The 57,509-nt window shown below is 38.3% G+C and carries 65 protein-coding genes (2 of these 65 running past the window's edge); 61 read left to right on the forward strand and 4 right to left on the reverse strand.

Annotation, left to right across the window (positions count from 1 at the left end; translation table 11 throughout):
- Positions 1-719 carry the final stretch of a CTP synthase gene (gene pyrG, locus ACVWY7_RS16520; protein ID WP_000170458.1) on the forward strand. Its footprint begins 889 nt before the window's first position, so only the last 719 of its 1,608 coding nucleotides appear in the window; the start codon falls outside the window, past its left edge; the stop codon is at positions 717-719.
- 31 nt (positions 720-750) lie between these two features.
- Here the strand turns inward: pyrG and ACVWY7_RS16525 are convergent, their stop codons facing one another.
- The gene (locus tag ACVWY7_RS16525; protein WP_431174797.1) at positions 751-1,275 is read right to left on the reverse strand and encodes a DUF2529 domain-containing protein; all 525 of its coding nucleotides are present in this window, start codon (positions 1,273-1,275) and stop codon (positions 751-753) included.
- 201 nt (positions 1,276-1,476) lie between these two features.
- On the opposite strand from ACVWY7_RS16525, the gene spo0F reads away from it, so the two are divergent.
- The 16 genes from spo0F to ACVWY7_RS16605 all read left to right on the forward strand — a co-directional run bounded on the left by spo0F (position 1,477) and on the right by ACVWY7_RS16605 (position 15,140).
- Positions 1,477-1,845, forward strand: a complete 369-nt coding sequence (gene spo0F / locus ACVWY7_RS16530) for a sporulation initiation phosphotransferase Spo0F (protein ID WP_000398594.1) — start codon at positions 1,477-1,479, stop codon at positions 1,843-1,845.
- A 210-nt stretch (positions 1,846-2,055) separates the two neighbouring features.
- The gene (locus tag ACVWY7_RS16535; protein ID WP_001131845.1) at positions 2,056-2,913 is read left to right on the forward strand and encodes a class II fructose-bisphosphate aldolase; all 858 of its coding nucleotides are present in this window, start codon (positions 2,056-2,058) and stop codon (positions 2,911-2,913) included.
- Between the two features lie 331 nt (positions 2,914-3,244).
- A complete protein-coding gene (gene murA / locus ACVWY7_RS16540; RefSeq protein WP_073524470.1) occupies positions 3,245-4,534 on the forward strand; it encodes a UDP-N-acetylglucosamine 1-carboxyvinyltransferase in 1,290 nt (429 codons plus the stop codon).
- A gap of 117 nt (positions 4,535-4,651) precedes the next feature.
- Entirely contained in the window at positions 4,652-5,617 is a 966-nt protein-coding gene (glpX, locus tag ACVWY7_RS16545; RefSeq protein WP_000442336.1) for a class II fructose-bisphosphatase, read from the forward strand.
- A 271-nt stretch (positions 5,618-5,888) separates the two neighbouring features.
- Positions 5,889-7,160, forward strand: a complete 1,272-nt coding sequence (rho, locus tag ACVWY7_RS16550; RefSeq protein WP_001053899.1) for a transcription termination factor Rho — start codon at positions 5,889-5,891, stop codon at positions 7,158-7,160.
- A 702-nt stretch (positions 7,161-7,862) separates the two neighbouring features.
- Positions 7,863-8,108 (forward strand): type B 50S ribosomal protein L31, encoded by a 246-nt coding sequence (locus ACVWY7_RS16555; RefSeq protein ID WP_000643433.1) that lies wholly within the window; start codon positions 7,863-7,865, stop codon positions 8,106-8,108.
- Positions 8,109-8,216: 108 nt separating this feature from the next.
- Positions 8,217-8,804, forward strand: a complete 588-nt coding sequence (locus ACVWY7_RS16560; RefSeq protein WP_000280862.1) for a thymidine kinase — start codon at positions 8,217-8,219, stop codon at positions 8,802-8,804.
- A 143-nt stretch (positions 8,805-8,947) separates the two neighbouring features.
- On the forward strand, positions 8,948-10,015 hold the full coding sequence (prfA, locus tag ACVWY7_RS16565) for a peptide chain release factor 1 (RefSeq protein ID WP_000887063.1): 1,068 nt from the start codon (positions 8,948-8,950) through the stop codon (positions 10,013-10,015).
- On the forward strand, positions 10,015-10,866 hold the full coding sequence (gene prmC / locus ACVWY7_RS16570; protein ID WP_001267041.1) for a peptide chain release factor N(5)-glutamine methyltransferase: 852 nt from the start codon (positions 10,015-10,017) through the stop codon (positions 10,864-10,866). Before prfA ends, prmC begins: the two co-directional genes overlap by 1 nt.
- A 112-nt stretch (positions 10,867-10,978) precedes the next feature.
- Positions 10,979-11,824, forward strand: a complete 846-nt coding sequence (spoIIR, locus tag ACVWY7_RS16575) for a stage II sporulation protein R (protein ID WP_105989415.1) — start codon at positions 10,979-10,981, stop codon at positions 11,822-11,824.
- Positions 11,825-11,873: 49 nt separating this feature from the next.
- Positions 11,874-12,332 carry a GNAT family N-acetyltransferase gene (locus ACVWY7_RS16580; RefSeq protein WP_000758435.1) on the forward strand — a complete coding sequence of 153 codons (459 nt, stop codon included), beginning with the start codon at positions 11,874-11,876 and terminating at the stop codon, positions 12,330-12,332.
- Positions 12,333-12,440: 108 nt separating this feature from the next.
- Entirely contained in the window at positions 12,441-13,481 is a 1,041-nt protein-coding gene (locus ACVWY7_RS16585; RefSeq protein WP_000557326.1) for an L-threonylcarbamoyladenylate synthase, read from the forward strand.
- A 77-nt stretch (positions 13,482-13,558) separates the two neighbouring features.
- Positions 13,559-14,107, forward strand: coding sequence for a manganese efflux pump MntP (locus ACVWY7_RS16590; protein WP_000142467.1), 549 nt, complete (start codon positions 13,559-13,561; stop codon positions 14,105-14,107).
- Positions 14,108-14,126: 19 nt separating this feature from the next.
- Entirely contained in the window at positions 14,127-14,255 is a 129-nt protein-coding gene (locus ACVWY7_RS16595) for a hypothetical protein (protein ID WP_001094280.1), read from the forward strand.
- Between the two features lie 83 nt (positions 14,256-14,338).
- On the forward strand, positions 14,339-14,614 hold the full coding sequence (locus ACVWY7_RS16600) for a DUF3935 domain-containing protein (protein WP_000197489.1): 276 nt from the start codon (positions 14,339-14,341) through the stop codon (positions 14,612-14,614).
- 10 nt (positions 14,615-14,624) lie between these two features.
- Positions 14,625-15,140, forward strand: coding sequence for a hypothetical protein (locus ACVWY7_RS16605; protein ID WP_000065588.1), 516 nt, complete (start codon positions 14,625-14,627; stop codon positions 15,138-15,140).
- A gap of 634 nt (positions 15,141-15,774) precedes the next feature.
- On the opposite strand, the gene ACVWY7_RS16610 is transcribed toward ACVWY7_RS16605, so the two are convergent.
- A complete protein-coding gene (locus tag ACVWY7_RS16610; protein WP_073524464.1) occupies positions 15,775-16,386 on the reverse strand; it encodes a flavin reductase family protein in 612 nt (203 codons plus the stop codon).
- 155 nt (positions 16,387-16,541) lie between these two features.
- Positions 16,542-16,928: a DoxX family protein gene (locus ACVWY7_RS16615; RefSeq protein WP_000968618.1), complete on the reverse strand. Its 387-nt coding sequence runs from the start codon at positions 16,926-16,928 to the stop codon at positions 16,542-16,544.
- 387 nt (positions 16,929-17,315) lie between these two features.
- Between ACVWY7_RS16615 and ACVWY7_RS16620 the strand changes: the two genes are divergently transcribed.
- The 20 genes from ACVWY7_RS16620 (at position 17,316) to ACVWY7_RS16715 (ending at position 31,956) form a co-directional block, all read left to right on the forward strand.
- On the forward strand, positions 17,316-17,813 hold the full coding sequence (locus ACVWY7_RS16620; protein WP_000473667.1) for a PTS sugar transporter subunit IIA: 498 nt from the start codon (positions 17,316-17,318) through the stop codon (positions 17,811-17,813).
- A gap of 246 nt (positions 17,814-18,059) precedes the next feature.
- On the forward strand, positions 18,060-18,500 hold the full coding sequence (locus ACVWY7_RS16625) for a low molecular weight protein arginine phosphatase (protein ID WP_000832355.1): 441 nt from the start codon (positions 18,060-18,062) through the stop codon (positions 18,498-18,500).
- 96 nt (positions 18,501-18,596) lie between these two features.
- Positions 18,597-19,040 (forward strand): ribose 5-phosphate isomerase B, encoded by a 444-nt coding sequence (gene rpiB / locus ACVWY7_RS16630; RefSeq protein WP_000869544.1) that lies wholly within the window; start codon positions 18,597-18,599, stop codon positions 19,038-19,040.
- 66 nt (positions 19,041-19,106) lie between these two features.
- A complete protein-coding gene (locus ACVWY7_RS16635; protein WP_000136358.1) occupies positions 19,107-19,679 on the forward strand; it encodes a TIGR01440 family protein in 573 nt (190 codons plus the stop codon).
- 216 nt (positions 19,680-19,895) lie between these two features.
- Complete coding sequence (gene glyA, locus ACVWY7_RS16640; RefSeq protein ID WP_000349819.1) at positions 19,896-21,137, forward strand: serine hydroxymethyltransferase; 1,242 nt, start codon at positions 19,896-19,898, stop codon at positions 21,135-21,137.
- 271 nt (positions 21,138-21,408) lie between these two features.
- The gene (gene upp / locus ACVWY7_RS16645; RefSeq protein WP_000517538.1) at positions 21,409-22,038 is read left to right on the forward strand and encodes a uracil phosphoribosyltransferase; all 630 of its coding nucleotides are present in this window, start codon (positions 21,409-21,411) and stop codon (positions 22,036-22,038) included.
- Between the two features lie 371 nt (positions 22,039-22,409).
- Positions 22,410-22,523: a DUF4024 domain-containing protein gene (locus ACVWY7_RS16650; RefSeq protein ID WP_000232961.1), complete on the forward strand. Its 114-nt coding sequence runs from the start codon at positions 22,410-22,412 to the stop codon at positions 22,521-22,523.
- A 26-nt stretch (positions 22,524-22,549) separates the two neighbouring features.
- On the forward strand, positions 22,550-22,774 hold the full coding sequence (locus ACVWY7_RS16655; protein WP_001171223.1) for an AtpZ/AtpI family protein: 225 nt from the start codon (positions 22,550-22,552) through the stop codon (positions 22,772-22,774).
- Positions 22,774-23,166 carry an ATP synthase subunit I gene (locus ACVWY7_RS16660; RefSeq protein WP_000567600.1) on the forward strand — a complete coding sequence of 131 codons (393 nt, stop codon included), beginning with the start codon at positions 22,774-22,776 and terminating at the stop codon, positions 23,164-23,166. Before ACVWY7_RS16655 ends, ACVWY7_RS16660 begins: the two co-directional genes overlap by 1 nt.
- Positions 23,167-23,173: 7 nt before the next feature.
- Positions 23,174-23,893, forward strand: coding sequence for a F0F1 ATP synthase subunit A (gene atpB, locus ACVWY7_RS16665; RefSeq protein ID WP_000399877.1), 720 nt, complete (start codon positions 23,174-23,176; stop codon positions 23,891-23,893).
- A gap of 56 nt (positions 23,894-23,949) precedes the next feature.
- Positions 23,950-24,168: a F0F1 ATP synthase subunit C gene (gene atpE, locus ACVWY7_RS16670; protein WP_000052064.1), complete on the forward strand. Its 219-nt coding sequence runs from the start codon at positions 23,950-23,952 to the stop codon at positions 24,166-24,168.
- A 129-nt stretch (positions 24,169-24,297) separates the two neighbouring features.
- Positions 24,298-24,804, forward strand: a complete 507-nt coding sequence (atpF, locus tag ACVWY7_RS16675) for a F0F1 ATP synthase subunit B (RefSeq protein WP_001142616.1) — start codon at positions 24,298-24,300, stop codon at positions 24,802-24,804.
- The gene (gene atpH / locus ACVWY7_RS16680; RefSeq protein WP_000064678.1) at positions 24,801-25,343 is read left to right on the forward strand and encodes a F0F1 ATP synthase subunit delta; all 543 of its coding nucleotides are present in this window, start codon (positions 24,801-24,803) and stop codon (positions 25,341-25,343) included. The genes atpF and atpH overlap by 4 nt, the downstream gene beginning before the upstream one ends.
- An 11-nt stretch (positions 25,344-25,354) precedes the next feature.
- Complete coding sequence (gene atpA, locus ACVWY7_RS16685) at positions 25,355-26,863, forward strand: F0F1 ATP synthase subunit alpha (RefSeq protein WP_000027518.1); 1,509 nt, start codon at positions 25,355-25,357, stop codon at positions 26,861-26,863.
- Positions 26,864-26,938: 75 nt separating this feature from the next.
- A complete protein-coding gene (locus tag ACVWY7_RS16690) occupies positions 26,939-27,061 on the forward strand; it encodes a hypothetical protein (RefSeq protein ID WP_000521149.1) in 123 nt (40 codons plus the stop codon).
- 213 nt (positions 27,062-27,274) lie between these two features.
- Entirely contained in the window at positions 27,275-28,135 is an 861-nt protein-coding gene (gene atpG / locus ACVWY7_RS16695; RefSeq protein WP_000157696.1) for a F0F1 ATP synthase subunit gamma, read from the forward strand.
- Positions 28,136-28,499: 364 nt separating this feature from the next.
- On the forward strand, positions 28,500-29,909 hold the full coding sequence (gene atpD / locus ACVWY7_RS16700) for a F0F1 ATP synthase subunit beta (protein ID WP_001032600.1): 1,410 nt from the start codon (positions 28,500-28,502) through the stop codon (positions 29,907-29,909).
- Positions 29,910-29,929: 20 nt separating this feature from the next.
- On the forward strand, positions 29,930-30,331 hold the full coding sequence (gene atpC, locus ACVWY7_RS16705) for a F0F1 ATP synthase subunit epsilon (RefSeq protein WP_000847211.1): 402 nt from the start codon (positions 29,930-29,932) through the stop codon (positions 30,329-30,331).
- Between the two features lie 132 nt (positions 30,332-30,463).
- A complete protein-coding gene (locus ACVWY7_RS16710) occupies positions 30,464-31,255 on the forward strand; it encodes a DUF975 family protein (protein ID WP_078984604.1) in 792 nt (263 codons plus the stop codon).
- A 47-nt stretch (positions 31,256-31,302) separates the two neighbouring features.
- Positions 31,303-31,956, forward strand: coding sequence for a DUF975 family protein (locus ACVWY7_RS16715; RefSeq protein WP_000578701.1), 654 nt, complete (start codon positions 31,303-31,305; stop codon positions 31,954-31,956).
- 73 nt (positions 31,957-32,029) lie between these two features.
- On the opposite strand, the gene ACVWY7_RS16720 is transcribed toward ACVWY7_RS16715, so the two are convergent.
- Complete coding sequence (locus ACVWY7_RS16720) at positions 32,030-34,759, reverse strand: putative bifunctional diguanylate cyclase/phosphodiesterase (protein WP_000744991.1); 2,730 nt, start codon at positions 34,757-34,759, stop codon at positions 32,030-32,032.
- A 290-nt stretch (positions 34,760-35,049) separates the two neighbouring features.
- Between ACVWY7_RS16720 and nuoA the strand changes: the two genes are divergently transcribed.
- From nuoA to ACVWY7_RS16840, 24 genes are all read left to right on the forward strand, one after another.
- A complete protein-coding gene (gene nuoA, locus ACVWY7_RS16725; RefSeq protein WP_000179275.1) occupies positions 35,050-35,418 on the forward strand; it encodes an NADH-quinone oxidoreductase subunit NuoA in 369 nt (122 codons plus the stop codon).
- Positions 35,409-35,927: an NADH-quinone oxidoreductase subunit NuoB gene (gene nuoB, locus ACVWY7_RS16730; protein ID WP_000236331.1), complete on the forward strand. Its 519-nt coding sequence runs from the start codon at positions 35,409-35,411 to the stop codon at positions 35,925-35,927. The genes nuoA and nuoB overlap by 10 nt, the downstream gene beginning before the upstream one ends.
- Positions 35,924-37,081, forward strand: coding sequence for an NADH-quinone oxidoreductase subunit C (locus tag ACVWY7_RS16735; protein ID WP_105989621.1), 1,158 nt, complete (start codon positions 35,924-35,926; stop codon positions 37,079-37,081). Before nuoB ends, ACVWY7_RS16735 begins: the two co-directional genes overlap by 4 nt.
- A 4-nt stretch (positions 37,082-37,085) precedes the next feature.
- On the forward strand, positions 37,086-38,186 hold the full coding sequence (nuoD, locus tag ACVWY7_RS16740) for an NADH-quinone oxidoreductase subunit NuoD (protein ID WP_000621440.1): 1,101 nt from the start codon (positions 37,086-37,088) through the stop codon (positions 38,184-38,186).
- The gene (nuoH, locus tag ACVWY7_RS16745) at positions 38,186-39,187 is read left to right on the forward strand and encodes an NADH-quinone oxidoreductase subunit NuoH (protein ID WP_000573430.1); all 1,002 of its coding nucleotides are present in this window, start codon (positions 38,186-38,188) and stop codon (positions 39,185-39,187) included. Before nuoD ends, nuoH begins: the two co-directional genes overlap by 1 nt.
- A gap of 25 nt (positions 39,188-39,212) precedes the next feature.
- The gene (gene nuoI / locus ACVWY7_RS16750) at positions 39,213-39,632 is read left to right on the forward strand and encodes an NADH-quinone oxidoreductase subunit NuoI (RefSeq protein ID WP_000677191.1); all 420 of its coding nucleotides are present in this window, start codon (positions 39,213-39,215) and stop codon (positions 39,630-39,632) included.
- Entirely contained in the window at positions 39,629-40,153 is a 525-nt protein-coding gene (locus tag ACVWY7_RS16755; RefSeq protein ID WP_001012801.1) for an NADH-quinone oxidoreductase subunit J, read from the forward strand. The genes nuoI and ACVWY7_RS16755 overlap by 4 nt, the downstream gene beginning before the upstream one ends.
- Positions 40,146-40,460 carry an NADH-quinone oxidoreductase subunit NuoK gene (nuoK, locus tag ACVWY7_RS16760; protein WP_000100078.1) on the forward strand — a complete coding sequence of 105 codons (315 nt, stop codon included), beginning with the start codon at positions 40,146-40,148 and terminating at the stop codon, positions 40,458-40,460. The genes ACVWY7_RS16755 and nuoK overlap by 8 nt, the downstream gene beginning before the upstream one ends.
- Positions 40,461-40,489: 29 nt before the next feature.
- The gene (gene nuoL, locus ACVWY7_RS16765) at positions 40,490-42,352 is read left to right on the forward strand and encodes an NADH-quinone oxidoreductase subunit L (RefSeq protein WP_456523862.1); all 1,863 of its coding nucleotides are present in this window, start codon (positions 40,490-40,492) and stop codon (positions 42,350-42,352) included.
- Positions 42,349-43,851, forward strand: a complete 1,503-nt coding sequence (locus tag ACVWY7_RS16770) for an NADH-quinone oxidoreductase subunit M (protein ID WP_456523863.1) — start codon at positions 42,349-42,351, stop codon at positions 43,849-43,851. The genes nuoL and ACVWY7_RS16770 overlap by 4 nt, the downstream gene beginning before the upstream one ends.
- A 7-nt stretch (positions 43,852-43,858) precedes the next feature.
- Positions 43,859-45,373 (forward strand): NADH-quinone oxidoreductase subunit NuoN, encoded by a 1,515-nt coding sequence (gene nuoN, locus ACVWY7_RS16775; RefSeq protein WP_033682580.1) that lies wholly within the window; start codon positions 43,859-43,861, stop codon positions 45,371-45,373.
- A gap of 213 nt (positions 45,374-45,586) precedes the next feature.
- Entirely contained in the window at positions 45,587-45,823 is a 237-nt protein-coding gene (locus ACVWY7_RS16780) for a DUF1146 family protein (RefSeq protein ID WP_000940742.1), read from the forward strand.
- 51 nt (positions 45,824-45,874) lie between these two features.
- Entirely contained in the window at positions 45,875-46,579 is a 705-nt protein-coding gene (locus ACVWY7_RS16785) for a YwmB family TATA-box binding protein (protein ID WP_000767907.1), read from the forward strand.
- 39 nt (positions 46,580-46,618) lie between these two features.
- Positions 46,619-47,923 carry a UDP-N-acetylglucosamine 1-carboxyvinyltransferase gene (murA, locus tag ACVWY7_RS16790; RefSeq protein ID WP_000411264.1) on the forward strand — a complete coding sequence of 435 codons (1,305 nt, stop codon included), beginning with the start codon at positions 46,619-46,621 and terminating at the stop codon, positions 47,921-47,923.
- A 208-nt stretch (positions 47,924-48,131) separates the two neighbouring features.
- On the forward strand, positions 48,132-49,151 hold the full coding sequence (spoIID, locus tag ACVWY7_RS16795) for a stage II sporulation protein D (protein WP_000672629.1): 1,020 nt from the start codon (positions 48,132-48,134) through the stop codon (positions 49,149-49,151).
- Positions 49,152-49,278: 127 nt separating this feature from the next.
- Positions 49,279-50,286 (forward strand): LytTR family transcriptional regulator DNA-binding domain-containing protein, encoded by a 1,008-nt coding sequence (locus ACVWY7_RS16800; RefSeq protein WP_105989619.1) that lies wholly within the window; start codon positions 49,279-49,281, stop codon positions 50,284-50,286.
- Between the two features lie 180 nt (positions 50,287-50,466).
- Positions 50,467-51,309: an ABC transporter ATP-binding protein gene (locus tag ACVWY7_RS16805; RefSeq protein WP_000170851.1), complete on the forward strand. Its 843-nt coding sequence runs from the start codon at positions 50,467-50,469 to the stop codon at positions 51,307-51,309.
- Entirely contained in the window at positions 51,309-52,013 is a 705-nt protein-coding gene (locus ACVWY7_RS16810; RefSeq protein WP_000144471.1) for an ABC transporter permease, read from the forward strand. Before ACVWY7_RS16805 ends, ACVWY7_RS16810 begins: the two co-directional genes overlap by 1 nt.
- Positions 52,014-52,174: 161 nt before the next feature.
- Complete coding sequence (locus tag ACVWY7_RS16815; protein ID WP_001214945.1) at positions 52,175-53,080, forward strand: M23 family metallopeptidase; 906 nt, start codon at positions 52,175-52,177, stop codon at positions 53,078-53,080.
- A 141-nt stretch (positions 53,081-53,221) separates the two neighbouring features.
- Positions 53,222-53,356, forward strand: a complete 135-nt coding sequence (locus ACVWY7_RS16820) for a hypothetical protein (RefSeq protein WP_000008905.1) — start codon at positions 53,222-53,224, stop codon at positions 53,354-53,356.
- A gap of 304 nt (positions 53,357-53,660) precedes the next feature.
- Positions 53,661-53,933 (forward strand): sporulation transcriptional regulator SpoIIID, encoded by a 273-nt coding sequence (spoIIID, locus tag ACVWY7_RS16825; protein WP_000544012.1) that lies wholly within the window; start codon positions 53,661-53,663, stop codon positions 53,931-53,933.
- 161 nt (positions 53,934-54,094) lie between these two features.
- Positions 54,095-55,096 (forward strand): rod shape-determining protein MreB, encoded by a 1,002-nt coding sequence (gene mreB / locus ACVWY7_RS16830; protein WP_456523864.1) that lies wholly within the window; start codon positions 54,095-54,097, stop codon positions 55,094-55,096.
- 293 nt (positions 55,097-55,389) lie between these two features.
- Entirely contained in the window at positions 55,390-56,631 is a 1,242-nt protein-coding gene (locus ACVWY7_RS16835) for a glycosyltransferase family 4 protein (protein WP_431175000.1), read from the forward strand.
- Positions 56,582-57,509, forward strand: the 5' portion of a protein-coding gene (locus ACVWY7_RS16840) for a glycosyltransferase (RefSeq protein WP_431175002.1). It continues 371 nt past the right edge of the window; the window shows 928 of its 1,299 coding nt (coding positions 1-928); it begins with the start codon at positions 56,582-56,584; the stop codon falls past the right edge of the window. Before ACVWY7_RS16835 ends, ACVWY7_RS16840 begins: the two co-directional genes overlap by 50 nt.

Here is a 57,509-nt window from a genome sequence, read left to right on the forward strand (position 1 = left end):
GTAAATACGTAGAGCTTCAAGATGCATACATTTCTGTTGTAGAAGCACTTCGTCATGCAGGTTACTCTTTCGACACAGATGTAGAAGTGAAATGGGTAAATGCTGAGCACGTAACAGCAGAGAACGTACAAGAATTAGTAGGAGACACAGATGGTATCCTTGTACCAGGTGGCTTCGGCGATCGTGGTGTAGAAGGTAAAATCGTTGCAATTCAATATGCTCGTGAAAACAAAGTTCCATTCTTAGGAATTTGCTTAGGTATGCAACTTGCATCAATCGAATTCGCACGTAACGTATTAGGATTAGAAGGAGCTAACTCTTCTGAAATTAACCCTGACACACCTTATGCAATCATCGACTTATTACCAGAACAAAAAGATGTAGAAGACTTAGGTGGTACACTTCGTCTTGGTCTATACCCATGTAAGCTTTCTGAAGAAACAAATGCTTACAACGCTTACAATGAGCCGGTTGTATATGAGCGTCATCGTCATCGTTATGAGTTCAACAATCAATTCCGTCCGGATATGGAAAAAGAAGGATTTGTATTCTCTGGTACAAGCCCAGACGGCCGTCTAGTTGAAATCATTGAATTGAAAGATCATCCTTGGTTCGTGGCAGCACAGTTCCACCCAGAACTTGTTTCTCGTCCAAACCGTCCACAACCATTGTTCCATGACTTCGTAAAAGCTTCTATTACGAATAAAGAGAGCAAGTAATAAAAAAAGCGCCTGAAATAGGGCGCTTTTTTTAATGTTCATTTAACATTTCATCAATTGTAAATTTGATCCCGTGATATGCAAATAAAGCTATCATTAAGCTTGGGAATCCGTAGCGATTACCTTCATCGTCTGGAATAAGCCCTTTTAACAGCTTTGTATCAATATGTACATCTGTATATTGTTCTAGTGATTCAGTACCTTCTTGAATAGCAGAGATGCCGACAATAGAGTGTCCATCTGCTTGAAGTTTTTTTGCTATTGCTACAACTTCTTCATCTGTTGAAAAACGGCTAATAAGAAGTACACGATCTGCAGAAGTTACTTCTACTTCTTTCCCATTTTCAAATAATCGTTTTGCTTGTTTCATTGGTTCAGTGCCGAATAGTGCTTCAGCAACAACGCCGTCCATTTCATTTGTACCATGTAAATAAATGAAACCTTCGCCAACTAATGCTTGAGCAAGTAGACGGGCGCTATCTTCTATATTCATTTCCTCCTTTTGAGAAACTCTGGAGAAATAACCACTTAATTGGGTTGAAAAAATTTTTAACATAATGTTACTCCCTTCGTACGTGTTTACCGGCTTTCATTATAGTTTATTTTTTTAGAAAGGTGAAATCGAAGGGTGGCATAACAAAATAGGAAACGGTAAAATAAGAAAGAATAGGAAGGAATTTGGCAAGAAATAGCGAAAATAAATCGTTAAGATATAAGAAGCTTTAAATCTTGTATTTACACAGAAAGGTTGGGAGTTATGGAAGGGAAAATTTTAATCGTTGATGATCAATATGGCATTCGTGTGTTATTACATGAAGTGTTCCAAAAAGAAGGTTATCAGACATTCCAAGCAGCGAATGGATTTCAAGCTTTAGATATCGTGAAAAAAGATAATCCAGATTTAGTTGTGTTAGATATGAAAATTCCAGGTATGGATGGTATAGAGATTTTAAAGCATGTAAAAGAAATTGATGAGAGTATTAAAGTGATTTTAATGACTGCTTATGGAGAGCTTGATATGATCCAAGAAGCAAAAGATTTAGGTGCTTTAATGCATTTTGCTAAACCATTTGATATTGATGAAATTCGTCAAGCGGTGAGAAATGAGCTCGCTGTAGAGGCTTAAAAATGAATTTTTTATAAAAAATATGGAAAAAAGCGTTTACATGGACTATTGTGCAGGTGAATACGGTTGAGTTTTTGAGTACAAGTTGTTATCCTATTGAGTGTAGAAAAAAGTCCGGTACGTAGATATACATATTTTACCTTATTCTGGTCATACTACCAGCGATAAGAACTTATCGGATACAAAAAACGTTTTTTAGGAGGATTCACCATGCCTTTAGTTTCTATGAAAGAAATGCTAAACAAAGCACTAGAAGGAAAATACGCAGTTGGTCAATTCAACATGAACAACTTAGAGTGGACTCAAGCTATCTTAGCTGCTGCGGAAGAAGAAAAATCTCCTGTAATCTTAGGTGTATCTGAGGGTGCAGCTCGTCATATGACTGGTTTCAAAACAGTTGTAGCTATGGTTAAAGCTTTAATCGAAGAAATGAACATCTCTGTTCCTGTAGCGATTCACCTTGACCATGGTTCAAGCTTCGAAAAATGTAAAGAAGCAATCGATGCAGGTTTCACATCTGTAATGATCGACGCTTCTCACCACCCATTCGAAGAAAACGTAGAAACTACTAAAAAAGTAGTAGAATACGCACACGCTCGTAACGTATCTGTTGAAGCTGAGCTTGGAACAGTTGGCGGACAAGAAGACGACGTAATCGCTGAAGGCGTAATTTACGCTGACCCAGCTGAGTGTAAGCACCTTGTTGAAGCAACAGGTATCGATTGCCTAGCTCCAGCTTTAGGTTCTGTACACGGTCCTTACAAAGGTGAGCCTAACTTAGGATTCGCTGAAATGGAACAAGTTCGTGACTTCACTGGCGTACCTTTAGTATTACACGGTGGTACTGGTATCCCAACTGCTGATATCGAAAAAGCTATCTCTTTAGGTACTTCAAAAATCAACGTAAACACTGAGAACCAAATCGAGTTTACAAAAGCTGTTCGTGAAGTATTAAACAAAGACCAAGAAGTTTACGATCCTCGTAAATTTATCGGACCTGGCCGCGACGCTATCAAAGCAACTGTTATTGGTAAAATTCGCGAATTCGGTTCTAACGGTAAAGCGTAAGAATAAAATTCCGTTTTGGAAACCGTCTACTCTTTTAGACGGTTTCCTTTCGTTGTATAATGAAAGCGTGAACAAGTCTAAAGATTTTATCATTTTGTTTTTGAAATAGAAAATAATGTGCAGAGTCCTATTAATAAATGTGATAACGTATCTAAATTGATAAAGTAAATTCGATACATAGTTAATCTTTATCTTTTTGTATGACAGGAGAAATGAAGATAATGGTTTCCTATTTATTGAGTTTTGGGATGGAAGAGTAATTGAGATTCTTAAGGGGGAGCTTTCTATAAAAATATAGAAAGTAAATACATTCACAAGAAGGGAGCTCAATATGGAAAAATTGCTAATTGAAGGCGGAAGAGCTTTAAATGGAACAATTCGCGTGAGTGGTGCAAAGAACAGCGCCGTTGCATTAATTCCAGCGACAATTTTAGCAGATACTCCAGTAACTATTGGTGGTGTCCCTAATATTTCGGACGTGAAAATGTTAGGAGACTTACTAGAGGAAATTGGAGGAAGAGTAACGTATGGACAGGAGGAAGAGATGGTAGTCGATCCTTCTAACATGGTTGCAATGCCTTTACCAAACGGAAAAGTGAAAAGATTGCGTGCTTCTTATTATTTAATGGGTGCGATGCTTGGCCGTTTTAAAAAAGCTGTTATTGGGCTTCCAGGTGGATGTCACTTAGGACCGAGGCCGATTGATCAGCATATTAAAGGGTTTGAAGCGTTAGGTGCACATGTTACGAATGAACAAGGTGCTATCTATTTAAGAGCAGATGAATTGCGCGGGGCACGTATTTATTTAGATGTTGTTAGCGTAGGAGCTACGATTAATATTATGCTAGCAGCTGTACGAGCGAAAGGCAGAACTGTTATTGAAAACGCAGCGAAAGAACCAGAAATTATTGATGTAGCTACACTGTTAACTAGCATGGGAGCACGTATTAAAGGTGCTGGTACAGATGTAATCCGAATTGATGGTGTGGATTCACTGCACGGTTGTCATCATACGATTATTCCAGATCGTATTGAAGCGGGTACGTATATGATTTTAGGTGCTGCGTCAGGAGGAGAAGTAACAGTTGATAATGTTATTCCTCAGCACTTAGAGTCAGTTACGGCGAAGCTCAGAGAAGCTGGTGTCCAGGTAGAAACGAATGATGACCAGATTACAGTGAACGGTGATAGAAGATTAAAAGTAGTTGATATAAAAACGCTTGTATATCCAGGTTTCCCAACAGATTTACAACAGCCGTTTACAACACTTTTAACAAAGGCGCATGGAACGGGTGTTGTAACGGATACGATTTATGGTGCACGTTTTAAACATATTGATGAATTACGTCGTATGAATGCACAAATTAAAGTAGAAGGTCGATCAGCTATCGTAACTGGTCCTGTTTTATTGCAAGGTGCAAAAGTGAAAGCGAGTGATTTGCGAGCTGGAGCAGCACTTGTTATTGCAGGGTTAATGGCGGATGGAATTACAGAGGTAACCGGACTTGAGCATATTGATCGTGGCTATGAAAATATAGTAGACAAGCTTAAAGGACTTGGTGCAAACATTTGGCGAGAACAAATGACAAAGCAAGAAATTGAAGAAATGAAGAACGCATAAGTGATACTTCCGCAAGGGGGAAGCGAAGCATCACTACTTGCGGAAGTACACTTTATAGAAAAAACACGGTTCACAAAATACGGCAGAAATATAAAGACTTAAAGGAGAGGGATTATCGTGGAAAGAAGTTTATCTATGGAGTTAGTACGTGTAACAGAGGCTGCAGCTTTATCATCAGCGCGTTGGATGGGACGCGGGAAAAAGGATGAGGCAGACGGTGCAGCAACATCAGCTATGCGTGATGTATTTGATACAATTCCGATGAAAGGTACAGTTGTAATTGGTGAAGGTGAGATGGATGAAGCACCAATGCTATATATCGGAGAAAAATTAGGTACAGGATATGGTCCACGTGTAGACGTTGCAGTTGATCCTTTAGAAGGGACAAACATTGTAGCAGCTGGTGGGTGGAATGCTCTTGCTGTTATTGCAATTGCAGATCACGGTAATTTGTTACATGCTCCTGACATGTACATGGATAAAATCGCGGTTGGCCCAGAAGCGGTTGGGGCGGTCGATATTGATGCGCCTATTATCGATAACTTACGTGCAGTTGCGAAAGCGAAAAACAAAGATATTGAAGATGTTGTAGCGACAGTTTTAAACCGTCCACGTCATCAAGCAATTATTGAAGAAATTCGTAAAGCTGGTGCTCGTATTAAATTGATTAATGATGGAGACGTAGCAGGTGCAATTAATACTGCATTTGATCGTACAGGTGTAGATATTTTATTCGGATCTGGTGGTGCGCCTGAAGGTGTATTAGCAGCAGTTGCATTAAAATGTTTAGGTGGCGAGATTCACGGGAAATTATTACCACAAAACGAAGCTGAATTGGCGCGTTGCAAAAAGATGGGCATAGAAGACATCAACCGCATCCTTCGCATGGAGGACTTAGTAAAAGGTGACGATGCAATCTTCGCAGCAACAGGCGTAACAGACGGAGAACTGCTACGCGGCGTTCAATTTAAAGGTAGCGTAGGAACAACACAATCTCTTGTTATGCGTGCAAAATCAGGCACAGTACGCTTCGTAGACGGACGTCACAGCTTAAATAAAAAACCGAACTTGGTTATTAAATAAAAAGTGTAAGCGGCTCGTTCAAAATGGGAGAATCGAAACTATCGACCATTCTAGCTGCTGAAGCTGGATTAAATAAAAAGCGAAGACAAATTTTCTTGTCTTCGCTTCTTGTATTTGTGTTTCAACGTATTGATTAAAACTAGATAAAAGGGTTACAATAGTGAATATTACCCTACTTGAACTTATTGCCTTTCATTATTAATTATTTGCCTTCCGTATTTTTTCCCTTTACCCATGTGAAAAGAGAATAACGTTAAAGTGTGGTGTCTGAATGAATTTGTCAATTGCAGCATTAGAAAACATGAAATTAAAAGAGTTATACGAGCTTGCGAAAGAATTTAAGATTTCGTATTATAGCAAATTAACGAAAAAAGAGTTAATCTTTGCCATTTTAAAAGCTCGAGCAGAAAAAGAAGGTTTCTTCTTCATGGAAGGCGTATTAGAAATTATTCAATCAGAAGGATTTGGATTCCTACGTCCTATCAACTACTCTCCAAGCTCAGAAGATATTTATATCTCAGCTTCGCAAATTCGTCGTTTCGATTTACGTAATGGAGATAAAGTTTCTGGTAAAGTACGACCTCCGAAAGAAAATGAACGCTACTTTGGATTATTACAAGTTGAAGCTGTAAATGGAGATGATCCAGAGTCAGCAAAAGAGCGTGTGCATTTCCCTGCATTAACACCATTATACCCAGATCGCCAAATGAAATTGGAAACGGAACCGAAAAAGTTACCGACACGCATCATGGATTTAATTGCACCAGTTGGATTTGGACAACGTGGTTTAATTGTCGCGCCTCCAAAGGCTGGTAAAACAAGTCTATTAAAAGAAATCGCGCACAGTGTTACAACAAATCATCCGGAAGCTGAATTAATTGTACTTTTAATTGATGAGCGTCCAGAGGAAGTAACAGACATTGAACGTTCTGTTAAAGGAGATGTTGTAAGCTCTACTTTTGATGAAGTACCAGAAAATCATATTAAAGTAGCGGAACTTGTGTTAGAACGTGCAATGCGTCTTGTGGAGCACAAAAAAGATGTTATCATTTTAATGGATAGTATTACCCGTTTAGCGCGAGCTTACAACCTTGTTATTCCGCCAAGTGGTAGAACATTATCGGGTGGTATCGACCCAGCTGCCTTCCATAGACCGAAGCGCTTCTTTGGAGCTGCACGTAATATTGAAGAAGGCGGTAGCTTAACTATTTTAGCAACAGCGCTTGTTGATACAGGATCTCGTATGGACGATGTAATTTACGAAGAATTTAAAGGAACTGGAAATATGGAACTTCACTTAGATCGTTCATTAGCTGAGCGTCGTATCTTCCCGGCAATTGATATTCGCCGTTCTGGTACACGTAAAGAGGATCTATTAATTCCGAAAGAACATTTAGACAAGCTTTGGGGTATTCGTAAAACAATGCGTGATACACCAGACTTTGTTGAAAGTTTCTTACGTAAACTTCGTCAAACAAAGACAAATGAAGAATTTTTACAAAACATTGTTGCAGATTCGAAAAGATATGTAACAACTAAGTAAAGGGAAAAGATTGGGACTCGCTTATTTTGTGGTAAGCGAGTTTTTTATGTTTTTTAGGTGATGTTAAAGAGAGAGGAATGGAAGAATCTCCGGTCATTTCACTCTCTCGCTCGAAGCAAAAAGCGCTTCAAGGTCGAGAGTTCTAAATAGCCTGCGATTCTGAGCGAGCCGCTTTTGCTTTTAAATGATATCCAGTTCCGGTGGCTAGCTCTTCGCATCTAAGAACCTTCTGTCCGAAAGGTAAAAAGCACCTTTAGGGCAGAAGAACCTTAGCTGGTCAGAGCTGAGCGAGCCCCCTCCACTTTAAGGTGTTATCCAGCTCCAGCGGCTAGAATGGTCGGTGGCTTCGCGTCTTCCTACGAGGCAAAAAGCGCCTCTACGTCAGAAGCTCCATCCCCCTCCCATTCTGAACGAGCCGCTTGCGCTTTTAAATGATATCCAGTTCCGGTGGCTAGCTCTTCGCATCTAAGAACCTTCCGCCCGAAAGGTAAAAAGCACCTTTAGGGCGAAAGAACCTTAGCTGGTCAGAGCTGAGCGAGCCCCCTCCACTTTAAATTTCAAAAGACAAAAACAGGTAGTTGCAAAATGAAGTTAGCCTTGTTATAATTTCATCATATGTGTTTCATCAATATAGTTGTGTATGCAGCTGAAGATGAAAAACTCTGTTTCGAAAATGATTCAGGGCGGAAGGAGATGAAAAGAATGAAAGCAGGAATTCACCCAGATTACAAGAAAGTTGTATTCATGGACACAAACACAGGCTTCAAATTCTTAAGCGGATCTACTAAAGGATCTAACGAAACTGTTGAGTGGGAAGATGGTAACACTTATCCATTACTAAAAGTTGAGATCAGTTCTGATTCTCACCCATTCTACACTGGACGTCAGAAGTTTGCTACTGCAGACGGACGCGTTGACCGCTTCAATAAGAAATACGGTCTTAAGTAATAAAAACATAAAACAGGCAAGTGTATCTATTCGCTTGTCTGTTTTTTTTGCGAAAATATTATACCTTTACCCTACTTTTAACGAAAAAGTAGATGAAAGGAGAGCTTCATGTACTTAATAAATCAGAACGGTTGGATTGAAGTGATTTGCGGTAGTATGTTTTCTGGTAAATCAGAAGAGCTTATCCGCCGTGTGCGTCGTACGCAATTTGCGAAACAACATGCAATTGTATTTAAACCATGTATTGATAATCGCTATAGTGAAGAAGACGTTGTATCACATAACGGATTAAAGGTAAAAGCAGTTCCTGTTTCAGCTTCAAAAGATATATTTGAACATATCACTGAAGAAATGGATGTAATTGCAATTGATGAAGTGCAATTCTTTGATGGGGACATTGTGGAAGTGGTGCAAGTATTGGCAAATCGTGGCTATCGTGTCATTGTAGCTGGTTTAGACCAAGATTTCCGTGGTCTACCATTTGGACAAGTTCCTCAGCTGATGGCGATTGCTGAACATGTAACAAAACTACAAGCAGTATGTTCTGCATGTGGATCTCCAGCAAGTCGTACACAACGATTAATTGATGGAGAACCAGCGGCATTTGATGATCCGATTATTTTAGTTGGGGCTTCAGAATCGTATGAACCACGCTGTCGTCATTGTCATGCAGTTCCTACAAACAAAGATAAGTAAAACTCGCTGTGCAAGGCGGGTTTTTTTCAGAATAGAGAGTGTGAGTGGTATGAGCCACCACCACTTTTAAATATAATTTGCGTTTTTTTGAGTAAGTACCATATACTATTTGTATTAGATACTAGGATGTAGAGGTGAATGATGTGTTAGATCGTTTGCAAGCTGTAGAAAATCGTTATGAGAAGTTAAATGAATTGCTAAGCGACCCAGCAATTATTAGTGATTCAAATAAGCTTCGTGAATATTCAAAGGAACAGTCTGATATACAGGAAACGGTAGAGGTGTATCGTGAGTATAAGGATGTTCGTGAGCAATTAAAAGATGCGAAAGCAATGTTAGAAGATAAGTTAGACGCAGACATGCGTGAGATGGTAAAAGAAGAGGTTTCTGAGTTAGAATCACAAGAAAAAACATTATCAGAGCGTCTGAAAATTTTACTTGTACCAAAAGACCCTAACGATGATAAGAACGTTATCGTTGAGGTCCGTGGAGCTGCTGGTGGTGACGAGGCCGCTTTATTTGCTGGTGACTTATACCGTATGTATAGCCGTTACGCTGAGGTACAAGGTTGGAAAACGGAGATTATCGAGGCTAGCTATACAGAGTTAGGTGGATATAAAGAGATTATCTTTATGATTAACGGTAAAGGTGCTTTCGCGAAGCTGAAATTTGAGAATGGCGCTCACCGTGTACAACGTGTTCCTGAAACGGAATCTGGTGGACGTATCCATACATCTACAGCAACTGTAGCTGTATTACCAGAGGCAGAAGAAGTAGAAATTGATATTCATGAGAAAGATGTTCGTGTTGATACATTCGCTTCTAGTGGACCTGGTGGACAGAGCGTTAATACAACGATGTCAGCGGTACGTTTAACGCATTTACCGACTGGTGTAGTTGTATCGTGTCAGGATGAGAAATCACAAATTAAGAATAAAGAAAAAGCGATGAAAGTATTACGCGCACGTGTTTATGATAAGTTTAGACAAGAAGCACAAGCTGAGTATGATCAAAACCGTAAACAAGCTGTTGGTACGGGTGATCGTTCAGAGCGTATTCGTACGTATAACTTCCCGCAAAACCGTGTTACAGACCATCGAATCGGTTTAACGATTCAAAAGCTAGATCAAATCTTACAAGGTAAGTTAGATGATTTCATTAATGCCTTAGTGATGGAAGATCAGGCTCAAAGGATGGAGGCAGCTGAGTAATGCGTGTCTATGAAGCCCTGAAATGGGCTTCTTCTTTTTTACAGGAGAATGGACGAGATGAAAATGCGGGAGAAATTGTCCTTTGTCATGTATTAAAGACGAATAGAACAGGATTATTGATGAACATGCGTGAAGAAATAACTGCAGAACAAGAAACAAGTTTTACAGAGTTTATCCACAAGCATGTAGAAGGTATTCCGATTCAATATATGATTGGTCATGAAATGTTTTATGGAAGATCGTTCATTGTGAATGAAGAAGTATTAATACCAAGACCGGAAACAGAAGAGCTTATAGTGGGAGTGTTAGAAAGAATCGAGCGCCATTTTGATGATGAGAAACTACATGTAGCGGATATTGGTACAGGTAGCGGGGCGATTTCGATTACGCTTGCTTTAGAGAATAAAAATCTTCATGTATATACGGTAGATATTGCACAGGAGTCAATTGAAGTTGCAAAAGAAAATGCGAAAACTTTGGGCGCAGAAGTAACATTCTATCATGGTGATTTATTATCACCATTTTATGAAACGGGTCAAAAGTTAGATGTTGTTGTTTCAAATCCTCCATATATACCGGAAGAAGATTGGCGTGGTCTTTCTCCTGTGGTGAAAGAGCATGAGCCAAAGAGAGCGCTTGTTGGTGGTGAAGACGGATTAGATTTTTATCGCCGCTTTATGGAAGAGTTGCCGAATGTGTTGCAGAAGAAAGCAATTGTAGCATTTGAAATTGGAGTAGGACAAGGTGAGGACGTGAAAGGGCTGTTACAACAAGCTTTCCCACATGCTCATGTTGAGGTTGTTTTTGATATTAATGGAAAAGATCGTATGGTATTTGCAGAAATGGAGTAAGGTTTACACCTTACTCTATTTTTTTGTGGAAAAATTCATATAGATTTTGAATTTAATAGTTTAGAAAGATGAAAGTCTGTCCACACTGTTTGTAGAAGGGACGGTGGAGGAAATGAAAAAACAAGTTATTGCTTATCTTCTTCTATTATTAATTGGTGCACAGTTACTTGTGCAGTTTGGATATATGAAAGCTGATGCGAAAGGGCCTTCAGTTATTCCGAAAGAGGCCGTTCGATTACGGATTTTAGCAAATAGTGATTCAGATAAAGACCAGGCGTTAAAGCGCAAAGTGCGTGATGAAGTAAAAGCACAAATTGATGGATGGGTAGCTGATTTAACTTCATTTGAAGAAGCACGCAAAGTCATTCAAAATCATATTCCAGAAATCGAAAAAACAGTGGCAAATACGTTGAAAAAAGAAGGAAGCAAAGATTCATTCCAAGTGAAATTCAGTAAAAATGTAAAGTTTCCTACAAAGGTATATGGGAATTTTATTTATCCCGCAGGGGAATATGAAGCTGTTTTAATTACAATTGGGGAAGGTGAAGGGGCAAACTGGTGGTGTGTACTATTTCCACCGATGTGTTTCTTAGATTTTTCAAGTGGTACAGCTGTAAGGAAAGAAGAACATGTTGTGAAGGCTGAATCTCCAGAAGAGGAGCAAGTAAAACAAATAGATGATGAAGAGGTAGTAGATACAGAAGAGAAAAAGGAGGATGAGGTGAAAGAAAAGAAAGTTGTAAAGCAGGAAGTTGTAAAAAAAGTAACAGATTCTGAAAAGAAAGTAGAAGAACAACCTGCAAGTAAAGAGGAAACAAAAACTGTGGAAAAAGTGGAGAAACCTGTGGAGCAAAAACAAGAAAAACAAAATGAGTATGTAAAAGTAGAAGAGGAAGAAGAAGAGCCAGAAGTTAAGTTATTTATTGTAGAAGCTTTTACATCTTTATTCTCTAAATAGTACTATTAGTAAATCCCTTCTCATATATAAAAAAGAGGAGGGATTTACTATGAAGAAGGTATATTTTGCGACGAAAGCAGATGTGGAAAGATTGCATTCTTTTTTCGGACAAGCTAATAAAAAAGATGATAAAATAAATGAGTTGTACGCGCAATTTATGATTTTGGAAGAGGCGGAAGAAATAAGGGCAGTCATTGGATATGAACAAAGTGAAGAAAACGCACTTATTCGTTCTTGTTTATTCACACCTAATGTGGATAAACAGACTTTCTTATATTTTTTTGAAATGTTTTTGCAGTATATGAAAGAAAAAAATATTCGACAATTGTACTTACTAACAAATCATCCACAATCTATAACAATCTTTCAGTTTTTTGACTTTGTCACTATAGAGAAAGAAAACGTACCAGAGGGAATTCGACAGTTAGAACACTTTTGTAAAAATATAAAAGAGCCAAATGCAATAATACTAAATTGTCAGCTATTCACAAAGTTATCCACGGATTAATTAGGTTTATCCACATTTTGTGGATAAACCTTGTTTGTCTTTTGGATAAATCTCATAGTAAACTAAAAATAGACAAGTATTTCAGGGTAGAAAAGGACGTGGGAAAAAATGCATACAAATATGTGGATTGTGGATAATGTTGTGGAAAGAAAAAAATATTATCCACAGTTACAAGAAGCAGCAAAATTATTAAGGGAAAATGAGGCGATTGCCTTCCCGACAGAAACGGTATATGGACTAGGTGCAAACGCGATGAATGATGAAGCGATTGCGAAAATTTTTGAAGCGAAAGGAAGACCGAGTGATAATCCACTTATTGTCCACATCGGGACAAAATCGCAGTTAGATGGGATTGTGAAGGAAATTCCCCCAGTTGCAGAGAAGTTAATGGAGCATTTTTGGCCAGGTCCGTTAACAATTATTTTGCCTAGAAAAGAAGGAATTTCAGAGAAGGTGACGGCAGGACTTCATACAGTTGGAGTGAGGATGCCTGATCATCCAGTAGCGCTTGCTCTTATTGAAGAGGCAAATGTACCTGTTGCAGCACCGAGTGCGAATCGTTCTGGTCGTCCAAGTCCGACGTTAGCTTCTCATGTATATGAAGATTTAAATGAGAAGATCGCAGGTATTGTAGATGGTGGTGCAACAGGAGTAGGTGTTGAATCAACTGTAATTGATTGTACGAGCGCTGTTCCAACGATTTTACGCCCAGGTGGGATTACGAAAGAACAATTGGAAGCGGTGATCGGTACGGTTTCGTTAGATCCAGCTTTAAAGGATGAGAAAGAAAAACCGAAATCACCTGGAATGAAATATACACATTATGCACCGAAAGCGCCGCTCAGTATCGTTGAAGGATCACGTGAGTTTATTCAGCGCCTTGTGGATGAGAAGAAGGAAGAAGGATTCAAAGTAGGTGTATTAACGACAGAAGAGTATCACCATATATATAATGCGGATGTTGTATTATCATGTGGTGTTCGAAGTGATTTAGCTAGCGTTGCGACTAAATTATATGATGTACTTAGAACGTTTGATGCAAGTGAAGTGGATGTTATTTTTAGTGAATCGTTCCCGAATGAAGGGATAGGAAACGCGATTATGAATCGCTTAACAAAAGCGGCAGGACATCAAATTATTACTGAATGATAAGGTACGATTAGCAAACAGAATATTTCTCCTCGGATAAGCATATTGTGAAGTAGCACGTCCGAGGAGGGACATGAATGACGTTTGAGCAGCTAATACCTTTAATAATTATGGCATTCGCCTTAGGGATGGATGCATTTTCGGTGAGTCTTGGTATGGGAATGATGGCCTTAAAGATAAGACAAATCCTGTATATCGGTGTGACGATAGGGATATTTCATATTATCATGCCATTTATTGGGATGGTATTAGGTCGTTTTTTATCAGAGCAGTATGGAGACATTGCACATTTTGCAGGTGCTATTTTATTAATAGGACTAGGATTTTATATTGTGTATTCCTCTATTTTAGAGAATGAAGAGACTAGAACAGCCCCTATTGGAATTAGTTTATTCGTATTTGCATTTGGTGTTAGTATAGATAGTTTTTCAGTAGGGCTTAGTCTTGGTATTTACGGGGCACAGACAATTATTACGATATTACTCTTTGGATTTGTTAGTATGTTATTAGCGTGGATTGGTTTACTCATTGGTAGGCATGCGAAAGGTATGCTCGGTACATATGGTGAGATAGTAGGTGGTATCATTTTGGTTGGATTTGGATTATATCTCCTTTTTCCTATATAATTTTAAGGGGGAGGGCGTTATGAACACGTTATTGGAATGGTATATTCGATTTGTAACTTTTTTTCCGAGATGGTTACGACTGCTTATTATTTGGGGTGTTATTTTACAAATTTCAATTTTAGGTTGGATTAAATTAATTCGTGAATGATAAGATAGTTCCTTTCTGTGCATAGTTTTGTTTGTACTATACTGATTGCGCTAAAAATTACACATATAGAAAGGATGAGATGGATGACGAGATTGAAGCAAGTTTTTGGTGTTATTATTAGTTTTTTTGTTTTTTGGTTTAGTATGCTCGGTGTACAAATGTTTGCTGAGTTTTTAGATATTGAGTCATTGAAGTTTGTTGCGGGAAAAACGGAGGCGGCGCGTGCCTTTTATTCTCCATACCCGTTTTTAATTGTTTTTCTCATTACATTGCTTTCCCTATATTTCTTAGTCATTAAGCTTGGGAAACCAAAAAAAGAGAAAGTGCCTAATTTGGAGGAGCAGAAGGAAGAGATATAAGGGGGATACTATGTCTAACATTTCTTTAGCAGAAGCTGTAAAATTGAAAAGTGTTTTATCGAAAAGAATACATGAATTAGAAGAAGAGATGAATCAAATTGGATTTGTTGAAATTGAAAAAGGTGATACACTTCCAAAACAGACGCGTACATTGGTACAGGTTGAACAGGAACTAGATGATGTTCGCGCTGATTTTCGTCTTTTAGATAAATTAATGTATGAAGCAAATATCCGAAATGAAGTTAATTTCAACGGAGAGAATATAACGATTGTTGAAGCGATAGAACTTGCAACGCAACTACGCGCAAAAGCTCGAAAGTGTAAAGAGTTTGGAGTGAGTAAGAAAGAAGAACATGTATATTCTTACGGTGAAACATCATCGCTTTTAAAAGTAGCAATGTTTGATCCTGAAGTATATCGCGTAAAAGGTTTAGAGTTAGAGAGACAAGCTAATAGATTGTCCAACTTAATTAATGCGAAAAACTACGCGATCGAATTAGACTTTGATGGTGAAAAATACTTTTAAACCTTGAAGTGGTGAGACTCCGCTTCAAGGCATAGAAGAAGGCCACTTTTGTAAAAATGAGATTTTGTGATGGCCAAGGGACAACCAATCATCCAATAACCAATCACACTGTTACTTTTTACCGATGACCAATAATGGTAAAAGCGGTCGATGACCAATACTGAAAAATTATTTTTCTTCTTCTATGAAAAGGGTGTACCAAATTAATTTGGTACACCCTTTTATATTATTGTTACTTCTATTCTGAGCGAGCTGTTTTCGCTTTTAGGTGTTATCCAGCTCCAGCGGCCAGCTCTTCGCATCTAAGAACCTCCCGCACTAAAGGTAAAAAGCACCTTTTGTGCGAGAGAACCTTAGCTGGTCAGAGCTAAACGGGCCCCTTCCGCTTTTAGATGTTATCCAGCTTCAGCGGCTAGAATGGTCGGTGGCTTCGCGTCTTCCTGCGAGGCAAAAAGCGCCTCTACGTCAGAAGCTCCATCCTCCTCCCATTCTGAACGAGCCGCCTCCACCTTTAGATATTATCCAGCTCCAGCGGCTAGAATCTCCGGTCATTTCGCCCTCTCGCTCGAAGCAAAAAGCGCTTCAAGGTCGAGGGCTCCAATGTCCTGCGATTCTGAACGAGCCGCTTCCGCTTTTAGATTGGCCTCACTAATTCAAATTGTTCTCCTAGTTTTGCGTAGTTGTGTCCTGCTAGGCGGCTTACTGGTTTTAGTCCTTCTGCATGAATGCGGCCATTTTCGTATAGGTGTTCTGCGACGTGGAAACGAACGACGCGTCCAATTAGTAGATCGCAAGCTGGTGAGTCTTCTGTTCCGCCAAGGGGGATTGCGCGTTCTAGTACGCATTCCATTCGAATGTTTGCTTCTTTTACACCTGGAACGGAGATGACATCACTTTCAATTGGTGTTAATTTTGCTAGTTCAATTTCACTTTCGTTTGGCGGGAGATTTGCTGCTGTTTCGTTAATTGCCGCTACATATGATTCATCAGAGATATGTACGACAAATTCCCCTTTTTCAATTGCGTTTCGAGAAGTGTCTTTTCTTTCTCCAGCTTTTCGTTGTACAGAAACTGAGATAAGTGGTGGATTAGCAGTGACAATATTGAAATAACTATATGGTGCTCCATTTAATATGCCGTCTTTTGTTACAGAAGTAACGAATGCGACAGGGCGTGGAATAATACTTCCTGTAAGTAATTTGTAATTCTCTTTTTCTGTTTGTTCATTTGGATTAATGGATAACATGCTTGAAATCCCCTTTCTAAATATGACGACTTATTGTTTGTTTACAAGATGTTAGTGGAAAACTCCTGCTGAAAATAATATTTTTATTACATAAAAAGAACTTCAATAATAATGAAGTAAGTTCCATCTAAACAATCTTGGATTCAAGATAAAAATTATAGTAAAACGTATGCACCAGGCCCGATTAAAGCTACACCAATCGCAACAGCGATTAACATTAAGTTGTATTCATATCCGTTTTGGGTTACCCAGTAACCATTTTTTCCATGAACAGTGAAGATTGCCATTAACATTGTTCCAACGATAAATAATGAACCAATTGCAGTGAAAATACCTGATGCGAATAAGAAACCACCTAATAATTCAGTTGCACCAGCCATAAATGCCATGAATACACCAGGGCGTAAACCGATTGATTCCATCCAGCCGCCTGTTCCTTTTAAACCATAACCGCCGAACCAACCAAATAATTTTTGAGCACCATGACCCATGAATGTAATACCTATAATAAGACGAATAATAAGAAGACCGAAATCCATCATTTTTGAAAACCTCCTAAAAGTTATTAACTTACCTTACGTAAGTAATAATAAAATAGTTACTTACTTTAGTCAAGTGGATTTCGAAAAAAGTTTGAAATTAATTTTACAAATTAGCGACAAAAAATAAAATGTAGTAAAGATCTCTAGACAAGTTGAGTAAAAAAAGAGAAAATATAAGTAGAAGTTAACTTCTTATTGTTATTCAGACAATCAGAATTGACTGGAATTTTGTGAGACGCTACAATAAGAGTCTAGTAGCAATGACGTAATTTATTTCGAAAGCGTTTTTACAGTATAATATTCGAAGTATGAAGTCTTACGTTTATTCTGATCTTTAATAGAGATTGCCCTATAAACTTTTAGGTAAATTATAAGGAGGACTATCCTATGTTTAAAAAATTATTCGGTCTTGGTTCAAAAACAAATGAAGAAACAATTGTAGCTCCATTAACTGGAGCAGTGAAAAATATTGAAGAAGTACCAGATCCAGTATTCGCTGGTCGTATGATGGGTGACGGTGTTGCAATCGATCCTACTGAAGGCGTAGTTGTATCTCCAGTTGATGGTGAAATCGTACAATTATTCCACACGAAACATGCGGTTGGAATTAAAGCGAAAAACGGTACAGAAATTTTAATCCACGTTGGATTAGAAACTGTAAAAATGGAAGGTGAAGGTTTCGAAGCTCACGTTTCTGAAGGACAAGCTGTAAAAGCTGGAGATAAATTAATCTCATTCGATTTAGAATTAATTCGTGAAAAAGCGAAAAGCACAATTACTCCAATCGTTATTACAAACACAGATGCAGCTGAGTCTATTAAGACAACTGTAGGTGTAACTGCTACAAAAGGTTCAACAGAAGTAATGAAAGTTACAATGAAATAATTATTACATGAAGGGAGTCCGTTTCGTATGAAATGGATTCCTTATTTTGTTTTGTAGTCTGTTCTTTATGTATGGTAAAATACTTTGGGCACTTGGAAATAGGGTTTCACATATATGTGGATAAGGCGCATTTTTCTTAGAAAAAATATAAGAGAAATGCGCCTTTCGTATATTCACATTTCTTTTGTTCTATTGTAATGTACGCTATGATAAAAGGTAGGAAATAGAGAAAAGGGGTGGGTTTAGATGAAACGAGTATTATTTGTTTGCACTGGAAATACATGCCGTAGCCCGATGGCCGAGGCGTTACTTCGTCATCATGGGGAAGGTAAGTTTGAAGTGCAATCCGCTGGTGTTTTTGCCTATCCTGGAAGTGATGCATCGGTACATGCAAAGGAAGCTTTAGCTGAAAAGGGAATTGCAATCGATCATACCGCACAGCAGATAAACGAAACTTTGATTGATTGGGCAGATATTATAGTAACAATGACGGAAAACCATAGACAAATTGTACTTGGGCATTATCCGGGTGTTGAAAAGAAAGTAGATACGTTATATGGAGTAACTGAGGGGATAAGTAAGGATATTTCAGACCCATTTGGCGGATCGCTTTCTATTTATAAAGAAACGTTAGAAGAGATGGAAAAACTTGTACAAACTTTACTGAAAAAACATTCAGAAGGTTGATGTTTCGTGTATAATACGATATTGGAGATCACTTCGTTCCATTACAGGAGCGAGTGAGAAATGAAGATAATGGATTGAAACTTTGGAGGGGTAAAAATGAAAGTAGTAATAGCATCTGATCACGGCGGTATGAATATCCGTAAAGAACTTGTAAGTTTATTAGAAGAGTTAAATATTGAATATATTGATTTAGGTTGTGAATGTGAAGCTGGTTCTGTTGATTACCCTGATTTTGCGTTTCCAGCAGCGGAAATGGTAGCAAATGGCGAAGTAGATCGTGGTATTTTAGTTTGTGGGACAGGCATCGGTATGTCAATTGCTGCAAACAAAGTAAATGGTATTCGTTGTGCGTTAGTTCATGATACTTTTAGTGCGAGAGCAACAAGAGAGCATAATGATACAAACATGTTAGCAATGGGCGAGCGTGTAATTGGTGCTGGTCTAGCACGTGACATCGCAAAAATTTGGTTAACAACTGAATTTGAAGGTGGCCGTCACGAAAACCGCGTAGGAAAAATTAAAACATACGAAGCAAAGTAATAGATTCTAACTAGAAGCAGTAGGAAATATAATTTGGTGAACCAACCTGTGAAAGGAAGAGGCGTAATGACAGAAATCGTAAAGGTAAGAGAACAGCTACAAATTTCGCTTTCTGATTTCCAAGAACAAGCTTCATTACAAAGTGGTCAAATTTTTGTAGTGGGGTGTAGTACGAGCGAAGTGCTAGGAGAAAGAATTGGGACATCAGGAACGATGGAAGTAGCAGAGGCGATTTTTTCTGAGTTAAAACAATTTCAAGATCAAACAGGTATTGAGTTGGCGTTTCAATGTTGTGAGCATTTAAATCGTGCTTTAGTAGTTGAGAGAGAGTTAGCGATGAAATATCAATTTGAAATTGTAACAGTTACGCCTGTTAGATCAGCAGGTGGTGCATTAGCAACATATGCTTATCACAATTTGAAAGATCCGGTAGTAATTGAGTTTATTAAAGCAGATGCGGGAATGGATATTGGTGATACATTTATCGGTATGCATTTAAAGCATGTAGCTGTTCCGGTTCGTACTGGTGTGAAGGAAATTGGAAGTGCACATGTAACGATGGCAACAACACGTGGAAAACTAATTGGTGGAGCACGTGCTGTTTATGCGGCGAAGGAAGAGACTATCATTTGCCGTTAAAGTTACGAATAAGGTATGTTGTCTGACTTTATCATAGAAGAAAGAAAAGACCGATTTTCGGTCTTTTTTTTCTTTTATGATATAGAAAGTCATGTTAGAATGTAGTTGAAAACATGAAGGTTCGAAAGAATTACAACCTGAATTTTCGTTTTTTCTGAATAAATAAGAAAAAACTGTTGGGAATCGATGTAATTCGTTCAGAAAAGGGGGATTTTGGTGGATCATTTAAAACGTCAAGATGAAAAGGTATTTGCTGCAATTGAGGCAGAACTAGGAAGACAGCGTTCGAAGATTGAGTTAATTGCTTCGGAAAACTTCGTAAGTGAAGCGGTAATGGAGGCGCAAGGTTCTGTTTTAACGAATAAGTATGCTGAAGGATATCCTGGGAAACGTTACTATGGTGGTTGTGAACACGTAGACGTAGTAGAAGATATCGCACGTGATCGCGTAAAAGAAATTTTCGGCGCAGAGCACGTAAATGTTCAACCGCATTCTGGTGCACAAGCGAACATGGCAGTATACTTCACGATTTTAGAGCAAGGCGATACAGTACTTGGTATGAATTTATCTCATGGTGGTCACTTAACACACGGAAGCCCTGTTAACTTCAGTGGAGTACAATATAATTTCGTAGAATATGGCGTGGATGCTGAATCTCACCGTATTAATTACGATGATGTATTAGCAAAAGCGAAAGAACATAAACCAAAATTAATCGTTGCAGGTGCAAGTGCATACCCTCGTGTTATCGATTTCAAACGATTCCGTGAGATTGCAGATGAAGTGGGCGCATACTTAATGGTTGATATGGCACATATCGCTGGTTTAGTAGCTGCTGGTTTACATCCAAACCCAGTACCACATGCACATTTCGTTACAACGACAACACATAAAACGTTACGTGGCCCACGTGGTGGTATGATTTTATGTGAAGAACAATTTGCAAAACAAATTGATAAATCCATCTTCCCTGGTATTCAAGGTGGTCCACTTATGCACGTAATCGCTGCAAAAGCTGTTGCGTTTGGTGAGGCACTTCAAGATGATTTCAAAACATATGCACAAAATATCATTAACAATGCGAACCGCTTAGCTGAAGGCCTTCAAAGAGAAGGACTTACACTTGTTTCTGGTGGAACAGACAATCACTTAATCTTAATTGATGTTCGTAACTTAGAAATCACAGGTAAAGTAGCAGAGCACGTATTAGACGAAGTTGGTATTACTGTGAACAAAAATACAATTCCATTTGAAACAGCAAGCCCATTTGTAACAAGTGGTGTACGTATCGGTACAGCAGCTGTAACATCTCGCGGTTTCGGTTTAGAAGACATGGATGAAATTGCTTCACTTATTGCTTACACATTAAAAAATCATGAAAATGAAGCTGCATTAGAAGAAGCACGTAAGCGTGTAGAAGCGTTAACGAGCAAATTCCCAATGTACACAGATCTATAATAAATTGAAGTAGACTGCTGAAACGTAATTGTTTTGGCAGTCTTTTTTGTGGACATATATTGCTCTTTAAGTATGTATACAAATGATGAATAAATTTTGGCGATATAATGAAGGATACAGCTCCCATAATTGGTAAAGATACTAGATAGATTCATCGGAAATCATGATTTTGCCAAATTTGCCCTTGAATATTAGTAGCGTTTTCTTTACAATCGTAAATAGTGTAAAAAAGCGTGCAAACGCATGAATATCATCTAAAGGAGAGATTCACATGGGAAAACTGTATGTATTTGATCACCCGTTAATTCAACATAAGATTACATATATTCGCGACAAGAATACAGGTACGAAAGATTTTCGTGAATTAGTGGACGAAGTAGCAAGCTTAATGGCTTTTGAAATTACTCGCGATCTTCCACTTAAAGACATTGAAATTGAGACGCCTGTAAGCAAAGCGACAACAAAAGTGATCGCTGGTAAAAAACTTGGTTTAATTCCGATTTTACGTGCAGGTTTAGGAATGGTTGATGGAATTCTGAAATTAATTCCAGCAGCAAAAGTAGGACACGTTGGTTTATACCGCGATCCTAAAACATTGCAACCGGTAGAATACTATGTGAAACTTCCAACGGATGTAGAAGAGCGTGACTTTATCGTACTAGATCCGATGCTAGCAACAGGTGGTTCTGCAGCTGAAGCAATTAACTCTCTGAAAAAGCGCGGTGCAAAACACATTAAATTAATGTGTATCGTTGCAGCTCCAGAAGGAGTAAAAGTAGTACAAGAAGAACATCCTGATGTTGATATTTATGTAGCAGCATTAGATGAGAAATTAAATGACCACGGATATGTAGTACCAGGTCTTGGTGATGCTGGTGACCGTTTATTCGGAACGAAGTAAGACAACTGACGAGAGGGGATTCCCCTCTCGTTTTTTTGTACCTTGATGAGGTAGGGGAGGGGGATAAATATACATAGTATATACAACATAAGTTGCATACACATCACATATAATATAGAAGTCTTACGTCTAAAGAGCACTATATTATGGAAGGAAAGCGTTATATCGTAAAAATATAATGGTGACAAACTTGTGAACATTTCCTTCTATTATAAAAGGAAAACTGTTAGAAATTGCATATCTCTAACCAGTATTTAGAAGGGGAACGTTTTCATTTTTGGGAGGAAATGACTAATACTCAAATTTTTTGATTTTTTACGATTTCTCGTTGACACTGTTAATACCCTATTGTATGCTAACAACGGGGATAGATGGTAGGGCTTTCAGTGACAAAAATACATCTATTCCGTGACGAAAATGTAAACTTTTTATTTTGTATAGGATTTATGCAAAAAAATGAGTTATTATTAACACATCGTGAATGAGGGTTACATATTGGAGGGATGAATCCTTGCAAAAAAACGATCGCAGCCATATAAAAGCTTATGCTTTAATGTCAGGTATTCTTGCTCAGTTAGTCGGTTCTATTCTTGTTGGGATCTTTGGTGGGCAGTGGATTGATAATAAGGTTGGAACGTTTCCATTGTTTCTTATTATAGGGTTATTACTCGGATTAGGAACAGGGGTATACGCAATGATTCGACTCATTCGACATTACTATTCGGGAGAGCAATGATGATAGACGTACATGGACTTGTCCAAAGACAAAAGAAATATATGTACTACTTGCTTGCGCTTCTAGTGCTAGGATGGGGATTCACCTCTTACAAGGATGTATTTCTTGGACTGATTATCGGGACGATTTTCAGTTTTCTTAGTTTGCGCATCATTGCACGTAGAACAGACAAGCTGCTGGATCGCGTGACAAATGGAGAAAACGTAAAGTTTAAGGCGACAGCGGTAAGTACATATTCAAGATTCGCCACGATTGGGTTATTAATTTTATTTGCAGCCAAATATCAAGAGTTAATTGCGATGTGGGGCTTAGGTGTAGGATTGCTGACAGGATACCTTGTCATGATCATAGATTTTCTTTATTTAGAGTATAAGAGCAGGGAAGAGAGGTGAATTACTAGTGGAACACGGTAAATTAGTTGAATTTCTAGGTTTAACGTTCGATTTGTCGTCAGTTATGATGGTTACTGTAGCAGCAGTTATTGTTTTCTTAATCGCTGTTATCGGAACTCGCAGCTTAGCTCTTCGCCCAACAGGAATGCAAAACTTCATGGAATGGGTGTTTGACTTCGTGAAAGGGATTATCAATAGTACGATGGACTGGAAAACAGGTGGACGTTTCTTAACGCTTGGCGTTACGCTTATCATGTTTATCATCGTATCGAACTTCCTTGGTTTACCATTCATGTATTCAACAGTTGAGGCTGGCGAACATATTGCATGGTGGAGATCACCAACGTCTGATCCAGCAGTTACATTAACATTAGCCGTGATGGTAGTTACCCTCACCCATTATTATGGAATTAAGATGAAGGGTACGAAAGAATACGTAAAAGGTTATTTCCAACCTATGAAATTCTTATTCCCATTAAAGGTTATTGAGGAGTTTGCTAACACATTAACGTTAGGTCTTCGTTTATTCGGTAACATTTATGCAGGTGAGATCTTATTAGGATTACTTGCTAAGTTAGGTGGAGCAACATTCCTTGGAGCATTAGGTGCACTTGTACCGATGTTAGCATGGATGGGATTCAGTGTATTCGTTGGATCAATCCAAGCATTTATTTTCGTTATGTTAACGATGGTTTATATGGCTCATAAAGTAAGCCATGACCATTAATATAATTTAAGTAAGAAAAAATTTATTTTTTTATAATACAAAGGAGGACAAATTAAATGAGTTTAGGTGTAATCGCAGCTGCAATTGCAATTGGTTTATCAGCATTAGGTGCAGGTATTGGTAACGGTCTTATCGTATCACGTACAATCGAAGGTGTTGCTCGTCAACCAGAATTAAAAGGCGCACTTCAAACAATTATGTTCATCGGGGTTGCTTTAGTTGAGGCACTTCCAATCATCGGTGTAGTTATTGCATTCATCGTAATGAACAAATAAGGGAGACTCCCCTTACATAGATGGCGAAGAGTGTTTTTCCGAACTTTCTTCGCCATTGCTTTATGAACGAAACGTATGTCTTTTTTTTTCATATGATCAATTTAGATATTTTGAAGGGAGTGAATCCTTGTGCCAACTTTATTATTAGGGGCTGCCATTCCATTTGGAACGATTGCTTACACATTGTTCATTTTCTTACTTCTATTAGTAATGCTACGCAAATTTGCGTGGGGTCCTTTAATGGGAATTATGAAAGAACGTGAAGAGCACGTTGCTAATGAAATCGACGCTGCAGAAAGAAATAATGCTGAGGCGAAGAAATTAGTGGAAGAACAACGTGAGATGTTAAAACAATCGCGTGTTGAAGCACAAGAGTTAATCGAAAGAGCGAAAAAGCAAGCTGTAGATCAAAAGGATGTTATTGTTGCTGCTGCGAAAGAAGAAGCAGAATCAATTAAAGCATCTGCTGTACAAGAAATTCAACGCGAAAAAGAGCAAGCAATTGCTGCTTTACAAGAACAAGTTGCTTCTTTATCTGTTCAAATTGCTTCTAAAGTAATTGAAAAAGAACTAAAAGAAGAAGATCAAGTGAAGTTAATTCGCGATTATATTAAAGAAGTAGGAGAAGCGCGATGAGCAATGGGATTGTAGCAAAACGTTATGCTGTCGCTCTTTTTAAAATTGCAAAAGAAAAACACGTATTAGAAATGTTTGAAGAGGAATTACGCCTTGTACAAAACGTTTATGAGAAGAACGGAGAACTACATAGCTTTTTAACACAACCGAACATTTCAAAAGAGCAGAAGAAGACGTTTCTTGCAAACGTATTCGGATCTGTTTCTGAATCTATTTTAAATACGTTATATATTTTAATTGATAACAAACGCATTGATATCTTATCTGACATTGCAAATGAATACGTAGTTCTTGCGAATGAAGAACGTAACGTAGCGGACGCAACAGTATACTCTACTCGTCTTCTATCAGAAGAAGAGAAGCTTAACATTGCAGAAGCATTTGCAAAGAGAACAGGAAAAGATGCAATTCGCGTAAAAAATGTTGTAGATGAAGATTTACTAGGCGGTATTAAAGTACGTATTGGAAATCGCATTTACGACGGAAGTTTACAAGGAAAATTAGCACGTATTCAGCGTGAATTAATGAAGAATAGATAGGGGTGAAGCACATGAGCATCAGAGCTGAAGAAATTAGCGCACTGATAAAGCAACAAATCGAGAACTATCAGTCTGAAATCGAAGTTAGTGATGTTGGTACAGTTATCCAAGTTGGTGACGGTATCGCGCGTGCTCATGGTCTTGATAACGTTATGGCTGGTGAACTTGTAGAGTTCTCTAACGGCGTTATGGGGCTAGCACAAAATTTAGAGGAAAACAACGTAGGTATTATCATTTTAGGACCTTACACAGAAATCCGTGAAGGCGACGAAGTTCGTCGTACTGGTCGCATCATGCAAGTACCAGTAGGAAAAGAACTAATTGGTCGTGTTGTAAACCCATTAGGTCAACCAGTTGATGGTTTAGGCCCAATCAATACAACAAACACTCGTCCAATCGAAAGTCCAGCACCAGGTGTAATGGATCGTAAATCTGTTCATGAGCCACTTCAAACAGGTATTAAAGCGATCGATGCTCTTGTACCAATTGGCCGTGGTCAACGTGAGTTAATCATCGGTGACCGTCAAACAGGTAAAACAGCAGTTGCACTTGATACAATCATTAACCAAAAAGATGAAGATATGATTTGTATCTACGTAGCAATCGGACAAAAAGAATCAACTGTACGTAACGTAGTAGAAACACTACGTAAGCATGGTGCATTAGAGTACACAATCGTTGTAACTGCATCTGCTTCTCAACCAGCTCCATTATTATACCTAGCTCCTTACGCTGGTGTAACAATGGGTGAAGAGTTCATGTACAATGGTAAACACGTATTAGTAGTATATGATGACTTATCAAAACAAGCAGCAGCTTACCGTGAGCTGTCATTACTATTACGTCGTCCTCCAGGTCGTGAAGCTTATCCAGGGGATGTATTCTACTTACATTCTCGCTTATTAGAGCGTGCAGCAAAATTAAGTGATGCAAAAGGCGGCGGTTCTTTAACGGCACTACCTTTCATCGAAACACAAGCAGGGGACGTATCAGCTTACATCCCAACAAACGTAATCTCGATTACGGATGGACAAATCTTCTTACAATCTGACCTATTCTTCTCTGGCGTACGTCCAGCGATCGATGCGGGTACTTCTGTATCTCGTGTAGGTGGATCTGCTCAGATTAAAGCAATGAGTAAAGTATCAGGTACACTTCGTCTTGACCTTGCATCTTACCGTGAGTTAGAAGCGTTCGCTCAGTTCGGTTCTGACTTAGATAAAGCAACTCAAGCGAAACTAAACCGTGGTGCTCGTACTGTTGAGGTATTAAAACAAGGATTACACAAACCGTTACGTGTAGAGAAACAAGTTATCATTCTTTACGCTTTAACACGTGGATTCCTAGATGATATCCCAGTAGTAGATATCACTCGTTTCGAAGAAGAATTCCATGCTTGGTTAGATTCTAATGCGACTGACTTATTAGAAGAAATCCGCACAACTAAGAAACTTGCGGATGACGACAAATTTGCAGCAGCAATTAACGGATTTAAAAAAGTATTCGTAGCTTCTGAGTAATAATAAAAAGTGAAGCCGACTGTTCAGCCCCATCGGCTAAGGTTCTTTCCCACAGAAGGTGCTTTTTGCCTTCTCGTGGGGAAGGTTCTTAGACGAAAGGGGCTAGGAGGCGGAACTAGATTAATAAAAGCGGAAGCGGCTCGTCCTGAATGTGAGGGGGATGGAGCTTCTGACGAAGAGGCGGTTTTTGCCTCGTAGGAAGAAGTGAAGCCACCGAGCATTCAAGCCGCTGGAGCTAGATAATATATAAAGGCATCTCAATTTCTGAGATTGCTGACGGTTATGTAAAGGAAAAGAGTAGGTGCACCTATTCTTTTCCTTCAATCATGAGCAAGAATATCTTGCAACGTAGATTAGGAAGAGGATTCTTTCTAATCGTGCCAACTTCCGGAAAAAAGGTGGTGAAAACCTGTGGCATCTTTACGCGATATAAAAGCGAAGATTAACTCGACAAAGAAAACGAGTCAAATTACGAAAGCGATGGAGATGGTATCTGCATCTAAGTTAAACCGTGCAGAGCAAAATGCTAAATCTTTCGTTCCGTATATGGAAAAGATTCAAGAAGTAGTAGCGAGCATTGCGCAAGGAAGTAAAGGAATTAATCATCCAATGCTAAATGCGCGCCCTGTAAAGCGTACAGGATACATCGTTATTACATCTGATCGCGGACTAGCAGGTGGTTATAACAGTAACGTATTACGTACAGTAAGTAACGTAATTCGTGAACGTCATAATATGGATTCAAACCAATATTCAATTATTGTGCTTGGACGACTAGGACGTGATTATTTAAAACGTCGCGGCTTTAACATCATTGATGAAGTAGTTGGATTATCTGACCACCCATCATTTACTGATATTAAAGACCTTGCTTCTCGAGCAATTGCGATGTTCGCAGATGGTGCTTATGATGAGCTGTATATTTACTACAACCATTACGTAAGCAAAATTTCACAAGAAGTAACGGAAAATAAAATTTTACCGCTTACTGATGTGGCGTCTGATAAACCGACGACAGCTTATGAATTTGAACCTTCTGAAGAAGAAATTTTAAAAGTACTATTGCCACAATACGCAGAAAGCTTAGTGTACGGTGCATTACTAGACGGTAAAGCAAGTGAGCACGCAGCGCGTATGACAGCAATGAAGAGTGCTACAGACAACGCAATGGAAGTTATCGATTCACTTACACTTTCATTCAACCGTGCGCGTCAGGCAGCGATTACGCAAGAAATTACGGAAATCGTTGGTGGAGCAGCAGCGTTAGAATAGTAATAAAAAGTGGAAGCGGCTCGTCCAGAACAGGAGGGCATTGGAGCTCCCTGACAAAGAGGCGCTTTTTGCCTCGTAGGAAGGCGCGAAATGACCGACTGTTCTAGCCGCTGGAACTAGATTCAATAAAAAGCGTAGGTGGCTTGCCCAGAAGGGGAGGGCATTGGAACTCCTGACAAAGAGGCGTTCTTTGCCTCGTAGGAAGGGGTGAAATGACCGACCCTTCTAGCCACCGGAGCTAGATTCAATAAAAAGCGTAGGCGGCTCTGTCAAAAGAGTCGCGTAAGCTATAAACTAATAAAAAATGAAAAGCTAACTGCTCGTAGAAAGTTGGCTAATTAAAAGAAAGCTAGGAGGGAACCCGATGAATAAAGGGCGCGTTACGCAAATCATGGGTCCGGTTGTAGACGTTAAGTTTGATGGCGGAAAGCTACCAGAAATCTACAACGCCCTTACGGTAAAACAGAGCAACGAAAACGGAACAAGCATTAACTTAACATTTGAAGTTGCACTTCATTTAGGTGATGACACAGTTCGTACAGTTGCAATGTCTTCCACAGATGGACTTGTTCGTGGCACAGAAGTAGAAGATACTGGTAAAGCAATCTCTGTACCAGTTGGTGATGCAACACTTGGTCGTGTATTTAACGTATTAGGTGATGCAATTGACTTAGATGGTGAGGTTCCTGCGGATGTACGTCGTGATCCAATTCACCGTCAAGCACCTGCATTCGAAGAATTATCTACTAAAGTAGAAATTCTTGAAACTGGTATTAAAGTAGTAGACTTACTTGCTCCTTACATTAAGGGTGGTAAGATCGGTCTATTCGGTGGTGCCGGTGTAGGTAAAACGGTATTAATTCAGGAATTAATCAACAACATCGCACAAGAACACGGTGGTATCTCTGTATTCGCTGGTGTAGGCGAGCGTACTCGTGAGGGTAATGACTTATACCACGAAATGAGCGATTCTGGCGTAATTAAGAAAACTGCGATGGTATTCGGACAAATGAACGAGCCACCTGGAGCACGTCAACGTGTTGCGTTAACAGGTTTAACAATGGCTGAGCATTTCCGTGATGAGCAAGGACAAGACGTTCTTCTGTTCATCGATAACATCTTCCGTTTCACGCAAGCGGGTTCTGAAGTATCTGCCCTTCTTGGTCGTATGCCATCTGCGGTAGGTTACCAACCAACACTTGCAACAGAAATGGGTCAATTACAAGAGCGTATTACATCTACAAATAAAGGGTCTATCACGTCTATCCAAGCGGTATATGTACCAGCCGATGACTATACTGACCCAGCACCAGCTACAACGTTCGCTCACTTAGATGCAACAACAAACTTAGAGCGTCGTTTAACACAAATGGGTATTTACCCAGCCGTAGATCCATTAGCATCTACATCTCGTGCACTTTCTCCAGAAATCGTAGGAGAAGAGCATTATGAAGTGGCTCGTCAAGTACAGCAAACTTTACAACGTTACAAAGAGCTTCAAGATATCATCGCTATCTTAGGTATGGATGAGTTATCTGAAGAAGATAAGTTAGTTGTACATCGTGCTCGTCGTATTCAATTCTTCTTATCTCAAAACTTCCACGTAGCGGAGCAGTTTACAGGTCAAAAAGGTTCTTATGTACCTGTAAAAGAAACAGTTCGTGGTTTCAAAGAAATTCTAGAAGGAAAATATGATGACCTTCCAGAAGATGCATTCCGCTTAGTAGGTGGCATTGAAGAAGTTATTGAAAACGCGAAGAAAATGATGGCGTAAGGCCTTAGGAGGGACGAAGTATGAAGACATTTCCAGTCAGTATTGTAACTCCTGATGGACCGGTTTACGAAAAAGAAGTAGAAATGGTAAGTGTAAAAGCAGAGAGTGGGGAAATGGGGATTTTACCAGGTCACATTCCAACTGTTGCACCATTAAAAATTAGTGCAGTTCGTCTGAAAAATGGTGGACACACTGATTATGTAGCAGTAAGTGGTGGCTTTATCGAAGTTCGTCCAGATAAAGTAACTGTATTATCATCATCTGCTGAAGAAGCAAACCATATCGATATCCATCGTGCGAATGAAGCGAAGCGTCGTGCTGAGCAACGTCTGCAAGATAAACAAGCACATGTTGACTTTAAACGTGCAGAAATGGCATTACAACGCGCTGTGAACCGTTTAAACGTTTCCGATATGAAATAAAAAAATCCGTAAAGGCTTTGTCTTTACGGATTTTTTTTATGTAGTTAATGGATAATTTTACAAAAATGGTATAATTATATTGGTGCTCGTATAAGTAGAGAATGTACAACAATTTATAAAGGGGATGAATAAATGATCGGTGAAATGAAACGAGAAGCATTGCACTCTTTAAAAGGAAAATGGGGACTAGGTGTTGGATCAACGATTTTATATCATATTGTAAGTTACGTCGTTTCAATGGCTGTAATGCTTATACTATTAATTCCAGGAGTTATAATATTTATTTTAGCATCTATTTCAGCTGGTTCAATTGAAGAAGACGTGATGGCAATTGGAGCTGCTATTACGTTTGGGATTTTTTACTGTCTTATGATAATTTTAAGTTATGCCGCTTATGGCATTACCACATATGGTCATACGAATTTGTTTCTACAAATAAGCAAACGAGAAGATGCTAGAGTGGATTATTTATTTGAAGGATTTCGTGGCTTTAAAAGAATGATGAAAACGATGTGGGCTATGCTTGCAATTTTGTTATATACAGGTACATGGGTTCCGATGTTAGGAACGATTGTATTTGGGCTATTAGGTTTTCTAGATGAGAATGCAAATCCATCATTTATAATTGTTTTCTTTATTTTATTAGCTGTTTCGTTTATTGTAATGGCTATTTTGTATTTTTCATATTCGATGACATATTATGTAATGGTTGAAAAACCAGAATATAGTGTTTCACAAGCAATGAAAGAAAGTAAGCATCTGATGAAGGGACATAAGTTAGATTTATTCCTTTTATGGCTGAGTTTTATAGGTTGGGCCATTTTAGCGATTTTAACACTTGGAATAGGTTTTCTTTGGCTTAGCCCGTATGTAAGTACAACGACAGCGCATTTTTATCGCTATATTTCAAAAGATGAATTGTAGTAGGAACATGCTATACTAATAGAGTTATTGTGTATAGGAGGCTACGTATGATTGGTGATTTAAAAGGAGAAGCATTAGATTCATTAGAAGGGAAATGGGGATTAGCTGTCGGGGCGACATTACTCATTTCAATTCTTATCATGATTTTTAGTTTTAGTATTGAGTGGGGATTTTCTACAGTGATTGGTGGAAAAGAAACAAGTGGTTCAGTTAAAATGAATATCCTTACATTTTTTGTTACGGGACCGTTAACTTTAGGTGGATATTATCTTGCTTTAAATATCTTTCGTGAAAACGAGTCTAGTATCGGTAATATATTCATTTGGTTTTCAGAGGGAAACAGATTTCTAAAATCATTTTTATTATATTTATTAGTAAATCTTTATCTTTTCTTATGGATGTTACTGTTTATTATTCCAGGCATTATTAAATCATTTTCATATTCGATGACGTACTTTATTATAAATGACCATCCTGAGTATTCACTGAACGAAGCGATTACAGAAAGTCGTCGTATGATGGATGGGCATAAGATGGAGTATTTCATTTTATGTTTAAGCTTTATTGGTTGGTTTATATTAAGTTGTATTACACTCGGGATTGGATTCTTATGGTTAATTCCATATTTTTATACGACATCAGCAGCTTTTTATGAAGAAATTGCAGAGGAATATTACGAGAAAGAAATTCCAGCATTATAAAGTGGGTGGGAACACCGCGTTGATGACTAGTTTTACTGTCCACAAATAGTATGATAAAAATACCCAGTATGAGCTATTGGTTCATACTGGGTGTTTTTTGTAGAAATTTTATAAATTGCTGACTAGTAAGTGGTTTACTGAAATAGTAACCTTGCATATATTTACAGTTGTTCTTTTGTAGAAAATTAAGTTGTTTTTCTGTTTCAATTCCTTCAGCAACGACAGAAAGGTTTAACGTATTTGCAAGGGAAAGGATAGTGGAAACGATGGCTCTCTCTTCAGGTCGATGATCAGCTAGTTGTGTAAATTCTCTCGGTACTTTTAATGTATCGATAGGGAAAATAGATAAATAAGCGAGAGAAGAATAGCCGGTGCCGAAGTCATCAATGGACGTTTGAATACCATATTCCTTTAATTGTTTTAGCCTTGATAACGTTTCTTTTTCATCGATCATCGCAATTCGTTCTGTTAATTCAAGTGTTACATACTTTGGATCGACTTTAACATCTGTTAGTATTTGTGAAATGTTCTCGATTAAATGATCTTGCTGGAATTCTTTTGCTGATAAGTTAACACTTATGTTTAAATCTTTGTAACCGAAGGAATGCCAAATTGTTAACTGACGACAAGATTCCTGTAATACCCAATGTCCAAGTGGAATGACCTGTGGAGTTTCTTCTACAATTGGAATAAATTCACACGGTGGAATATCGCCTAATAGCGGATGTTTCCAACGTAGTAATGCTTCAGCGCCAATGATCTTTTTCGTTGTAATATCAATTTGTGGTTGATATACGAGATAGAATTCTTTATTCACTAAAGCAAGTGGCAAATCTTTTTCAATTCGAGCTTTTCGTTCCATTTTTTTGTACAGTTCTTTCGTGTATAGAGAGCTACCGTTTTTGCCCCTATTTTTTGCTTCATACATGGCCATATCAGCATGTTGTAGAATCGACAATGGATCTTCACCTGCTTCAGGATATATGGCAATCCCGATGCTCGGTGAGATTTGTAAATGTTGATTTTCAATTTCAAATGGTTCATTCATAGCTTCTACAATCGTATCAGCCATTTTTTTTACATCTGGTCTTTTATTATAGTTCTCAATAAGGATTGTAAACTCATCCCCAGCTAGACGGGCGAGTTTCATATTTGGTGTCGCCATTCTTTCGAGTCTTTTTGCTACTGCAATTAATAGGAGGTCTCCTACCCTATGACCGAGGGTATCATTAATAATTTTAAAACGGTCTAAATCTAGAAACATAACAGCAAAAGGTCTTTTTGATATTTTGGATCGAGCAATTGCTTGTTCTACATATTGGTGAAATGCACGTCGGTTTGCAAGCTCTGTTAAGGTATCACGATATGCTAGAAAATTAATTTGCTCTTGTTGTTGCTTGCTTTCCGTAATATCTTTAATCATTAAATAAACTCCCGAAATATGATCTTTTAAAAAGATAGGAACAGCCGTAACATGCAAGTAGTAAATATCTCTATTTTTATGATAAGCCCGTATTTCTAAAGAAATAGAATGCCCTTTTTTTACGCGATGAAAGGTGTTAATAATTTCTTCTAAATCTTCTTCGTATATGAGTGAGTAGTAAGGTTGATTTAATAATTCGTTTGTTTGATAGCCGAGTAAAGTCGTACCGGCATTATTCACTTTGAGAAAGTTACCATACAAATCTAATGTGAAGATTGGATCTGGATGATGCTCGTATAAAGACTTAAACATTTGTTGGTTATGATAGAGCTCATTTTTTTGTTCTACTAAATCTTCTGTACGCAGTTCAATTTGTTTTTCGAGTTCTGAGTTGAATTGCATTTGGGCTAGTAATAATATTTTATTTTGTTTACGAACTAAACTATGGCGTATGAGAACGAAGGAGAAGGTTATCATAAGCCCGATTACTACAATAGGTGCAAAAACGTATTCAACTAATATAAAAACAATAAGCATTACGACAGAAATATAAGGTAATGACAATCTGATTGATTCACCAAGTTTAGGTGTTAATAGTATTTGTTCTTGTTTTTCAGGTTCTTTTGTATGGATAATACAGGCGATTGCTACTAGTACTAAAGTTACTTGATAAAGAGGAGTAACTGTAAACATAGAATACTCTGGTGTAAAGTATTTGATAAAAGCATAAATGGCATCTGTAGTCGCATATAAAAGTAAAGCACTGCCGAGAAGCGCTCCAACTTTTTTCGATAATAAGGATAATGGTTTGAATAAAAGATTGATTCCTATGAGAAGGAAGAGTAAGTCTGCCATTGGATAAGTAAGTTGAACAAATATGTCGATATAGGATGTTGTAAAAACGTGAATGGTTCGTTCAATAAGTAAATAGTAACTTAAAGTGAATTGTGCTGTAACAATAATACAAATATCACATATCATAAAAAGCTTTTCTAATAAATCTCGGTTATAAATGATTTCATATAGAAAGGCGAATGCAAAGCTAATTAAAAAAAGTAAATAAAAAAAGTCGGACGGATCAACGAATGTATAGTAGTCCTTTAAAATTAAACGTTGATAGGCAACGACGATATCCCCAATGAAATAAGAGAGAGTTCCAACGCATAATATCGTCCAAAATAAACGAGGTAATCCTTCTTTCATGTTTGAAAAATAAAGTATATAACTACAAGCGATAATATCAATGAATAAAGTACTCATTCCAATTAATATTTGAAAGGGAAATGAGTATTCATATAGAAAAGGCATTGCCACGTAATGAATCACTATAGATAGCAATGTAATGCTTATAAGAATACTTACATGTGTTTGTTTTTTCATCTATCTCACCCACGGTATATACATATAAATTCCTCTTTTGTATTTTTTATAGTTTCTTAAAAAACATATATAACCTATATACTTATTTTGCGCAAGTATAGCAAGTTATAAAAACAGATTTTAATAATTCTCGTTTCTGTCCCCAACATATCGACATAGGAATTTGAAGTTTGCTATAATGATTAAAATAGTTGCATTATTTAGAAAAATTTAAAAATAATAATTGCTGCAACTAGGACATATTGTTTACTAAGTGAACTTGTTCTTAATTTAGGGGGGAGGGTTTCACAATGGCAAGTGTATATGAAAATAGTTATATGATCGTTTTGATTTTCTTGCTATTAGGTATATTGCTGCCGGTAGTGGCTCTTACATTAGGAAGGATGCTGCGCCCAAATAAACCAAGTGCAGCGAAAGCGACGACGTATGAGAGCGGGATTGAGCCTTTTCATGATGCAAATATTCGGTTTCATGCTCGTTATTATATTTTTGCTTTATTGTTTGTCATCTTTGATGTAGAAACTTTATTTTTATACCCATGGGCTGTTGCATATGACAACCTTGGTTTATTTGCACTGATTGAAATGCTCATCTTTGTTGTAATGTTGCTAGTTGGATTAGCGTATGCTTGGAAAAAGAAGGTGTTACAATGGTTATAAATTTTGAGGAATTACATCCAAATGAGCGAGCGGAATTAGAACGAAATATCTTTTTTTCTACATTGGAACAGTTGAAAGGATGGGCGCGAAGTAATTCTTTGTGGCCGATGACATTCGGACTGGCATGCTGTGCAATTGAAATGATGGGAGTAGGTTCATCACATTATGATTTAGATCGATTTGGGTCATTTTTTCGGACTTCACCAAGGCAATCGGACGTTATGATTGTGTCGGGAACGGTAACGAAGAAGATGGCTCCTATTGTTCGGCGTTTATATGATCAAATGCCTGAACCGAAATGGGTTATTGCAATGGGATCTTGTGCGACAGCAGGTGGTCCATATGTAAATTCGTACGCTGTTGTGAAAGGTGTAGATCAAATTGTGCCAGTTGACGTGTATATCCCTGGTTGCCCACCAAATCCTGCAGCTTTAATTTATGGAATTAATAAATTAAAAGAAAAAATTCGTTACGAAGCAAAGACTGGAAAGCAGGTGACGAATAAATGAGTGATCTCAATAAAGACTTAGAGGATTTAAAAAGAGAAGCGGCTAGGCGTGCGAAAGAAGAGGCGAGAAAGCGTCTCGTTGCGAAACATGGTGTGGAAATAAGTAAACTTGAGGAAGAAAATCGCGAAAAAGAGAAAGCGCTACCAAAAAATGACGATATGACTATAGAAGAAGCAAAACGACGTGCAGCGGCAGCCGCGAAAGCGAAAGCGGCGGCGTTAGCGAAGCAGAAAAGAGAAGGAACAGAAGAAGTGACGGAAGAGGAAAAGGCCAAAGCGAAGGCGAAGGCAGCGGCAGCCGCGAAAGCAAAAGCGGCGGCGTTAGCGAAGCAGAAAAGAGAAGGAACAGAAGAAGTGACGGAAGAGGAAAAGGCCAAAGCGAAAGCGAAGGCAGCGGCAGCCGCGAAAGCAAAAGCGGCGGCGTTAGCGAAGCAAAAAAGAGAAGGAACAGAAGAAGTGACGGAAGAAGAAAAGGCGAAAGCGAAGGCAGCGGCAGCCGCAAAAGCAAAAGTAGCGGCGTTAGCGAAGCAGAAAGCATCGCAAGGTAATGGGGATTCGGGAGATGAAAAGGCGAAGGCCCTTGCAGCAGCGAAGGCAAAAGCGGCGGCCGCTGCAAGGGCGAAGACAAAGGGTGCTGAAGGTAAGAAGGAAGAGGAGCCGAAGCAGGAAGAGCCATCCGTGAATGAACCGTATTTAAATCAGTATGTTGAAGTTATTAAGGGGAAGATGGGAGAGGATATATTAGTAGATTGCTACATTAATAAACTTTCAAAAGATGTGCCAACTCTTGTGGTTGAGACCTCCAAATATTATGAAGTAATGGAGTTACTGCGATTCCATGAGGGACTTGCATTTGATTATATGTCAGAGCTACACGCGACAGATTTTGTGACACATATGGAAGTGTATGTTCATTTATTTTCATATGGAAAGAAACAGTCAGTAGCGGTGAAGGTGAAGCTAGATAGGGAAGCACCGCAAGTGGAATCGGTGACAGCGCTTTGGAAAGGAGCGGACTGGCCAGAGCGGGAAGCGTATGATTTGCTTGGTATTGTATTTAAGGGGCATCCGAATTTATCACGTATTTTAATGCCTGATGATTGGGTAGGGCACCCGCTTAGGAAAGATTATGAACCGTATGATGTGGAGGTGTAGCTAAATGATCCGTACGGAAGAAATGCTTTTGAATGTAGGTCCTCAGCATCCAAGTACGCACGGTGTGTTCAGGCTTGTTATTAAGATTGACGGGGAAATTATTAAAGAAGCTACACCGGTTATTGGATATTTGCATCGCGGGACCGAAAAGATTGCAGAGAGCTTACAGTATACGCAAATTATCCCTTATACAGATCGGATGGATTATTTATCGGCTATGACGAATAATTACGTCATTTGCCATGCTGTAGAGACGATGATGGGGCTTGAAATCCCGGAGCGGGCCGAATACTTGCGAGTACTTGCAATGGAGCTTGGAAGGATTGCGAGCCACCTCGTTTGGTGGGGGACAAATCTTCTTGATATAGGAGCAGTTAGCCCGTTTTTGTACGCGTTCCGTGAGCGAGAAATGATTATTAATTTATTAAACGAATTATGCGGTGCACGGCTTACTTTTAACTATATGAGGGTTGGCGGTGTGAAATGGGATGCACCGGATGGTTGGATTGAAAAAGTGGAAGAATTTGTTCCATATATGAGAGAACAATTGGCAGGGTATCATGATCTTGTTAGCGGCAATGAGATTTTCTTAAATCGTGTAAAAGGCGTTGGTATATATAGCGCGGAGGAAGCGATTTCGTATTCTTTAAGCGGAGCGAATTTGCGGTGTACCGGGGTAAACTGGGATCTTCGCAAAGATGAACCATATTCCATTTACGACCGTTTTGACTTTCATATTCCTATTGGAAGCGTGGGGGATGCTTGGGATCGCTACGTTTGCCGCATGCAGGAAATTGAGGAGTCTTTAAAGATTGTTGAGCAAGCAGTCCAGCAGTTCCCAAAAGAAGGAGCTGTGCTGGCGAAAGTGCCGAAAATTATTAAGGCGCCTAAAGGAGAAGCATTCGTCCGTATAGAGTCGCCGCGCGGAGAGATTGGTTGCTATATTGCTAGTGACGGAAAGAAAGAGCCGTACCGCTTGAAGTTTCGCAGGCCGTCTTTTTACAATTTGCAAATTTTACCGAAGTTATTAAAAGGTGAAAACATCGCCAATTTAATTACGATTTTAGGTGGAGTGGATATTGTACTTGGGGAGGTTGATGGCTAATGATTGAAACGCTCTTACAATCACCTTCAAGCTGGACGAATTTCTTCATTTTTTTCGGATTAGCGGTGCTCCTATTATTTGCAGTCCTTGGATTCGTTACATACGGAATTTTGGCAGAACGGAAAGTGATGGGTTTTATGCAAGGACGAATTGGGCCAAACCAAGTCGGGGGCCGGTTCGGTCTGCTGCAAACGGTAGCTGATGTTTTAAAACTACTACTAAAAGAAGATAGTATTCCGAAAGCGGCAGATAAACCGTTGTTTATATTAGCGCCTGTTATTGCATTCGCGCCAGCATTTATGGTGCTTGCAGTCATCCCGTTTACTGATAAATTTCAGTTCGCAGATATTGGCGTAGGCTTACTATATTACATTGCTGTTTCTGGCATTACGACGATTGGCGTCGTAACTGGAGGATGGGCATCCAATAATAAATATTCCCTTTTAGGAGGGATGCGTGCGGCGGCGCAAATGATTTCTTATGAAATTCCGCTCGTAATGAGTGTAATTGGCATCGTTTTATTAGCTGGTAGCTTAAATTTAAATGAAATCGTAGCAGCGCAGGAGAATGTTTGGTACATTTTCGTGCAACCAATCGGTTTCGTCGTGTTCTTAATCGCAGCGGTAGCAGAGTTAAATAGGACGCCGTTTGATTTACCAGAAGCAGAGTCGGAACTTGTTTCTGGATATCACACGGAATACTCAGGGTTTCGCTGGGCGTTTTTCATGCTTTCGGAGTACGTATATTTTTTCGGGATGGCATCGTTAATTACAGTGCTCTTTTTAGGCGGATGGAATCCAGTTATGTTCCTTGGATTTATTCCAGGTGCCGTATGGTTTGCTTTAAAGTTTAGCAGCGTAGTTTTTCTATTAATTTGGTTCCGCGTTACGTTTCCGCGTATAAGAGGTGATCAGTTAATGGAGTTTGGCTGGAAAGTATTATTGCCAATTGCACTTGCAAATATTTTCTTAACGGCATTGATTAAGGAGTTATTCTTCTAATCTATGAGGGGGGTGCCAGTAAGAGATGAAAGGGCTATTTAAAGGGTTAAAATATACACTAAGCAATTTGAGTAAAAAGAAGGTGACGTATGATTATCCAAATCAACCGTTGCCATTGCCAGACCGTTTTCGAGGGATTCAAAAGTTTTATCCGGAAAAGTGTATCGTTTGTAACCAGTGCTCCAATATTTGTCCGACAGACTGTATTCAGTTAACGGGGAAAAAACATCCGGATCCTACGAAAAAAGGAAAAATTATCGACACGTACGATATTAATTTTGAAATTTGTATCCTTTGTGATTTATGTACAGAAGTTTGTCCGACAGAGGCAATCGTTATGACAAATAACTTTGAACTCGCGGAATATTCACGGGATGACTTATTTAAAAATTTGCAGTGGCTTGATGAAAACGACGAAAACGTCAGGAAGGAGAATAAAGCATGAATGGCGAGTTTATAGCATTCTTTATACTATCCTTGTCTGCAATTATCGGCGGCGTCCTTATGTTGAATTTAACGAAAGTCATGCATATGATGCTAGCTCTCGTTCTGACATTTCTCAGCATTGCGGGTTTGTACTTTCTTTTATCAGCTGAATTTATAGGGGTTGCACAAATTTTACTTTACTCAGGTGCGATCACAATTATTATGATTTTTGGCATTATGTTAACGAAACATAACGCAGAAAATGAATCACGCCTTACTCTTCGAAAATGGATTATCTTCTTTGCGGTTGTAGCATTTGGGGCAGTTATGTATTTCGCTGTTAATAATATTGATTTTGCAAATGAGAGCGCACAAGGAAGTTTACCTCTCCATGAAAAAAACACACTTCAAATCGGTACACTTCTCTATTCAAAATATATTATTCCATTTGAGTTAACCTCAGTTATTTTACTTGTAGCACTTGTTGGCGCAATTATTCTTGCGAAGAAGGATGAGAAAGAGGAGGATTCCAATGAGTAGCGTACCTGCTTCTGCATATTTAACGCTTGCGATTATTTTGTTTTGCATCGGTTTGTTTGGAGCTTTAACGAAGCGAAATACAGTGATTGTATTAGTTTGTATTGAATTAATGCTTAACGCAGCCAATTTAAACTTAGTAGCGTTTAGTAAATTAGGTTTGTTTCCAAATTTAACAGGGCAAATTTTCTCTTTGTTTACGATGGCCGTAGCGGCAGCGGAGGCGGCGGTAGGACTCGCCATTTTAATTGCTTTATATCGTAATCGTACGACAGTTCATGTAGATGAAATGGATACGCTCAAAGGATAACATTGTGACCGAAAAGGGGGAAGGAAACAATGATCGATTATGTATGGCTCATACCGCTTTTCCCGCTTGTTTCGTTTTTGTTATTAATTATATTCGGGAAGAAAATTAGAGAAGGAAGCAGTGTACTTAGTATTTTCTTCGTCTTTCTCTCCTTTATATGTGCGGTACTTGTATTAATAGAAAGACTTTCGACAGTACCAGTGAAGCATAAGTGGGTATGGCTTAGAACTGGAGATATTGATATATCGTTTGGCTTTGAAGTGACAGCATTAGGGGCTTTAATGTTGTTTATCGTTACACTTGTGAGTTTACTTGTACATGTGTATTCGAAAGGGTATATGAAAGGTGAGGAAAGATTACCAACCTTTTATGCCTATTTAGGGCTCTTTACATTTGCGATGCTCGGGCTCGTTATATCACCAAATTTATTACAGCTTTATATATTTTGGGAGTTAGTTGGTCTTGGCTCATTTTTACTCATCGGTTTTTATTTCTTTAAAGAAGAAGCGAGGGCTGCCGCGAAGAAGGCTTTTATTATGACACGTATTGGAGATGCCGGTTTATTTATTGGGATGATCTTAATTTTCTGGCATGCAGGTAGTTTTGAATATGACGCAATATTTAGGGCGATTCATACGGGTGATCTTACCCCTACGATGATTACAATAACGGCGATATTAATTTTTATCGGGGCGATGGGAAAATCAGGTCAGTTCCCCCTTCATACGTGGTTACCGGATGCGATGGAAGGGCCGACGCCTGTTTCGGCACTCATTCATGCGGCGACGATGGTCGCAGCTGGCGTATATTTAGTGGCAACGATGTTTCCGCTATTTTCAGCAAGTGCGGTGGCGATGCAAACGGTGGCAATCGTTGGAGCTTTCACCGCGATCTTTGCGGCTTCCATCGGTCTTGTGCAAACGGATATAAAGAGAGTGCTTGCTTATTCTACAGTTAGTCAGCTTGGGTATATGATGCTTGCATTAGGATCTGCCGGTTATGTAGCTGGTGTATTCCATTTAACGACACACGCCTTTTTTAAAGCGTTGCTATTTTTGGCGGCAGGAAGTGTCATTCATGCCGTGCATACGCAAAACATTAATAAAATGGGCGGCTTACAGAAGAAGATGAAAGTAACTGCTGCGCTATTTTTAATCGGTACCCTTGCAATAAGTGGTGTGCCGCTCCTTTCCGGTTTCTTTAGTAAAGATGAAGTTTTAGCGGCGACTTGGATGAATGGCAATTACATTTTATTCATATTAGCAGTAATTGCAGCATTTTTAACAGCGTTCTACATGTTCCGCCTATACTTTCTCGTCTTTACGGGGGAAGCGAAGACGAAGGAAGATGTGCATGAATCGCCTCGCATCATGACGTATCCGATGATTGTCCTTGGCGTCCTTGCAGTCGTGGCAGGTTATATAAATACACCGTGGTTTGGAACATTTCTCGGAGATTGGCTTACGAAAGATGTAGCATTTAAAGTGCAAGAAGCACACGGTCCAGTTTGGATTATGATTGTTGCGACGCTCGTTTCTTTGGCTGGGATTGCTCTTGCATATTTCATATATGGCAAGAAATCTATTGCTAGAGATTGGGCTGGTGGCGAGGAAGCACCTCTTTATAAAATTTTGAAAGAAAAATATTATGTGGATGAACTATACAATATGACGGTCATTCCTATTACGAAAGGAATCGCTCATGTGCTTCGCTTATTTGAAGTGTATGTAGTCGAAGGGATTGCCGTTTTAATAGGGAGTTTAGTTAAAGGGATAAGTGCAATCGGCTCTAGACTCCAAAACGGAAATGTACAAGTGTACGGGACTGTAACAGCTATTTCACTTGCGGTACTCTTCATTATTTTGCTCTATACGGGAGGGGATTTACGATGAATGATTTGTTATTAACGTTCTTCATTTTTTCCCCGCTTTTAGGAATTCTCTTACTTGCATTAACACCGAAAAAAGAATCGCGTACAGTGCGAGCACTCGGTTTATTTGGAACAGTGCTTCCATTTGGAATGGCTATCGTCCTCGCTTGTACATATGCTTCTGGAAGGGATTTGTCTCTATTTGATGAAAAAGTGAAATGGATTAAATTCGGGGATTTTGCAGCGGTAGATAAAAGATGGTTTTCCATTTATTACGAACTTGGTATAGATGGTTTATCGCTCGTTATGATGGTGCTGACGGCCCTTCTAGCGATGCTTGCAGCAATTGCCGCATTTACGATTAAAAGAAATTTGAAAGCATTTTATATGCTGTTACTCATGTTAGAAATAGGGATGCTCGGCGTCTTCGCTGCTCAAAATTTAATGTTGTTCTTTATCTTCTTTGAAATTACACTGCCGCCGATGTTTTTATTAATTGGGAAGTGGGGGAAATTGTCGAGTGAAAAGGCTGCTTATAGTTATTTAATATATAACGGTATTGGCTCCGCTATTTTACTCATCGTTTTCTCGGTTTTATTTGCGAAAACAGGTACAACAAATATTACAGAACTGAAAGAAATATTAGCGAGTGTAGGTGCTGTGGGAGGAATGGTTGTCCCAAGTAGCTTACAGTTCGGCTTGTTTCTTGCCATAATGATTGCTTTCGCAATTAAATTACCCGTTTTCCCGTTACATCGCTGGATGGTCAATGTACATATTGAAGCGCATCCGGCTGTAGTAATGCTTCATGCAGGTGTTTTACTGAAGATTGGAGCGTACGGTATAATTCGCTTCGGGCAGGGGCTATTCCCGGAATACTTTCGCGAGTTTGCAACGCTCATTGCGATTTTAGGAGTTATCAATTTATTGTACGGAGCCTTCTTAGCACTCATTCAAACAGACTTTCGGAAGGTGCTTGCTTACTCTAGTATTTCGCATATGGGTATTGTATTAATGGGCCTTGCAGCGTTAAACGCACCAGGTACACAAGGGGCACTATTCCAAGTTGTGTCGCATGGCTTAATTGCAGCCTTACTCTTTTTCTTACTTGGTGTTATAGAACAGCGCTTTGGAACGTCGGATATTACAGCGCTTGGCGGACTTGCAAAAAGTGTACCCATACTTAGCGGTTTCTTTTTAGCGGGAGGAATGGCATCGCTTGGATTGCCGGGAATGTCTGGATTTGTTAGCGAGTTTCTTGCCTTTCTCGGTTTATTCCAAGTAGAGCCAGTCATTGCTGCGGCCGGAGTACTTGGCATCATTTTAACAGCTGTATACGTATTAAGAGCGACACTTCAAGTAACATTTGGTAAGAAAGAGTGGGAAGCGAAAGCTGATATACACGGATGGGAGTATGTTCCTATCTTGCTACTTATCTTCTGCATTATTGCAATTGGCGTAATGCCAGAAATACTAGGGGATCCGCTTCAAAATACATTGAAAACATTGGGGGTGAAGTAGGATGGATATGAATACGTTACTTAGCTTATCGTGGCATCTCATGGTGCCAGAATTCATCATTCTCGGGGCTGCCATCCTTCTTTCCATATGTGATTTGTTTTTTAAGCTGAACCATAGATACGTAGCGCTTGGTGCAATTGCGGCGGTCGTATTAGCAATCGTGTCACTAATTACGCTATATAGCGAACCAGCGGGAGATATTTTAAATGGATCGTTTGTGTTAGATGGATTTTCAAAAGGATTTAAAACGTTGTTGTTAGGCGGAGCAGCACTCATCTTATGCACCGCAATGAGCGATGATAAGAAAAATCCAATTGAAGATAAGGGGGAATATTATTACTTATTTTTAATGGCGCTTCTTGGGGCGATGTTTATGGCTTCTAGCGTTGATTTCGTTACACTTTTCGTCGGTTTAGAATTGCTTTCACTTTCTTCCTACATTTTAGTAGGAATACGAAAAAAGAACCGTGCATCAAATGAGGCAGCAATGAAATATGTCATTAATGGAGGAATTGGAACGGCAATTACACTCTTTGGAATGAGTTATTTGTACGGTATTACAGGCTCAACTAATATCGTGAATATGCAAAAAGTATTTGCCGGAGAACTGGCTAGTGGCATTCAGTTATTGCTAGCTCTCGCATTTTTACTCTTACTCGTTGGGCTCTCATTCAAAATTGCGACAGTGCCGTTTCATATGTGGGCACCTGATGTGTATGAGGGAGCGGCTACACCTGTTACTGCTTTTCTTGGAACGATTTCTAAAATGGCAGGGTTCTTACTCATTATTCGTTTATTCCTCATGGTTTTTGCAAGTGTATCGGTGCAGGGAGACATGCAATCTTTATACGGACGTATGAGCATATATATCGCTGTGCTAGCTAGTATTACGATGATTATTGGAAATGTAGTAGCATTAAAGCAATATAACGTCAAACGCCTATTTGCTTATTCGGGAATCGCGCATGCGGGATATTTACTCGTTCCGCTTGTCGCATTATCACCATTTACGATGGATAGTATGTGGTTTTACATGCTTGCGTATATGCTTATGAATATAGGCGCGTTTGCAATTATTCACGGCTTAATCTTACAAAGCGATAAAGAAAATATCACCATTTTCACTGGATTATATAAGAGGTCGCCATTTACAGCGATCGTGATGACGATTTTTATTTTATCGCTAGCGGGGATACCAGGAACTGCTGGTTTCATTGGGAAAATTAACATCTTTTTAGGGGCTCTTCATGTAGAGCCAGCTCATTACGTACTAGCTTCTATTATGATGGGGACGACAGTCATTTCATTCGTATATTATTTCCGTATTTTACAACAAATGTTTTTCCGAACGGGAGAAGTAGAAGAGAAAATTCGCTTGCCACTCAATATAAAGATTGTGATGAGCTTTTGTGCAATTTCGATTGTAATACTAGGGATTGTGCCGATGATTGGATACAATTTCTTTTATGAATATTTTCCATTAATGAAAGATTTCTTCTTCTTAGGGAACGTGGTACAATAGTGAAAATAAAAGGTGTGGAGTCGTTACTCTGCGCTTTTTATTTTGTGTGAACTACAACTGAAAATACATATAGGTATACGTTTTTAAAGAGAAAAATTTCGATGTAAAATGTAAGATGCTTATTTGTATTTGAAAAAGTGTGGCTCCTACTTATTATGGTATCGTTTTTAGATGATTTCGTAAGTAGTAGCTGGGTAAAAAGGGGTCGGTTTTTTGGCACATCTTTTAGGGCAACAAGCACTGATTGCCATTGTTTCGCATTTATTGTTTATTACCATCACGTGGTGGGCCTTACAAGGTATTCACATTGAGCGTTTAATGAAGCCTGGAAAGGTGATGCAGACGAGAGTATTACTCATCTTAATTACAATTGCAATTGGGACATCTGTAAGTAACTTTTTCCTTGATTATTTAGGCTATTCAAAGAGTTTAACGTATTTAGTAAAGTAAGTGTATAGAACCTCATATCTCCGTTAACAATGGGGATAGGAGGGGATGAAATTGAAGCTTAAAGCCATTCTTATTGTTGCACTTAGCGTTGTTTTATTTTTGGTTGGGTATAGAGAGATGAAACCAATCAGTGATGAACAGAAGATGGAAAGCATGATCGCATCCTTAGAGAAAAATGATGCGAAAGTAGAGAAATGGTCATGGTTAGCGCGAGAAACAAAAACAATTTCTAATATACATACGTTTCAAAAGTTGTTAAACGATGTGAAGGAAAAGGCGAATATTCAAAAGTGGGAATTAGAGCAATCTCCAGATGGATATAAAGCTACATCCTATAAAAAATTTTCTTCTTATGAAGAACGAGTAGTAGTAACTTGGAGTAAGGAAAATACTAAAGAAAACACTTTCATTATTTTTGAAGTGAGCGGGGCGAAATGGGACCCGAAGTATATTCAAAAAACGAATAAAATTTTTAGTGAAAAACCTATAATTTACACTTGTGTTCAAGGTGTACTGAATGATAAGATTGAAGGTGTTTTGCAAAATAAAACCAATCAGGTTTTGAAAGATCTTTCAGCAAGAGCGATCGAACAGATAGAAGAAAGAGCATTTGTGTCAGTCTCCGCATACAATAAAAAGTGGGATGACGCTCTTTCAACAAATAGAGAGAAAATAAATGTGCAAATAGCAATACGTTCTACAGACAACAAAGATACAATTGTGGTTGGCACACCGATCATAACTTCTGAGTATTGAGTGAATAGATACTGAAAAAAGGACACGGAGGGGAATAATTTGGAAAAGATCATCGTCCGTGGCGGAAAGCGGTTAAACGGCACAGTGCGTGTTGAGGGCGCAAAAAATGCTGTATTACCTATAATCGCTGCAGCCCTATTAGCGAGTGATGGAAAGAATGTACTATCTGAAGTACCAGTTTTGTCTGATGTATACACAATTAATGAGGTATTACGTCATTTAAATGCTGAAGTCGTATTTGAAAATAACCAAGTAACAATCGATGCTTCTAAAGAGCTAAACATTGAAGCACCATTTGAATATGTACGTAAAATGCGTGCATCTGTTCAAGTAATGGGACCATTATTAGCACGTAACGGTCGTGCTCGTATTGCACTTCCTGGTGGATGTGCAATTGGTTCACGTCCAATTGACCAACATTTAAAAGGCTTCGAAGCAATGGGAGCAAAAGTACAGGTTGGTAACGGTTTTGTTGAGGCATACGTTGAGGGAGAACTAAAAGGTGCTAAAATTTATTTAGACTTCCCAAGCGTGGGCGCAACAGAAAATATTATGTCTGCAGCTACATTAGCAAAAGGGACAACAATCCTTGAAAACGCAGCGAAAGAACCAGAAATCGTTGACTTAGCTAACTTCTTAAATGCAATGGGAGCGAAAGTACGCGGAGCTGGAACTGGAACGATTCGTATCGAAGGCGTTGATAAATTATATGGTGCAAACCACTCTATTATTCCTGACCGTATTGAAGCGGGAACATTCATGGTTGCAGCGGCAATTACTGGTGGAGACATCTTAATTGAAAATGCTGTACCTGAACATTTACGCTCAATTACAGCGAAAATGGAAGAAATGGGTGTTAAAATTATTGAAGAAAATGAAGGTGTACGTGTTATCGGCCCAGATAAGTTAAAAGCGGTTGATATTAAAACTATGCCTCACCCAGGTTTCCCAACAGACATGCAATCACAAATGATGGCATTATTACTACAAGCTGATGGCACAAGTATGATTACAGAAACGGTATTTGAAAACCGCTTTATGCACGTTGAAGAATTCCGCCGTATGAATGCTGATATTAAAATCGAAGGTCGTTCTGTTATTATGAACGGTCCAAACAGCTTACAAGGTGCTGAAGTAGGCGCAACTGATTTACGTGCTGCAGCTGCATTAATCTTAGCTGGTTTAGTATCAGAAGGTTACACTCGTGTAACTGAGTTAAAGCATCTTGACCGTGGTTATGTAGATTTCCATAAGAAATTAGCTGCATTAGGTGCAACTATTGAACGTGTAAACGAAAAAGTAGAAGAAGTGAAAGAACAAGAAGTTTCTGATCTTCACGCTTAATTGAAATAGTCTCTACGTCTTTTGACGTAGAGGCTATTTTTTTGGGTTATTACTGTTATAGTCAAGAAATTCTATACTTATGCACGTACCAGTAAAAATATTTAGAAAAGTTTCACTTTATACTGTTCCCCCTGAAGTATGTTCTAAAAGAAAGAGTTGTTCCATAAGAATGAATGGAGTAAAGCTTTTTTATATTGGGGGAAATAAGATGAAATTTTCAAAGCCATTTTTTATCACGGTAGTGCTTCTCATAGCGCTCGTTATCATTGTACCTGCTGCTCTTGTTATTCCGTTTGCGAAAGCAAAAGTAGGGGAAAAAGCAGCTTCTAAAACTCCTCCAGCGATAGAAAGTATACCAGCTCCAGGAAAAGTGGATACAGCGGTTCAGGTTGCTGTATATCGCGAGAAACAAAAGAAGGTAGAATCATTACCTATGGAGGAGTATGTGACCGGTGTAGTAGCTTCTGAGATGAATGCCAGTTTTGAAATAGAGGCGCTAAAGGCGCAGGCATTAGCAGCGAGAACATTTGTAGTCCAGCGTATGCTAAGCGGAGGTAAGAAAAACAATGCGGACGTGACAGATACGGTGAAAGATCAAGTGTACAAAAGTAAAGAAGAATTGAAAAAACAATGGGGCAATAACTACGAAAATAATTTGAAGAAAATTGAGGAAGCTGTTTCGAAAACCGCAGGACAAGTTTTAACGTATGAGGGAAAACCAATCTCAGCATCCTTCTTCTCAACGAGTAATGGCCGGACAGAAAATGCGGCTGATTATTGGGGAAATGATTATCCGTATTTAAAGAGTGTAGATAGCCCGTGGGATCAAGCTTCTCCGAAATTTACGAGCGAGCAAACCTTTACCGTAGCTGACTTTCAAAAACGTCTCGGTGTGAAGGTACTGGCAGACGGGAAGGTTGGAAATATTAAAGATCTTACGGAAGGAAAGCGAGTAAAAGACGTAGCATTTCAAGGGAAAACATTAACAGGAAAAGAAGTTCGCGAAAAGTTAGATTTACGCTCCTCTGACTTCAAGTGGAAACAAGAGGGAGATAAAATCATTGTTACGACGAAAGGCTTCGGCCACGGCGTTGGCATGAGCCAATACGGCGCGAACGGCATGGCAGCAGAAGGTAAGAAATATACAGATATCGTCGCTCATTACTATAAAGGTGTTGAAATAAAGACGATGAATGATTATGAAGGTAAGTTGATGGTGAAGAAGTAGGGGAAAAGGGACCGTCCTAAGAGATACGTTGGGACGGTCCTTCTTTTTTATAACACTTCATAAAATATCTAAATTTTCCATTAATTGTTTGGTATAATAGGATAAAAAAGTATTTGGGGGAGACGGAATGGCACTACTGGAGTTGAAACAGTTAGGGAAGACGAATCAGTTACCGGCAGTTGAACTGAAGGTTGAGAAGGGACAATGTGTTGTTTTGCAGTGTAATAACCATACAGCAAAAATTTTGCACCGCATTATTATTGGTGAGGAAGAAGCTTCAACTGGCAATGTGCTATTTGAAGATGAAGTGATTGGAAAGAAAAATTATTCCCGCATCGGTTTTTGTTTTTTGAAAGATGAGGCATATGATCGTTTGAAGGTGAAGGAATACTTTAAGTTTTTAATAGGGCTTTATGAATCGAATATAAGTATGGAAGAAGTTGTACAATCTGTCGGTCTCTTAGATAAGTTAAACGTTAAAATAGAAAAACTATCATTTTCAGAGAAACGTCGTCTTCATATTGGGCGAGTTATGATTCATAATCCGGATTTAGTTATTTTGGAAGAACCAGAGCAAAATGTAGATACAGAGAGTACGATTATTATTCGAAAAGCGATTATGAAAATGAAAGAGCAAGGAAAGGCGATTTTTATTACATCATCTTTCCTATCGGACGCCCTTTCGTTAACAGAAGATGTATACATATTAAACAATGATGGTGTGAAAAAAGTAGAAATTGAACAAGAGGAAGCAGAAGAAGTCGATGAAGAAAAAGTCATTCAAATGATTCCGCAAATGAAGTTAGAAAGAATACCAGCGAAAGTGAACGATAAAATCATTTTATTAGACCCGATGGAAATTCATTTTATTGAAACGCAAAACGGAGTAACCCATATTCACGTTCGTGAAGGGGATTTCGTATGTGCATTAACATTAAGTGAACTAGAAGCGAGATTAACAGGTTTTGGTTTCTTTAGATGTCATCGCTCGTACCTTGTGAATTTACAAAGAGTACGAGAAGTGATTACGTGGACTCGTAATAGCTTTAGTTTAATTTTGGATGACGAAAGAAAAAGTTCAATTCCGCTTTCGAAAGGACGAATGGATGAGTTAAAAGGCGTGATTGGGCTATAAAAAGTGCTCCAATAAGCTCAAAATACGATTCATTCACCGGTAAAAATACTCCTTTTACCGGTATTTTACTGCGTAAACCCTTTGATTTTCATATGATGGAGTCAAGAAAAGCGAAATAAGCAAACGAGAATCGCTAAAGCGACTTTCATCTATAAAAGAAAAAACAAAGGGGATGACGAGATGACATTGGCAATTGAAATGAAAGATGTAATGAAAAGTTTCAATGAAAAAACAGCACTTCGAAATGTAAATATTGAAGTGAAGCAAGGAGAAATTTTTGGATTCCTCGGACCGAGTGGATCCGGAAAAACGACAACAGTAAAAATTTTAACTTCTCAATTACTTCATAGCGTTGGAACGGTAAGAGTACTAGGGAAAGATATTACAGGACCAAGTAGTATCGATTACAAACGAATTGGTATTTTAACAGACAACAGTGGCTTATATGAAAGACTTAGCATTTATGATAACTTACTATTATTTTGTGACTTATACGATTGTAAAAAAGAACGAATCGATGAAGTGCTAGCGCAAGTGAATCTATTAGATGATAAAAAAACATTAGTAAAGAAACTATCAAAAGGAATGAAGCAACGCGTCACATTAGCTAGAGCAATCCTTCATAAACCAGATATTCTCTTCTTAGACGAACCAACATCTGCACTCGATCCAGTTAACGTACAAAACATTCATAAAATCTTAAAAGACTTAAATAAAGAAGGAACGACGATTTTCTTAACGACGCACAACATGGACGAAGCAGAAACGCTTTGTAACCGTATTGCCTTTCTATGTAGCGGAGAAATTGTAGCGCTTGATACACCGGAGAACCTTCGCTTACGATACGCGAAAGATCAAATACAAGTCGTGTTAAAGGATAAGAAGAAAGAAACGGTACAAAAAGATGAATTAGGTGCAAAACGCATTTCAGAATGGATGAAAAAAGGAGAACTATTATCCATTCATTCTTATGAGCCAACGTTAGGTGATATCTTTATTGAAGTTACTGGGAGGGGATTATAATGACATTTTCAATGAGACGTGTATCAGCTATTTTTAGAAAAGAGGTACAAGATTTTAAGACGAATTCACAAGTGTTGTTAATGGCATCTTTACCAATTATATTTGCATTTATATTTAGCAGGTTTGGGCAAGGGAGTGCAGGAGTTGGTATTATTACTTTAATGGCCTTTCTATTCGTTGCAGGGTTTGTTCAATCAATGGTAATTGCAGAAGAAAAAGAAAAACATACATTGCGTGTTTTAATGCTATCGCCAGCTTCTTCTGTTGAAGTTCTTCTTGGGAAAAGTATATTAACAGCATGTTTAACGCTAGGTATCTCTATTGTAAACTTATTCATTTTAGATCAATTAAGTGGAAATTTCTTATTACTAGCATTTGTTTTCTTATGTGGAACAATTTTATTTACTTTAATTGGAACGATGATTGGATTACTAGCTGAATCTGTCCCACAAACATCATTAATTGGAATGCCAATATTAATGACGATGTATTTAGCTGTGCAATTTGAGCCAATGGTTGAAAATAAAGTTATTAAGACAATGATTAGTTATCTTCCAACATCTCATCTTGAAAAAGCAATTAAAAGCTTAGTAGAGGGTGCTGGGTTTAGTAGTATTAGCGGGCATATGATAAATGTTGGAGCTTGGCTTATTATTTCACTCATTGCATGTTTAATCGTATATAAAAAGAAACAATTAGACTAAAAACTGAGCCGAAACGCTCAGTTTTTTCTTTTTTCTATCATTTCCTCGGAAATTTTGCAATTCCTATACATATTTTTACAGATTTTGTCGAAAAGTAATTAGTTATACGTTGTATAGGATACGTGAATATTGTTCAAAATGATTGCTGAGGTGATGATGGAATGCGAGGAAGAAATAATAAAAAGTCGCAAAAGGTAGTACATTTATTTCAAAAAAGATGGGTATTTCCGGCACTATACATTGCTTGTGCAGCGGTAATCTTAATGGTTGCGCTATGGTTCCAAGGAGCTAATCCGAAGAAGACTCCGAACCAAGATCAAGCAACACCGTATACACAAACGGAAGATCCAGCAGTACCAGTAACGAAGTCTTCAGAAGTAGTGAAAATGCCAGCTCCTGCTAATGCGGAAGTAGTCGTACAGAAGAAGTTCTATGAAGATGCAGCAACTGAGGCGGAACAAGAAAAAGCACTTGTCTTTTATAACAACACATATTCCCCAAATAAAGGAATTGACATTGCTGCGAAGAATGGAAAAGAATTCAATGTTACAGCTGCTTTAAGTGGTACAGTAACGAAAGCTGAAAAAGATTCACTTCTTGGTTATGTTGTAACAGTTGATAGTGGAAATGGTGTAGCAGCTTCTTATCAAAGCTTAGGCAGTGTGAAAGTAGAAAAAGGTGCACGAGTTGTACAAGGTGAAGTATTAGGAAAATCCGGTCTAAGTGCAATGAATAAAGAAGCGGGTTCTCACGTTCACTTTGAAGTACGTAAAGACAACGTGGCTGTGAACCCTGAGCGCTACTTAAATAAATCAGTAGCAGAAATTAAAGCTGATGCAGGTGCTGCAAAGGCAACGAATGCTTCTGGTAAAAAAGCTGATGACAAATCTCAAAAAGAAGAGAAGTCAACGAGCACGACACCAGAAAGTAAAACAGAAGATAAGTCTCAAAAAGAAGAGAAATCAACAAGCGGTTCGACTAGTGACAAAAAAGAAGAACCGAAGAAAGAAGAAAAATCAACAAATGGTTCTACAGAATCATCTAATAGTTCTTCTTCACAAGAATAAGAAAGTAAAAAAAATCAGTTCTCACTAGAGAGCTGATTTTTATATTTTTATATAAAAATACTCAATTTCGAGAAAAAAGTTGCAATAACAAGGAAAAATGACGAGATTCTCGAATATATATTACAAAAGGGAGGGGATACTGTGTCATTTTTGTTTGTTCTGTCGACTGCTATTATTTTATTGTTTGTTTTATTCACTTTATATTATTACATTGCCAGTAAGAAAGAGGTTCCCCACCATCAATTGTTAGAAGAAGAGTTTGAACGAGAAGAATGACGCCTTATATAAGGTGTCATTTTTTTGTCAAAATAGTCACTGTTAACGTATTTCTCACAAAAAAACGTAATTTTTCTTAACTTAGTCCGCAAAAATAGTGAACATGTAGCATATATCAGTAGTGCGGGCAATACAATGGTATAAACCAAAGCAAAGAGAGTGTTTGAGGTGAGAAATCGTGAATCATTTCATTATAAATCCAAGAATGTTTAACGCTTACAAACAGCACTCACACTTACTTCTAAGTCGTATGCAGCGAGGCTCATTTCACACTTCTCACATCCAATTTAGGGAGGCGAGTGGTGTGCACGATTACATCAAAGAGAGAACTATCAAGATTGGTAAGTATATCGTGGAGACAAGAAAGACAGTGCGTGTCATTGCAAAGGAATTTGGGGTATCAAAGAGTACAGTCCATAAAGATTTAACAGAACGTCTACCAGAAATTAATCCAGAGCTCGCAAATGAAGTGAAAGAAATTCTTGATTATCATAAGTCTATTCGTCATTTAAGAGGCGGAGAAGCAACAAAACAAAAGTATAGAAAAGAAGATGTAGAAAAGCCGGTACGTCAATAAAGGTACAATCGTGAACATTCCGTTTCAATTCGGTAATATTTTTCAGAAGAATTCTTTTTGCGAATATTACGTTTCTGTTAAATTTATGATAAAATCAGAAATTAGGTGTAAAAGAATTCGGGTGTAACCTGATTTTGAATATCGAGGAGGAAAAAACGGGAATGTTTGCGCGAGATATCGGAATTGACCTAGGTACGGCTAACGTATTAATCCATGTTAAAGGTAAGGGTATTGTATTAAATGAGCCATCTGTTGTTGCTATTGATCGTAACACAGGTAAAGTATTAGCAGTAGGTGAAGAAGCAAGAAGTATGGTGGGACGTACGCCTGGTAATATTGTAGCCATTCGTCCACTAAAAGATGGTGTAATCGCAGATTTCGAAATTACAGAAGCAATGTTAAAGTATTTCATTAACAAATTGGACGTAAAGAGCTTCTTTTCAAAACCTCGCATTTTAATTTGTTGTCCAACAAATATCACATCAGTAGAACAAAAAGCAATTCGTGAGGCTGCTGAACGTTCAGGTGGTAAAACAGTATTTTTAGAAGAAGAACCAAAAGTAGCCGCAGTTGGTGCTGGTATGGAAATCTTCCAACCAAGCGGTAACATGGTTGTTGATATTGGTGGAGGTACAACGGATATCGCTGTACTATCTATGGGTGATATTGTTACCTCTTCCTCTATCAAAATGGCTGGCGATAAGTTTGATATGGAGATCTTAAGCTACATTAAACGTAAGTATAAGCTATTAATCGGAGAACGTACTTCAGAAGATATTAAAATTAAAGTTGGTACAGTATTCCCAGGTGCACGTAGCGAAGAACTTGAAATTCGTGGACGTGACATGGTAACAGGTTTACCACGCACAATTACAGTATGCTCTGAAGAAATTACAGAAGCATTAAAAGAAAATGCAGCAGTTATTGTACAAGCTGCAAAAGGCGTACTAGAGCGCACACCACCAGAATTATCAGCGGACATCATCGACCGCGGTGTGATTCTAACAGGCGGTGGAGCTTTACTACACGGCATTGACATGCTTCTAGCAGAAGAACTAAAAGTACCAGTATTAATTGCTGAAAACCCAATGCACTGCGTTGCGGTTGGTACAGGTATTATGTTAGAGAATATCGATAGATTACCACGTCGTGCACTAAAATAAAATTAAAAAGTACCTATGCAAAACATGAGAGTGTATTTCGTTTTGCATGGGTACTTTTTGCTGTTTTTATGTAATTTATATATATAAATTTTCGGTTGAAAACTAGTTTTATTATTAAATATGAATTTACGGATTTTTGGAAAGGTATTTAACTCATGAATGTTTCATAGTATTCTTAGATATGTGTAAATCTTACATTTAGATTTTTTTTGAGAATATTTGATTTGAAGATTTAAATAACAATGATTGTTTAAGTAATACTAACATCATAAGTGAGCGGAGATTAATTTAGTATGAAAAAAATTTTAATGGTAACACAAAATTTTTATCCAGAAATTGGTAGTGCCTCTAATAGGATGAAAAATATATACTTGGAATTAAATGAACGAGGTTATGATGTCAAGATATTAACTTCTGATCCTAGTTATCCAAATCGTAATTTATACAAAGATTCGAGTTATTGGTATGATGAAAATATAGAAAAAGATATAGTACGTATCCATCCAAAAACACGAAAATATACAAGAAATCTTTTTCGAAGGTTGATGTTGTACATAGAAGTTGCCTTTAGGTTAATTTTGGCAATATGTAAAGATAAAGAGAAATATGATTATATATTTGTTTCCACACCATCCATCTTTATACCTGTAGCAGGGATGTTTGCGAAACGAAAAATGAAGGCGAAATTAATTGTAGATGTAAGGGATTTATGGCCGGAGTCCTTAATAGGCATAGGTTTTTTTAATAAAAATTGGATACTAAAATTTGCTTATAAATTAGAGTATAAAATATATCATGCTGCCGATAACATTATTATTAATAGTAAAGGTTTTTATTCTTATATTTCCTCTACAGGTATTGCCCCTAATCGCATTTCATTTATGCCTAATTCTTTAACGGAAAAAGAATTATCTACTGTTCCAAAGAAGAACAGTAGTGATCAATTAACAGTGATTTATACAGGGAATATAGGATTAGCGCAAGATATAGAAAAATTAATTTTGATTGCAGAGCATTTGAAAGAGTATAAGAATATTTCATTTAAGATTATTGGATATGGTTATCAAAAGAAAGAGCTTGGAGAGAGTATTGAAGCAAAGCAACTTCCAAATATGCAATTGATTGAGCCCAAAAATCGTGAAGATACCCTCGCTGAAATTGTTGATGCAGATATAGCATATGTGAGTTTAGTAGAAAAAGATGTATTTAAAAAGGTTCTCCCAGGGAAAGTAATGGATTATATGAGTATGAGAAAACCGATTGTTGCAGATGTTGCTGGTTATGCAAAAGAGGTTATTGAAGACGCTCAGTGTGGTTTTGTCACTGAAGATAGAACGGTTGCTGAACTAAGTGATTACATTATCAAGTTAGCACAGGATAAGCAGTTACGAAATCGACTAGGGGAGAATGGATATCAATATGCATTTCGAACATTGCGCTGGAAAACAAATATTGAAACTTTATTGAAAATATTGGAGGAAAGAGATGTCACAGAAGAAAGTGTGCATGTTTGTATGGAATCACTTCACAAATGATGCACGTGTATTAAGAGAATGTACAGCCTTAGCAGAATCTGGATATGAGGTTGATTTAATTTGTATTCACGATTGGAAACAAGAGGATCTTCCTTTATGGGAAAAACGTCAAGAGGGCTTTACAGTAACTCGTGTGAAGAATAGAGTACCAGTATTACAGAAAATATTTGGGTTGGCTAAACGTGCCAAAAGAGTGGCGATGAAAAATATCGCTACAATGACTGTACTTGGTCTACTATTGGCATTAGGAATTTGGAAGTTCCCTATGATAACAGTTAGTTTACTATTACTAGCTTTATTATTTTCGCAGAGAAAGGTTGCTACTTTATTGGTGAGAGGAGCAATTTTGTTTAGGATGGTTCGAGCGGGATTAAAAAAGAAGTATGATATATATCACTCGAACGATTTAAATACATTACCGCAAGGGTTTATATGTGCGAAAATATTGAGAAGGAAAAAGTTAATTTATGATTCTCATGAAGTACAGACGAGTAGGACGGGATATAACAGTAATATTTATGGGGTCATGGAGAAATTTTTTATTAAATTTTGTGATGTAATGATTATGGAAAATCATACAAGAGCAAAGTATATAGAAGAATTATATGGGTTTTATCCAAAAGTCATTCATAATTATCCGTTTGTTTCGCGTCCGGAACTGAGTAAATCAATTGACTTACATGGAATATTGAATGTTTCACGAGATGAACCAATCCTTTTATATCAAGGTGGAATTCAAACTGGACGTGGTCTTGATAAATTGGTACAAGCAGCTCCTTTATTTAAACGGGGTGTTGTGGTGTTCATTGGAGATGGCCGAATTAAGCCCGAATTACAACAAATGGTAAAAGATATGAAATTAGAAGATCGAGTGAAAT

This window comes from Bacillus sp. TE9106W (assembly GCF_054062215.1).

Excerpts from the sequence above, each read along its gene's own strand:
- ACVWY7_RS16525 (WP_431174797.1), bottom strand. The coding sequence starts at position 1,275 with ATGTTAAAAATTTTTTCAACCCAATTAAGTGGTTATTTCTCCAGAGTT.
- spo0F (WP_000398594.1), top strand. The coding sequence starts at position 1,477 with ATGGAAGGGAAAATTTTAATCGTTGATGATCAATATGGCATTCGTGTG.
- ACVWY7_RS16535 (WP_001131845.1), top strand. The coding sequence starts at position 2,056 with ATGCCTTTAGTTTCTATGAAAGAAATGCTAAACAAAGCACTAGAAGGA.
- murA (WP_073524470.1), top strand. The coding sequence starts at position 3,245 with ATGGAAAAATTGCTAATTGAAGGCGGAAGAGCTTTAAATGGAACAATT.
- rho (WP_001053899.1), top strand. The coding sequence starts at position 5,889 with ATGAATTTGTCAATTGCAGCATTAGAAAACATGAAATTAAAAGAGTTA.
- ACVWY7_RS16555 (WP_000643433.1), top strand. The coding sequence starts at position 7,863 with ATGAAAGCAGGAATTCACCCAGATTACAAGAAAGTTGTATTCATGGAC.
- ACVWY7_RS16560 (WP_000280862.1), top strand. The coding sequence starts at position 8,217 with ATGTACTTAATAAATCAGAACGGTTGGATTGAAGTGATTTGCGGTAGT.
- prmC (WP_001267041.1), top strand. The coding sequence starts at position 10,015 with ATGCGTGTCTATGAAGCCCTGAAATGGGCTTCTTCTTTTTTACAGGAG.
- spoIIR (WP_105989415.1), top strand. The coding sequence starts at position 10,979 with ATGAAAAAACAAGTTATTGCTTATCTTCTTCTATTATTAATTGGTGCA.
- ACVWY7_RS16580 (WP_000758435.1), top strand. The coding sequence starts at position 11,874 with ATGAAGAAGGTATATTTTGCGACGAAAGCAGATGTGGAAAGATTGCAT.
- ACVWY7_RS16585 (WP_000557326.1), top strand. The coding sequence starts at position 12,441 with ATGCATACAAATATGTGGATTGTGGATAATGTTGTGGAAAGAAAAAAA.
- ACVWY7_RS16590 (WP_000142467.1), top strand. The coding sequence starts at position 13,559 with ATGACGTTTGAGCAGCTAATACCTTTAATAATTATGGCATTCGCCTTA.
- ACVWY7_RS16595 (WP_001094280.1), top strand. The coding sequence starts at position 14,127 with ATGAACACGTTATTGGAATGGTATATTCGATTTGTAACTTTTTTTCCG.
- ACVWY7_RS16600 (WP_000197489.1), top strand. The coding sequence starts at position 14,339 with ATGACGAGATTGAAGCAAGTTTTTGGTGTTATTATTAGTTTTTTTGTT.
- ACVWY7_RS16605 (WP_000065588.1), top strand. The coding sequence starts at position 14,625 with ATGTCTAACATTTCTTTAGCAGAAGCTGTAAAATTGAAAAGTGTTTTA.
- ACVWY7_RS16610 (WP_073524464.1), bottom strand. The coding sequence starts at position 16,386 with ATGTTATCCATTAATCCAAATGAACAAACAGAAAAAGAGAATTACAAA.
- ACVWY7_RS16615 (WP_000968618.1), bottom strand. The coding sequence starts at position 16,928 with ATGATGGATTTCGGTCTTCTTATTATTCGTCTTATTATAGGTATTACA.
- ACVWY7_RS16620 (WP_000473667.1), top strand. The coding sequence starts at position 17,316 with ATGTTTAAAAAATTATTCGGTCTTGGTTCAAAAACAAATGAAGAAACA.
- ACVWY7_RS16625 (WP_000832355.1), top strand. The coding sequence starts at position 18,060 with ATGAAACGAGTATTATTTGTTTGCACTGGAAATACATGCCGTAGCCCG.
- rpiB (WP_000869544.1), top strand. The coding sequence starts at position 18,597 with ATGAAAGTAGTAATAGCATCTGATCACGGCGGTATGAATATCCGTAAA.
- ACVWY7_RS16635 (WP_000136358.1), top strand. The coding sequence starts at position 19,107 with ATGACAGAAATCGTAAAGGTAAGAGAACAGCTACAAATTTCGCTTTCT.
- upp (WP_000517538.1), top strand. The coding sequence starts at position 21,409 with ATGGGAAAACTGTATGTATTTGATCACCCGTTAATTCAACATAAGATT.
- ACVWY7_RS16650 (WP_000232961.1), top strand. The coding sequence starts at position 22,410 with ATGGTAGGGCTTTCAGTGACAAAAATACATCTATTCCGTGACGAAAAT.
- ACVWY7_RS16660 (WP_000567600.1), top strand. The coding sequence starts at position 22,774 with ATGATAGACGTACATGGACTTGTCCAAAGACAAAAGAAATATATGTAC.
- atpE (WP_000052064.1), top strand. The coding sequence starts at position 23,950 with ATGAGTTTAGGTGTAATCGCAGCTGCAATTGCAATTGGTTTATCAGCA.
- atpH (WP_000064678.1), top strand. The coding sequence starts at position 24,801 with ATGAGCAATGGGATTGTAGCAAAACGTTATGCTGTCGCTCTTTTTAAA.
- atpA (WP_000027518.1), top strand. The coding sequence starts at position 25,355 with ATGAGCATCAGAGCTGAAGAAATTAGCGCACTGATAAAGCAACAAATC.
- atpD (WP_001032600.1), top strand. The coding sequence starts at position 28,500 with ATGAATAAAGGGCGCGTTACGCAAATCATGGGTCCGGTTGTAGACGTT.
- atpC (WP_000847211.1), top strand. The coding sequence starts at position 29,930 with ATGAAGACATTTCCAGTCAGTATTGTAACTCCTGATGGACCGGTTTAC.
- ACVWY7_RS16710 (WP_078984604.1), top strand. The coding sequence starts at position 30,464 with ATGATCGGTGAAATGAAACGAGAAGCATTGCACTCTTTAAAAGGAAAA.
- ACVWY7_RS16715 (WP_000578701.1), top strand. The coding sequence starts at position 31,303 with ATGATTGGTGATTTAAAAGGAGAAGCATTAGATTCATTAGAAGGGAAA.
- ACVWY7_RS16720 (WP_000744991.1), bottom strand. The coding sequence starts at position 34,759 with ATGAAAAAACAAACACATGTAAGTATTCTTATAAGCATTACATTGCTA.
- nuoA (WP_000179275.1), top strand. The coding sequence starts at position 35,050 with ATGGCAAGTGTATATGAAAATAGTTATATGATCGTTTTGATTTTCTTG.
- nuoB (WP_000236331.1), top strand. The coding sequence starts at position 35,409 with ATGGTTATAAATTTTGAGGAATTACATCCAAATGAGCGAGCGGAATTA.
- ACVWY7_RS16735 (WP_105989621.1), top strand. The coding sequence starts at position 35,924 with ATGAGTGATCTCAATAAAGACTTAGAGGATTTAAAAAGAGAAGCGGCT.
- nuoD (WP_000621440.1), top strand. The coding sequence starts at position 37,086 with ATGATCCGTACGGAAGAAATGCTTTTGAATGTAGGTCCTCAGCATCCA.
- nuoH (WP_000573430.1), top strand. The coding sequence starts at position 38,186 with ATGATTGAAACGCTCTTACAATCACCTTCAAGCTGGACGAATTTCTTC.
- nuoI (WP_000677191.1), top strand. The coding sequence starts at position 39,213 with ATGAAAGGGCTATTTAAAGGGTTAAAATATACACTAAGCAATTTGAGT.
- ACVWY7_RS16755 (WP_001012801.1), top strand. The coding sequence starts at position 39,629 with ATGAATGGCGAGTTTATAGCATTCTTTATACTATCCTTGTCTGCAATT.
- nuoK (WP_000100078.1), top strand. The coding sequence starts at position 40,146 with ATGAGTAGCGTACCTGCTTCTGCATATTTAACGCTTGCGATTATTTTG.
- nuoL (WP_456523862.1), top strand. The coding sequence starts at position 40,490 with ATGATCGATTATGTATGGCTCATACCGCTTTTCCCGCTTGTTTCGTTT.
- ACVWY7_RS16770 (WP_456523863.1), top strand. The coding sequence starts at position 42,349 with ATGAATGATTTGTTATTAACGTTCTTCATTTTTTCCCCGCTTTTAGGA.
- nuoN (WP_033682580.1), top strand. The coding sequence starts at position 43,859 with ATGAATACGTTACTTAGCTTATCGTGGCATCTCATGGTGCCAGAATTC.
- spoIID (WP_000672629.1), top strand. The coding sequence starts at position 48,132 with ATGAAATTTTCAAAGCCATTTTTTATCACGGTAGTGCTTCTCATAGCG.
- ACVWY7_RS16800 (WP_105989619.1), top strand. The coding sequence starts at position 49,279 with ATGGCACTACTGGAGTTGAAACAGTTAGGGAAGACGAATCAGTTACCG.
- ACVWY7_RS16805 (WP_000170851.1), top strand. The coding sequence starts at position 50,467 with ATGACATTGGCAATTGAAATGAAAGATGTAATGAAAAGTTTCAATGAA.
- ACVWY7_RS16810 (WP_000144471.1), top strand. The coding sequence starts at position 51,309 with ATGACATTTTCAATGAGACGTGTATCAGCTATTTTTAGAAAAGAGGTA.
- ACVWY7_RS16815 (WP_001214945.1), top strand. The coding sequence starts at position 52,175 with ATGCGAGGAAGAAATAATAAAAAGTCGCAAAAGGTAGTACATTTATTT.
- mreB (WP_456523864.1), top strand. The coding sequence starts at position 54,095 with ATGTTTGCGCGAGATATCGGAATTGACCTAGGTACGGCTAACGTATTA.
- ACVWY7_RS16835 (WP_431175000.1), top strand. The coding sequence starts at position 55,390 with ATGAAAAAAATTTTAATGGTAACACAAAATTTTTATCCAGAAATTGGT.